We start from the raw sequence: 57,671 nt of genomic DNA, 5'->3' as shown, positions 1-57,671 counted from the left end.
TAAGTGCTATGTCGCAAACTCACCAAAGCCGTTTTTCTGAACATCCTTTTATAGATCGTGTATGGCAAAGCCATAATGTTTCCGACGGTATTTACTTGGCAACTCCTGACGGATCCTGGGATATCATTGTACTTATTAGTCCAGGCAAGCCCCGCAGCATAATGCTAACAGGTCAGGCAACGGAGTCGATGAATGTACCGTATCAAGCTGGCACTAGCTCGGTTGTCATATCTCTCGCAGCTGGGGCTTATCTACCGAGTTACCCTGGTAAAAAGATGCGTGATCTTGTCGAGATGTTGTCGTGTCCTGATGAGGATCATTTTGAACTTGCCGGGAAGGAATTCGTAATTCCAATTTATGATGCGGCAGAGCAATTAGTTGAGGCAATGATAGGGCAGGGAGTCCTTAAGATGGATGATGTGGTTGCTTCAATATTAAATGGTGACCCAAAAGCACTCTCTGACCGTGTAAAACAGCGCCATTTTTCTGATGTTACAGGTCTTACTCGCAAGTCGTTGGAGCAAATTCGTCGTGCGCAAGAGGCGGTTCGCCAGCTTCAGGATGGTGTACGCCCGGTTGACGTGGCTATGACGACGGGTTTTGCCGATCAGGCGCATTTGTCTAAATCACTCAAAAAAATCATGCATCGGAAGCCATCTGGTGTGGATGAAATTCACAAACTCTAGGTTGTCGTTTTTGTACAAAACTTGTATTGATCCAATTGGTTAAATAAGAGTACAAACAATATGTAATAAGGAGTTGAATTATGAAAATGAAGCTTGAACTAGTACCGGTACCAGTAAGTAATACGGATATCGCAAAAGACTTTTATGTTAATAAAATAGGGTTTAATGCAGATCACGATCACGCTGTTAAACTCGGATTACGTTTTGTACAACTGACGCCTCCGGGTTCGGCTTGTTCGATTGTCATCGGTGACGGTACGACAGAGATGAAGCCCGGTACTCAAAAGAATTTGCAAATGGTTGTTGATGATGTTCGTTCCATCCGTCAAGAGCTGATTTCGCGTGGGGTGAATGTAAGCGACGTAAATGAGCTTCCATGGGGTCATTTTGCATATTTTGCTGACCCAGACGGTAATACCTGGGCGCTTCAGCAGATTGTTCGCTAGTGTTAGAGATGTGCTGTAAAACCATAACCTTAGTTGATATTCATACATTAGAAATAACAAAATCTTAAGGTGTTAAGTGAAAAATCCTTCATGCGATTTACTGCGTTTGTGACATATTTTACAGTATATAACGGCTCGCTGTTTAATAATCAAACATGCAGTGCACTGCAAAATAAATCCAACTAAGTATATAGAGGGAGAATTAATATGAATATGGGTCAAGTAGGCGTAGGCATCGGTTTCGTAGTTAGCCTTCAAGTTGCAATCGCTTTAGCACAAAACGGCGGATTGCTTTAAAAATTAAATAGGGTTCTATGTAAAAATGGACAGCGTCACGCTGTCCATTTTTTGTCATAAACACATGATCTTGCGCGTCTTAGTATCCGCTGTTTCTGACGCCAATTTTATCCACACGGGGTCTGGAGCGGTAGCGATCGGTATCACGCATTTTTGCGAATCAGTGCTTAACTTTTGACTATTATATTTAGTTAAAAATGATGAAACTTTTTGAGTGCTTGCTGTATATAATGAGAGTAAACCAAACAAAGCATGACCAATATTCAAGAACAAGCAGTTATCACGGCGATTCAAGACGGCAACCACGAGCAATATCGCTATTTGGTTGAGCGGTATCACCGAGGCCTTATTCAGCACCTTTATAATTTTATGCATGATGTGGATGACGCCGAGGATGTGGCACAAGAGGCGTTTATTCGGGCATACGATAAACTCTCTCAGTATGACAGTACTTATGCGTTCTCGACGTGGCTGTATAAAATTGCCGATTCGATTGCTTATAGACATCTCAAACAAATTAAGCGAACGGTGGATGTTGATGAGTTTGCAGAGGTTTTAGCTGATGATAAACCCATGCTGAACGAGATTACGGATTCCGCACTTGCTCGCCAGAGAGTGGCTGATGCGGTTGCGAAATTATCAACTGAGTATCGACAGGTAGTTACGTTGTATTACTGGGATGGGTTTAGTTACGAAGATATAGCAACCATTACCGAGCATCCCATCGGTACGGTCCGTACCTGGCTTTATAGGGCAAAGGAGCAATTACGAAAGGAGTTATATGGACAAGTTTGATGAAATGATTAAGAAATCAAAGCCGATCTATCAACCTAAAAATACTAACTTTGTGGAGAAAACTATGACACAAATAAAACCGCAATCAAGCCGTAAAGCATGGAACCTAAAACTTTGGACCCCGATTATAGCCGGCGGTTTTGCTGTGCTAATACTTGGGTTTGTCTTTGTTCCAAAATTATGGCAGACTAACACACCAACGACAGAGAACACGCAAGTTACGACTCAGCCAGATACGACAGCCCAGCAGACGCCAGCTACAGCGGTGAGTAATACTGATCTCCAGAGTGACTTAGGTAATATTAGTGGATCGATGAACCAAGAATCGAGTGATCAGTCGAATGCTAACTCTGCACTTAACGACAACCAGCAGCAGATTGCAGTTCCACAAGAATAATGAAACTTTTTGATACCTTGTTGACTATAAAGTAGGAAGGTAAGAAAACTATGAGAGGAACAAAGATGAAATTTATACTATTTACACGTAAAGGCCTTTTGGCGAGTGCTTTGGTGAGCATCTCGGCGATCGTGGGATCAATGGGAGTGACCGGGATTGTGAATGCCCAAACGGGTACGTCACTTACCGCGACTCAACAACAGCGTCTCCAAACTATCATCTCAAAGGGCGACCAAGAAATAACACGCCGTCTCACTACGCTTAACACGTTAATGGGCAAAATAAATGCGGCCACTCGACTGACGGCGAGCGACAAGGCGGCTTTAAGCAACGAGGTTAATACCACTATCAGTGGACTGACGAGTCTCAAGACAACGCTTGATGCTGAAACCACACTTACGGCTGCTCGAACTGATGTACAAAGCATCTACACTGAATACCGCGTGTATGCACTCGTAGCGCCCAAGATTGGGCTTATAAAAGTAGCGGACGACCAACAAGTTGTTGAGTCTAAACTAGCGGCTCTTGCACAAAAGCTACAGGCTCGTATTACGGTATTACAGCAGGCGGGTAAGGATGTTTCATCACTCCAGGCGTCGCTTAATGACATGACTGGTAAAACGACAGCAGCGCAGGCTATTTCGAGCCAAATTCAGTCGAAGGTCATTAACTTGCAGCCAACCGACTATAATAGTGATCATGCTCTCTTAAGCGGAGATAGGGATCAGCTTAAAACCGCACATGACGATAATCAGGCCGCCTATAGCGATGCAAAAACAATCGTTGCATCACTAAAAACAATGAAATAGGCAAATAAGTCTTAAACAAAAATCGCTCCATAACAGGAGTGATTTTTGTTTTTTATAGCAAATTCTTTAGTATGTCAGTAAAAGTACATTGACTGTCATAGTAATGTGGTGTATGATGTAAACATGATTGATAAAAAGTTATCATCAGATTTGCTTCGCGGCCATACCGATACGATCATCCTGCGCATGTTGCTGGATGGTGATAAGTACGGCTACGAAATCACCAAGCTAGTACATGAACGTTCCGAGCAGCTTTACGAGCTGAAAGAGGCGACTATGTACTCTAGTTTGAAGCGTCTTGAAAACGACGGCCACATTACCTCATATTGGGGCGATGAAACGCAGGGTGGTAGGCGAAAATACTACCATGTTACGGAAAGTGGTCGTTCGCAGTACGAGGGCAACAAGCAAAATTGGGATTACGCAAAGAAGATTTTAGACGAACTACTTTAAGAAAGGAAAAGAAATGGAAAAGAAATTACGAACATTTTTGGACGAGGCGTTTAAGCCATACGGTGAGTTCCCAGCGCGCGAAGACGTGATTCAGGAACTACTTGCCAACATGATGGAAAAATACGAAGACCTTAAAAGTCAGGGTAAAACCAACGACGAAGCATACCAAACGACAGTGGACTCATTTGGTGATGTGACAGAAATTATGGAACAAGTACCTCATGCTGATGCTGAAACCAAGACAACACTCGGCGATGATATCCGCGAGATGCTCGGTTTTAAGGCAAAGGCTAATAGGGGCAAATTTAAATATTCGGCGCTCATGAAAGCCGACCTCGCCGGTACTGACTTAAAGGGTGCAGATTTTACCAGCAGCGCCCTTATGGACACTGTTTTTGACGAGGCTAACCTGACTGGCGCTAAATTCAAAGCTGCTGCTCTTAAAAAATCTTCTTTTAGGGGTGCTAATCTGACGGCCGCAAATTTTACGAGTGCTGATTTGCAAAATGTCAATTTTAGCAAAGCTAACTTAACCGGCGTGACACTTAAATCATCTGCTCTTGGTGGTGCGATATTTGACGGGGCAACTTTAAAGGGTACAGAGTTCAGTGGTTCAGATTTAAGTAACGTGTCGTTTGATGGCCAAACATTAGACGCAGTTATTTTCAATAGTGCATCACTTAAAAATACCTCGTTTAAAAAAGCGATTTTACGCGATGTATCATTTCATCATTCTGCGGTCAAACACGCTATTTTTGAAGGTGCATCTATGGATAAGATTACCTATGCCATTCTAAAAAGCGCAAAAGCCAACGTCGATAGCGTCACAATAATTTAAAGGAGCTGGAATGAGTACTAAACAAACCTACGCCATAGAAGCATGGCGCTTACAAAAGACATACAAAAATGTACCGGTACTAAGCGATGTTTCGTTTACGGTAGGGCACGGTGAGGTATTTGCTCTTCTTGGTGCAAATGGTGCAGGCAAAACGACGACGATTAATATTTTAACGACGCTGCTTAAGGCTGATGGCGGTAAATCGGCAGTTTGTGGGTATGATGTCGGAAGTCAAGGTGACGACGTGCGGAAGCGTATTAGTTTGACAGGTCAGTTCGCAGCAGTTGATGATATTCTAACAGCTCGTGAAAACCTTGTTATGGTTGCCGAACTTCGTCAGGAGAAAAAGCCAAAAGTCGTGGCGAGTGAACTACTTGAGCAGTTTGATCTTGTGGATGCTGCTGATAGGCGCGTTGCAACCTTTTCAGGTGGTATGCGTCGTCGACTCGACATTGCAATGAGTCTTATCGGTAAACCGGACGTCATATTTTTAGACGAACCAACAACAGGTCTTGATCCGCAGAGTCGTACGATGATGTGGCAGAAAATAAAAGCGCTCGCGAGTGCTGGCGTAACGGTATTTTTAACAACTCAATATCTTGAAGAAGCCGACCAGCTTGCAAATACGATTGCTATTTTGCATGACGGAAAAATCGCGGCAAGCGGTACACCAAACGAACTGAAAAGCTTGCTTTCGGGCGGCAAAGTTGAACTCCGCTTTCAAACAAGAAAGCAACTTAGTGAAGCCGCCCAGATTTTTACAAATGCCGCAATAAACAACGAAGAACTACTTTTGACAGTTTCTACGGAAGGTAAGGTGGCGGATATCGCCCAACTATTTAGCGTATTACAGCGAGCACATCTCGAACCTATTGAGTTTACACAGAAACTACCGACACTCGACGATGTCTTTTTGAAGATCATTAACAACAAGGAGAAAAAATAATGAATGTCTTACGCGACACGTGGGTAATGGCAAAGCGAAGCTTGCGCCACACCACTCGAAGTATAGATACGATTATTACTGTTGCAGCAATGCCGATTGCAACCATGCTAATGATGGTATACGTATTTGGTGGGGCTATTAATACCGGTTCAATCAGCTATATCGATTTTGTTGTTCCAGGGGTAGTAATTATGACTGTCGTGAGTGGCATCGCCTACGCTGCGCTACGGTTGAATAACGATATCAATAAAGGGATTATAAGCCGGTTTAAATGTATGCCAATTGCACCATCTTCTATTTTAGGTGGGCATGCAGTGTCGTCTATACTTTCTAACCTGTTTTCAGTACTTATGGTGATGCTAGTTGCATTAGCGATCGGTTTTCGTTCACCGGCGAGTATAGGGGCATGGCTAGGATTTGGTGGAATTCTACTGTTATTTACTGCGGCTATGACCTGGCTCGCGATTGTGTTTGGGCTGCTAGCAAAAACGGCTGAAGGGGCAGGATCATTTAGCTATATTCTGATCTTCCTAATCTTTATCAGTTCGGCGTTTATTCCTACAGGGTCAATGAACTCTGTATTGCGGGCGTTTGCCGATCACCAGCCAATGACACCAATCATCCAAACGATGCGCTCGCTACTCGTTAACGGTATGGCCGGAAGCGATGTCTGGTTGGCGTTAGTGTGGTGTGTTGTACTTCTGATCGTTTCATACATTTTGGCACTTCGTATTTATCGAACCCGGACTGTGTAAAACCCATATAAAAAAGAGGCTGCGAATCGGCCTCTTTTTTATATGGGTATAATTTCAAAACAGGGACAGGTCCTCCCCGCTGACCGACGAATGTCGGGGCGGGGAGGACGGATGGTTCAGGACGTAGCGACGTGACCCAGGCGAGCGATGAGCTCGTTGGCCCTCTGACTGGCTTGCTGGCGTGTGCCGAGCTGCCCCTCTAGCGTGCGGATCAGCTCCTCCAGGCCGGCCACCTTTTCCTGGTGGCGAGCCTCTTGGGAGCTGAGCTGCTCGCGGAGCGTGCCGTTCTCCTCGTCGAGGCGTTCCACGATGGCGGTGAGTGCCTCCAACGGGTCTTCCTCGATGACCGGCGGCGCGACGGGAGTCGTGTGCCTCCGGTCCAGGACGGCGGGCGTGACCGTAGGGCGTGCCATGGTGGGCTCCACCTGTCGGACCGTGACCGGTCCAGCTTCGGGAGTTCCGTGGTGACGTGCCTGGACGGTCTCGTACGACTTGTCGCCCGTAGCGAACTGCCGAAGCTGTTCGCAGTTGAGCGATTTGTCGCTGACCGTCCACCACCAGAGCTGCTCTTCGCCAGCCACCCGCGACTGCGAGATGGCCAGGCCGAGCAGACGCAAGTAGTGCTTGATGCGCTTGCTCCGCTGACGCGAGATGCCGATGGCGAGGAATACGCCAGTGACGTTGAGCGCCACGCAGCCGCCCGAGGTGACCCGCCTCGACTCCTTGGCTGCACGTTGCAGTGCAGCGTAGGCGTCTTGACACTCCTGAACGAGCCGATCCAAGTCGGACGTGCTGTCCTCGTTGGTCGGTGTGTCGCACTGGAAGCGAGACTTGTTGCCTTCCTCCAGCGCTTCGAACTGCTGGACTTGGGTGTCGGTGAGCGTGCCCACTAGAGCGACGTTGTACGTCCGCGTTCGCTGGTCGTTCATCCGTCGGGTGATCAGGCGCGCCAGCTCCATCTTCTGCATGACAGAAGACAAGTAGGTGCTGTTGCGCTTGGACTCGGGGATGCCGATGAAGCCGCGCAGCTTGCTTGCCACTCGGCCCGTGTCGTCGATGACGATGCTGTCTTGCCGGTACAGCGCGAGCAGGATGAGGTCGCGAAGTGCGGCCTCCTTGGATTGCCAGGTGACTGGTGTTCCGGTCATGGTTGCTCCCTCCGAGCGTCTCTAGAACCGATGATATTATACAATTTTAACTATAAAAAGTAAATATATCAGCAGCAGCGATAAGCCCATCCTCGTTTGCAGTGTGTGAAATTGAATAGTTTATAGGTCAGAAATGGTGTATTGCTAGACAAGTTTATATAACAAACTATAATAGGGATCATGAAGAAATTAGTACCATGGGCAAGTGCAGTTTTAATTCTTGTAACTATTTTTGGAACCATTTATGGTGTACTTCAGCAGGCGCAGCGTAGCGGGGCTAACCTGCCGCAGATTCAGCTTGCTGAAGATATTGCCGTTGCAATTAATAAGGGTGCACATCCTTCATCTGTCCTTACGGCTCCTGTTGATATGAATGCAAGTCTCGCGCCATTTATCATTGTGTATGACAAATCAGGCAGAGTGGTTGATGGCTCGGGTCTTCTTGATAGCTCGATACCTACTATTCCAAAAGGTGTACTGACAGCTGCGGACGGACAAGTGTACAACGCAGTAACCTGGCAACCTAAAAGTGGCGTGCGTATAGCCGCGATTGCAGTGAGGGCTGATAACTACTATGTAGTTAGCGGTCGTTCACTAGCTGAAGTCGAGAAAAACGAGACTAAAACACTACAACTAAGTCTGACAGGGGGAGTCATAGCGTTCCTCATCACTATCTTGGCATTTGTGGTAGAAGTTGGCAAAAACCGAACTCGTTCGCGCCGCTCTAAATGACATCAAATCCGCTGAGGCGTTTTACAGTTTACCTAAATCGTATATAGTAAAGGTAAGCATGTTTAAAAAGTACGTCCAAAAAAAGCTCGAAAAATACGTTATCAAATACTTCCATAAGCATCCAGAAGTAAAACTAGTTGTTGTTGCTGGTAGTGTAGGTAAGACGAGTACTAAGCGCGCGATTGCAACTCTACTATCTCAGCGCTACCGTGTTTTGCTCCACGAAGGCAATCACAATACACCTATGAGTGTGCCAGTTGCGGTGCTCGGAATCGAGTATCCCACCAATGTTCACAGTATAGGGGCCTGGATATCAGTCTTTCGTGCTGCACGTCAGCGCATTAAACAGCCATCGGTAACGGACATAGTTATTGCGGAAATTGGTGCGGATCACCCAGGTGATATTGCGTATTTTGGCAAATATCTTAAGCCCTATATTGGTGTTGTGACTGCAGTTACGCCAGAACACATGGAGTTTTTTAGTAGTATAGAGGCAGTTGCGCAAGAAGAGCTGGCGACGGCAAACTTCTCACAACTCGCGATTATCAACCGTGATGATATTGAAGGTCGATTTGCGAACTTTGTTACCAACCCGAATATAGATACTTATGGTACGAGTGGTGCGGCTGAATATCGCTTTGAAGTTCAGGATTTTACGGTAGATGACGGTTACAAAGGTAATGTTATTGTGCCGGAATTTGACCAGCAGATTCCTGCAAGTATTAAAGTTGTCGGCGAGCATAGTCTTCGACCGGTTATGGGCGGTGTAGCAGTTGCAGTCAAAATGGGTTTGACGCCAGCCGAAATCTCTTCGGGTCTTTCCTTGATTCGCGCCGTGCCTGGTCGCATGAACGTACTTCATGGTCTTGAGAACTCAATTATCATTGATGACACCTACAACTCGAGCCCAATCGCGGCAAGTTCAGCGCTCCAAGCACTCTATAGTCTTCAAGTTCCGCAGCGTATTGCGATTTTAGGAAGCATGAACGAGCTCGGTGTCACTTCAGCGGCGGAGCATGGAAAACTTGGTATGATGTGTGATCCTTCGATGCTTGCCTGGGTTATTACCATTGGTGATGAGGCTGAGAAATATCTGGCGCCTGCCGCAAGGCAACGCGGCTGTCAGGTGAAGAGCTTTAAAAGCGCTATCGAAGCTGGTGGTTTTGTACACAGTGTTATGGCTGAGGGCGCGGCGGTATTAGTGAAGGGATCTCAAGGAAATATTTATGCCGAAGAGGCTGTGAAGGTTCTATGTAATATGGATGACGACACTAAGCTAGTGCGCCAGTCGCCAGAGTGGGTACAGATCAAAGACGAATTCTTTTCTAAATTTGCCTAAGAATATGCTAAGCTGATGGTAAAGTAAACCATAAGTTGCATAATCAAGGGGGCGTATGGACGACCAAAACCAACCAAACAGCCAATTAAATGATCAGCCGAAGAAGGACGAACAGGATGTTACGTCATCGGCACCGGTAGAGATGGAACCGGAAACTCAAAGTTCTACACCTCCCGTCTCACAGACTTCAAGCAATACTTCTAGTATGCCACCTATGGACAAGCCGGATATGCCGAGCATGCCTCAGCAGTCAACTATGTCGTCATCGGCACCGACACCTCTTCCAGCTCCAGAAAAGCCGGAAGGCCTTCTTGAAGCGCCAAAAAAGAAGAATAGCATGTACATTGCTCTCATTGCTGTCGTACTTGTTATTGCTCTCGGTTTTTTGGGCTACATGGTGTACAAGACGCTTTATCCATAAGAAATTAAGTCAATAGTAATGGAGTGCCTTCAGCTTTATAGTACTGGAGGCACTTAAAAGATATAAGAGAGTTATGAATCCAAATAATCAAACCGATTTTTCATCCCAACCAGACCCGCAACAAGATAAAACAGACACTCCGTTAGAGATGGCACCGACGAGCGAGCCTGTACAGGCGCCAATTGTTCCTCAACCATCGTTCGTACAGCCTGATCTAACAGATGCACCATCGATGCAACCAACAGTACCTCCGTTTGCACCTGTTAAAAAATCACGTAAAAAGTGGTTCATTCCCGCTATTATTGCTGGCGTATTCGTTATTTTAGGAGCTGGGACAGCCCTTGCCTATAATTTTTGGTATCAAAATCCTGAGAAAGTGATGACGGATGCCTTATTAAATGCCGTAAAAGCCAAAGACCTCTCGTATGCGATCAATTACAAGCGAGACGGTAAAGAACCAGGTTCTCTTACTATGACGGGTGCATTTACTGGCAACAGTCTAAGCGCCGATGTTAGTGCTACGTTTGCATCACAGGGAACGAACTATACCGTAAAGGGAAGTGCTGTTTTTGCTACCGATAAATCTCTCTATGTTAAGGTTGCGAATGCCGATGAGCTAGCGAAGTCATTTCGTACTGGCGTCCCTGTGCAGGCGCAATCTGCATTTGATGATTTTGTTTCGAAGGTAAATAACCAATGGGTTAAAGTTACACCCGACCAGTCCAAGGACATTAACGCGTCAGTTTCTTCAGCTCAGACCTGCTTTCAATCAGCGGTAAGCAAGGTGCAATCGGACGGTAGCTACTCGAGTGAGATCGTCACGCTATACAAGACTCATCCGATTCTAAAAATCACAAAACACCTTGGTAGTCAGAATGGTAGCCTGGGCTATGAAGTAGCCAACAATCCGGGTGAGGAAAAAGCGTTTTCGGATGGAATGCAGAATACCAAGTTCTTTAAGATGCTGCACGACTGCGACAACAGTATCTCCTTCTCGTCTGACACTAGTGGTACGGCAGCGTCCAGTGCGCAAACGATGCAGGTTTGGGTAAGTCGTTGGACTCACCAACTGACAAAGATATCGACAAGTGACAAAGCAGATAATGGTGATGCGGAAACAATCTCATTTGAGCCACAGTTTAACTCGCACCCAACAATTCAGACACCGAGCAAGAGTATTGGTGCCGACGAGTTAATGAAGGACCTTCAAGATCTAGAGACGGCTATTGTGCAAGCAAGCTTTAGCAGTGGGACTCTAAATACACAGTCGACCGATCTATTTTCGACTCAGGTTTAAGTCTCGGCGACGCATAGAGAGTGTAACAGAGGAGAAAATTTGTTATACTTAACCTCATGAAACGCTACAACCCTACTGAAATCGAACAAAAATGGCAAGAAAAGTGGGAAAAGGATGGTACATACAAAGTTGACCTCCTAGATCACTCACGTCCTAAATACTTCGGTTTTAGTATGCTACCAGGCATTACGGGTGCCGGTATCCACATCGGCCACGGTCGAACCTACCAGTTTAGTGATATTAAGGTTCGTGCCAAGCGTCAGCAAGGCTATAATGCCTACCACCCCATTGGTTGGGACTCCTTTGGATTACCAGTTGAAAACTATGCCATTAAAGTTGGCAAAAAACCACGTGAAGCTCACGATGACGCTAAGGTGAACTTTAAGCGTCAATTGAAACGGCTTGGCTATAGCTACGATTGGTCTAAAGAAATTAGCACGGCCGACCCTTCGTATTACAAATGGACACAGTGGATTTTTAATCAGCTTTACAAGAAGGATCTAGCCTACCAGAAGGAGAGCCCGCAGTGGTGGTGTGAAACCGACCAGACGGTACTCGCAAATGAGCAAGTAGAAGGTGGCAAATGCTGGCGCTGTGGTAACCCAGTCGTTAAAAAGAATCTGAAACAGTGGTTTTTCAAAATTACTGAGTACGCTGATGAGATCTTAGCGGCAACAGATGACCTGGATTGGACAGAATCAGTTAAGGTGATGCAGAAAAACTGGATCGGTAAATCACAAGGCGCCGAGGTTGAGTTTAAAATTGATGGTCGTGATGATGTCATTACTATCTTTACTACTCGTCCTGATACATTGTTTGGTGCGACGGTATTGGTCGTAGCTCCGGAACACAAGCTAGCTTCTAAGCTGGCTACAAGTGAGACTGCTGATATGGTGACGGCATACCGTGACGAGGCAGTACGCAAGTCTGAGATTGAGCGTATGAATGACACACGCGAAAAAACAGGAGTCTTTACTGGCAGCTACGCCATTAACCCGGTAAACGGTGAGAAGATTCCTATTTGGCTGGCTGACTATGTTTTGGCGGGCTATGGAACCGGTGCGATTATGGCAGTTCCAGCACATGATGATCGCGACTTTGCATTTGCAGAGAAATTTAACATTCCTATTCGTAACGTAATTGCACAAGATTTCGGCGAAGAATTGCCCGACCCTAAAGAAATCGAGGGTGTGGTTGTTATTGGCTATGATCCTAAAACAAAGCAGTTCATGGCACTTAAAAACAAGCGTAATGGTCGTGGCTGGCTCGTTGCTGGTGGTCACGAAGAAGGTGAGACGTTTGAGCAGACTGCCTACCGCGAGCTACGCGAAGAGGCTGGTTTTGTCGATGTCGAGGCCATGATCCCACTCGGTGCGCCTGTCTATTCGTATTATTACAATAGTAACAAGCAAAGCAATCGTCGTTCGAAAGGTTATAACTTTTTAGCTATCATCGACTCTACTATGCAAGGCGAGCAAGCTCTTGAATCACATGAGGATTACGAGGTGTATTGGAGTGAGGGTGAAGCGCTCAAGGCTAGTACGAACCCTGATGGTGGTGCCGACCACTGGCAAGAAGGTATCGAGCGCGCCATTCAGGCGGCAAAAGCCTATGAAAAGGGTGAGGACTACCGGGCACCGCTCTATACCAGTGAAGGTATTCTGATTAATTCTGGTGCATTTGATGGTATGCGCACCGAACAGGCGCGTGAAGAGATCGTGGCCTGGCTTGAACAGCGGGGTGTTGGCAAGAGTACTATTACATATAAAATGCGCGATTGGCTTATCAGTCGTCAACGCTATTGGGGTGCGCCTATCCCTATTATCCACTGTGAAAAAGATGGTGCGGTTGCCGTACCCGATGACCAACTACCGGTTATCTTGCCAGAAGTTGAAAACTATAAACCAACGGGCGGAGCAACATCTGTTCTTGCAGGTGTGACGGATTGGGTGAATACAACCTGCCCAACCTGTGGCGGTCCAGCGAAACGCGAAACTGACACAATGGATGGTTATGCTTGTAGCAGTTGGTATTTCCTACGCTATATGGATCCGTTTAATGATACACAGGCTTGGGATCCTAAGATCGAATCTTACTGGGGTCCGGTTGACTTTTATAATGGTGCCGACCATGCCATTGCGCACCTCCTTTATGCCCGCTTCTGGACACGTTTCTTCTATAAGCAAGGCCTGGTTGCCGATCCTGAACCGTTTAAACGCATGATGTATAACGGTTATATTATGGCGCCGGATGGCCTGAAGATGAGTAAATCAAAGGGTAACGTGATTGATCCGCTCGAGATTATGGATAGTGGTTATGGCGCGGATTCACTTCGTGTTTACGAAATGTTCATTGCTCCCTATGACATTGAAGCCCCATGGGATGTTCGTGGCGTGCCTGGCACCTATAGGTTTTTGAGTAGGGTATGGAATCTTACGCAGGAATATGCTGAAGCCGAAGCTGGCGAAACGAACCCGGCACAGAAGAACGAAATACTTACGATCGCGCACAAGACGGTCAAAAAAGTAACGGAAGACATAGAGAACGAGAAGTTTAATACAGCTGTCTCAAGTATGATGGAAGCGGTTAATGCGTACTATAAGCTAAAAGACGCAGACTGTATTGTCAGGTCACCAGAGTGGACGTTCGCAGTCGAGAGTCTCCTCGAAGTGTTAGCACCGTTTGCCCCTCATATAACTGAGGAGCTCTGGTATCAAATAGGTCACACTGAGACCATCCATGTCGACACATGGCCAAAATGGGATAACGCATATCTTGTGCAGGACGAGGTAACGATCGTCGTGCAAGTAAATGGCAAAGTTCGAGCCAAGTTAGTTACTCCAAAAGATATTTCAGAAACTGATGCCAAAGACCTGGCGCAGAACGAAGAGAATGTTCGAAAGTACATCGAGCAAAAAGAAATCGTTAAGATTATTTACGTTCCTGGACGCCTTGTAAATATTGTGGTGCGCTAATATGCACGACCTACTTGAGAAAATTCAATAAGTTAGGTATAATATCTCTAAGTTTTAATACATCAAACCGATAAGGAGATCTTTTCATGGGACAACCTAAAAAGCAAAGTAGCCCTCGCAAGACAGGCTTGCGTCGCAGCCACCTATTGCTTAAGCTTGCTCGCCGCGTTAACGGTACTTCACCAATTAAAGTCCGCACTACTAAGCGCGAAACAGGTAAAGCACTTGCTAAAAAAACCGCTGTTAGCGAACCAAAAGTAGCTGCTAAAAAGCCAGCTGCAAAAACTGCACCTAAAAAAGCCGCTTCAAAGTAGCCTACTCCCCTAAAGTAGGGGAAATGAAACAAACCTTTATACAGAAGAAAGAACCAAATATATGGCATCAAATCGCCACCTTGGACGCATCGTTGTACTACAGAGCCTTTATGAATATGAATTTCGTACGGGATCGGGCGATAGTACGGCAAATATTGATGAAATCCTCGGGCGTAATTTGGAGCGATACGATACGGCCATTGAGGATAAAGGGTTCGTCACAGACCTCGTAAAAGGCGTTATTGCGAGTCAACCAGAATTGGATGAAAAAATCCAGCCGATTGCTCCTGACTGGCCGATCGAGCAAATTGCTCGAGTTGACCGTGCGATTCTTCGCATAGGTCTTTATGAGCTCTTGAAACTCTCTACAGTTGTGCCACCCAAAGTTGCTATCAATGAGGCGGTAGAGCTTGCCAAAGCGTTTGGTTCTGATAACTCAAGCAAGTTTGTAAACGGCGTGCTCGGAACGGCATACCGTACACTTGTTGAAGGGACGTCAGATAATGCAGAATCCACAGTTTGAACGATTCAAAAAATACTTCAAACGATCGGGTGGCTCAATCCAAGAGATTGTCCGTGAACCGACCGCCGGCGGCATAGTCTTCCGTCGTAATCAGGATAAGGAAGTTGAAATACTTCTTATTCAGGATACAAAAGACCGCTGGACGATACCGAAGGGCCATATAGAAGAAGGTGAGACGGCTCAGCAGACAGCAAAACGCGAAATCGGCGAAGAGGCTGGACTGCATGATACGGAAGTACTCGGGTGGCTCGGAAAAATCCATTTTCGCTACCGACGTGTTGATCGCCTTGTTCTGATGACTACCCAGATATATCTCGTACGCGCTAAAGGTGACACAAACGCTATTCAGAAAGAAGATTGGATGAATGGCATCAAGTGGTTTAAGTTTCACGATGCACTTGACGTGATAGAATACGAAGATATAGGCAAGCTCATGCTGCTTGCTATGAAAAAAATCCGACAGGAGAACCTATAAAAAATGAGTGGAATGCAAACAGTCCCCTACCAAGAATTCGCACGCGAAAAGATTGGGTTTGAATATAAAAATATCGACTATCTCATAACTGCCTTAACACATCGCAGCTATGTGAACGAGCACAAGAAAAGTGTTTCCGAGCACAATGAACGTCTAGAATTCCTCGGTGATGCTGTTCTCGAGCTGGTTGTAACCGACTATCTCTTTCGAAACTTCTCGGAGCCAGAAGGTATTTTAACATCATGGCGCGCAGCACTTGTTCGTACCGAAAGTATCGGTGAAGCGGGTGATAAGCTTGGCTACGAACCACTTATTCGCATGAGCCGCGGCGAGAAGAATGGTAGCTTACGTGCTCGCCAGCAAATCCTTGCAAACGCGTTTGAGGCAGTCATCGGCTCTGTTTATATGGAGCGCGGTTACGCAGATGCTGAAGCGTTCATTTCTAAGCACATTCTTTCGAAACTAGACGGCATTATTAAGAGTGGTAGCTGGAGGGACCCTAAATCTCATTTGCAAGAGGTATCCCAGCGGATTGATAATCAGACCCCTCTATATCGCGTCCTAGAAGAGGTTGGCCCCGATCATGATAAGATATTCACGCTTGGTGTCTTTGTCGGTGACAAGCTAATGGGTGAGGGTACAGGTCCAAGTAAGCAAGCCGCTCAGCAGGAAGCAGCACGAGCAGCTATCAAAAACTACGAGGAACGGTCTAAAACAGATTGACTAACTGAGGAAAACAGTGTAAACTTGGTCAAGAACTAATAAAAAGTCTAGAGTTTAAGAAAAGGAAGTTTTAGTTTTATGCTCGCAATTCGTTTGCAACGTCTCGGCCGCAAGGGCTACCCAGTCTATCGCTTGGCCGTACAAGAGGCACAACGTCACCCATCAAGTGGTCGTGTTGTTGCTTATGTCGGTACCTACAACCCACACACCAAAGAAGCCAATGTACAGGTTGAGACTGCTCAAAAGTACCTTGCTAACGGAGCTCAGCCAACGCCCCGTGTCGTAAAGCTTCTTGATGCAGCTGGTGTAAAACTTCCTAGCTGGGTTAAAAAAGCTGATGTTACTAAGCAAAAAGCTATCCGCAACGCTGAAAAGCTTCGCAAAAACCAGCCAAAAGAAGAAGTTGCTGAAGAACCAGTAGCAGAATCTGCAGAATAACCCTTTATTCTATAAAGAAAAACACCCGCTTGTATATGCGGGTGTTTTTCATGCTACAATAAATAATAGTTAGAAGTTCGAGGAAGGACCGAGACAAAACGCGGAGGGTAATATGTCCACAATAGACCAGCAATTTGTAGAGTATATCGTGAAATCACTCGTCAGCAATCCTGATGATGTCGTTGTCGAACGGCTGATAGACGAGAAGGGCGTCCTTTTAACCCTTACAGTAAATCCAGATGATCTTGGGCGAGTTATTGGCAAACGAGGTGTAACTGCACAGAGTTTACGCACGCTACTACGGGCACTTGGTACTAAAAATGATGCCAGGTACAATCTTAAGATCGTCAACAACGATGAAGACCGTGAAAACTATTCTGCTACATCTGATGAAGAGCCTGTGAAAAACTTAACAGATGAGGGTGTGGAAAACGAGTCGGTCTTAGCAAAAAACACTCGAAAAGAGCTTGCAGAACTCGACGATCTAGATATATAATCATAAACAGTTCAAAGACACTTGAACTACGAGAAAGCTCTATGCGAGCAACAAAAACATATTTGTTGAGAGCCTTGTATGTGTCACGATAACCCACCTGAAAACGGTGGGTTTCGTGATTCTTAAATTATTTCTGTACGAGAAGTAGCGTCGCAGCGCCAACGCATATAAGTGTTACGGCGCTTATAGCAGCAACTATCTTTGTAGCTGTATGTCGATTGCTATAACGCTCTGCACTGCCTGCAAGGCCCTTAGAAGGTTGAATAAGGCTAATGTTCTGCTCGGTATCTATGTCAATGTTGGCAGCTATAGGTCTAGCGGCATAATTTGCGGCAATCTCAGACTCAGGAATAGATTCTGGCGTTACATCAAAGTGCATCGGTTGCAATGTTATTCTCTTTGTTTCAGTCAAGCGTCTCTGGTCGTCACTTACTGGCGAGTTATTATCAAACTCCATAAAAATCCCTCACTTGTATCTAGGGTGATTATAACAAATTTTCACCGCCAGAACTATCCAATAGGATCGATAGCTTTGGTGGTGCCCCGAGCGGCACCTCGTATCCGAAGGTTTCGGAGGGTGCCGCTCGGGTTGTTCGTCAAGGATTGTCGCTGAAGCGCTCGGTGTAGGCACGGAAAGCCTCCGTGAAGGCCATCTGAGCGTTGAAGCGCTTCAAGATGCCTCGTGAGTCTGTCAGAGCTTGGGACAGTTCCACGAGTTCAAGCGCGGCCTGGTCTTGTTCGGAGGGGCTCTCGTGGTCCTGCGCGGCTTTGGCCCGATCCTTGATCTTGCCCAGATAGGCGGGGTCGTAGGCGAGGGCGGCGATCTTGGAGGTTTTCATGCTATGTCTCCTGACGGATATTCGCGGACGAATATATTTGTAATATTATAATAAAAACTATATATTGTCAATATAGTCCAGAGGTGGTAAACTAGGAGAGATGAAAAAAATCCAAGTCATAACCCTGTTTCCTGAAATGTTTGACGGTGTTTTTAACACCTCGATGATGTGGAAGGCACAGAAGGAAAATGCCGCAGAGTTTACCTGTATTAATCTGCGTGATTTTGGCTTGGGCCCTCGAAAACAGGTTGATGACGCGCCATATGGTGGTGGAGACGGCATGCTCCTCAAGCCAGAACCCCTCTTTGCAGCCGTCGAAAAGGCTAAAGACAACGATCCGAGTGCCAAAGTGGTTCTTATGACGCCGCGTGGCTTTCGCTGGAAACAGGCAGTTGCTCAAGAGTGGGCGGACGAGGATAGGGGTCTGATTTTTATTTGTGGCCGCTATGAAGGCTATGACGAGCGAATTCTTGCGCTTGTCGATGAGCAAGTGAGCGTCGGCGACTACGTATTGACGGGTGGCGAACTTCCAGCTATGACTATTATTGATAGTATCGTACGGCTCATTCCAGGCGTACTTGGTGGTGAAACGAGCGCAGCGATTGAAAGCTTTTCCGATGGTGAAACACTCGAGTTTCCACAATATACACGACCTGAAGAATTTCGAGGCATGAAAGTACCAGAGGTGTTGCTAAGTGGTAACCACGGCCTGATCGCTAAATGGCGAGATGATAACTCTTTTAAGGCAGAATAAAAAAACACTCCGGAATAGACCGGAGTGTTTTTTATGTTGTGGTGGATTATCGTAGAGCGATCAGTCACAACGATTTTTTTTGGAGTCGTGTTTGTTTTCGTAACCTTCGCTGTTTAGTACAATACGGGAGTTAAAAGAAAAGCGCAAGCGAAATGTTTAAAATAACAACACTTTCCTTAGGTAAAGGCTATGCCGTATACTACAAGCATGAGTATTTTTGTTCAAGCTACAAAAGCGTCACAGCCTCAGACTAAAAACGCACAGACGATAGCACTTGTTGTTGCCGGAGTTTTTGTCGTGATGGCAGTCGCCCAGTTATTTACCTTTGAAAAGTTTTCTGCAGTTATTACGAATATGTGGTTACCAGGTGGGGACCAATGGGCTCCCGTGCGCGCGGCTTTAATTGTGATATTTGAAGTATTTGCCGTACCGTTTTTACTCCGTATGCAGCTAAGCCCTCTTATGCGTATCTGCAGTATGGTATTGGGCTGGTTTGCTATTGCGGGCTGGTTATTCGCGACCCTCTGGGAAAACTTATCCGGTGATGTTGTCTCAAATAGTGGCTTACTTGGCGCTACAGCTCGTTTGCCAAACGGATGGTGGAGTGTCTTCTTGATTATTGCTCTTGGAGTGCTTACCGGATGGGCATCGTGGGGTATGTGGCCACTCCGTCAAAAACACAGCTAGTTGTGTGTACGCTAGCTTAAGCGTATGATAAAGGTAATTTAAGGTAAGGAGGGGAAATGGAAACAGTACGCAGTCTTGAGGTTACGGTTGCATCGTGGTATAAGAATGTGCCGCATCTACCAAAGAGCGGCCAAAAGTGGCTTGCGGAAAACATTTGGTGGCTGACACTCGTTGGAGTTATCCTTGGAGCACTCGGGATTATAAGCACGCTCTTCGTCACAATGCTCGCTGGTGTCGCGCTTGTCGGGTTTGGAGGGGTTGTTGGAGCGGCTGTTGGTGGCCTTGCTCTTATAGCAGTACTCGTAACACTTGCTTTCGCGGTCATCGACGTACTTATTGGTGCAACGGCGATTATGCCTCTAAAGAGCATGCAGCAAAAAGGTTGGTCACTATTGTTTTTGATGGCACTAGTGAACACAGCATCACTCGTTGTAAGTTTCTTGTTTCACTTTGAACTGTTTGGACTTATCTGGGGATTGCTCTGGATTGCGGTCGGTCTTTACTTTTTATATGAGATTCACGACTACTTTGTAGCAGTAAAATCACATCGTCACGCTAAAACAGCAAAAGTAAGTAAGGTGCACGAAGGATAGGTCTAGCCGCAGTAGAACTGTGAGAATCTAGGGATTATCTATAGACAAGAGAGCGGCACTTCCTAGTGCCGCTCTCTTGTATGTGATGTAAATCACACATTAAAAACAGATTTGTATTATACTAAAGATTAGTCATGCTTATGTTTAAAATTTAACAGCATTGTGTACATGTATCATAAATAAAGATAAAAAAGAGGTATCTATGGATTCACCGCTTCACGTTACTTCTGAGATCGGGCGCTTAAAGACAGTTCTTGTGCATCGACCAGGGGGCGAGCTAGAAAACCTAACACCAGACTATCTGACGGAGCTTTTGTTTGATGACATTCCCTATCTGAAAAAAGCTCAAGCCGAGCATGATGCTTTTACGCAGGTGTTACGTGATAGAGACGTTGAGGTATTATATCTAGATCAACTAGCGGCAGAAGCACTTGTAGATCAGACGATTAAAGAAGAGTTTGTAGAAGTTATGCTCCATGCTTCAAAGCAAGGCGACACGCGCATCACTGATGCGCTTAAAAAATACCTTTTAGAAATGAACACTCTTGATATGGTACGCAAAATTATGGCAGGTGTTCGTAAGAATGAACTCGTCGTACACTATACTGGCCCCAAACAGCTTCACGAGGTGCTAGTTAATAGGTATCCGTTCTACCTAGATCCTATGCCGAATCTCTATTTTACACGCGATCCATCGGCGGTGATTGGGCAAGGTCTAACAATTAACCATATGCATTGGACGGCGCGACGACGTGAATCTATGTTTATGGAATATATTATTAAACATCATCCACGATTTGCGGGTCATAATATTCCTGTATGGTATGACCGAGATAATCGCTTTTCTATGGAAGGTGGCGATGAGCTCATTCTTAGTAGCGAGGTTATGGCAATCGGCATTAGTGAACGTACGACGGCGGAAGCTATTGAACGCATGGCTATTAAGCTATTCGCAGGCTCAACTTTTAAAAAGATTTTGGCAATTGAGATTCCCAAAAGTCATGCATTTATGCATCTCGACACAGTCTTTACGATGATAGACCACGATAAGTTTACTATTCATCCAGCTATACAAGATGCCGGCGGCAATCTGAGTGTCTTCGTTCTAGAGAAGAATGAAAATGAAGGTGAAATGACGATTCAGCACGTGACGAACATTACCGATGCTTTACAACAAGCACTCCATAAGGATCACATCGAGCTTATTCCTTGTGGCGGTGGAGATGAGATCGCTGCTGCCCGTGAGCAATGGAATGATGGCTCAAATACGCTGGCGATTGCGCCAGGTGTGGTTGTTACCTACGATCGCAATTATGCTTCCAATCAAGCATTACGTGACCATGGTCTTGAAGTTATTGAGGTGTCGGGTTCGGAGCTTGGTCGCGGTCGCGGAGGCCCACGTTGTATGAGTATGCCATTAGTAAGAGAGGACATATAAAATGCAAGAAACAAGTTTTAAGGGTCGTTCACTTTTAACACTCGCTGACTATTCGCCAGAGGAGATTCAGTACATGCTCGATATGGCTAAAAAGTATAAAGAGCTTAAAAGAGCAGGTACACTTCACTGGGAACATGAGGGCAAAAGCATCGCACTGTTATTTGAAAAAGCATCTACCAGAACACGTTGTGCGTTCGTAGTTGCGGCGGCTGATCTTGGGATTCATCCCGAATATTTGGGCAAAGATGATATCCAGTTAGGTAAAAAAGAGACCGTTGAAGATACCGCCAAGGTCCTTGGACGAATGTTCGATGGCATTGAATTTCGCGGTTTTGCTCACGAGACGGTTGTAGAATTGGCACGTCATGCAGGCGTTCCGGTGTGGAATGGCCTCACCGACGCCGCTCATCCCACACAAGTTTTAGCTGATTTTCTGACTATTCAAGAGCGCTTACAACGTCTTAAAGGCGTAAAGTTTGTGTTTGTGGGTGATGGCCGTAATAATATGGCGAATAGTCTGATGGAAGGTGCTGCAAAAATGGGTATGGATTTTCGCATTGCTGCTCCTAGAGAACTTTTTCCTGATGATGGGTTAGTAACCAAAGCAAAGGAGTATGCAAAAGATACGGGGGCTACGATTACAATTACCGACAACCTTAAGGAAGCAGTGGCAGACGCGGATATTATTTACACTGATGTATGGGTATCTATGGGTGAAGAGGCTCAATTTGCCGAACGAATTAAGCTTTTGAAGGATTACCAAGTGACGATGGATGTTATTCAAGCGACTGGCAACGCAAACGTGATGTTTATGCACTGTCTACCCGCATTTCATGATCGCCTTACAGTAACGGGTGAGCAAGTTTATCAACAATATGGTCTTGATAGCATGGAAGTAACAGATGAGGTATTTCGTAGTGAACATAGCATCGTATTCGATCAAGCAGAGAACCGTTTGCACACTATCAAGGCGGTCATTGCTTTAACGGTATAACCTAACACAACCAGGATCAAGGAGGTCCTGCTATGGCAACAACAAAAACTAACGAAAAGAAGGGGACGCTCGGGTTATTGCAACTCACCGGTCTCGTGGTAGGCTCTATCATTGGTGCTGGTGTATTTAACCTTATGAGCAATATGTCCCAAGGGGCATCACTTGTTGCGATTACCATTGGCTGGACTATTACTGGTCTGGGTATGCTGTTTTTGGCACTCTGTTTTCAGAACCTTACTAAAAAACGACCAGATCTCGATGCGGGCATCTATAGCTATGCCAAAGCAGGCTTTGGTAAATACATGGGCTTTAACTCTGCCTGGGGATACTGGATATCGGCTTGGATAGGTAATGTTGCGTATGCAACACTGCTGTTCAGTTCGGTCGGCTATTTCTTTAAGGTATTTGGCGATGGACAGAATCTACCATCAGTTATTGGCGCTTCAGCTATGCTATGGCTGGTTAATTATCTCGTTATGCGAGGAGTTAAATCAGCAAGTATTGTTAATATGCTGATTACGGCGGCAAAACTTATTCCAATAGGGATCTTTCTACTTGCTGCATTTGTTGCTTTTAAGCTTAACATTTTTACGAAGGACATTTGGGGCACGGCATCGGGTGGTTTTGAATTTAACGATATACTAGCGCAAGTAAAGAGCACGATGCTCGTAACTGTATGGGTATTCATTGGTATCGAAGGTGCCGTGGTCTTCTCTGGTCGTGCTAAAAACAAGGCTAACGTGGCACGTGCTACCTTCCTCGGTCTTCTGACCGTTACAGCTGTTTATTTCTTAGTTACCGCGCTTTCACTTGGTCTTAAGACTCGTCCTGAACTTGCTGCACTGGGTCAGCCTGCTATGGCTGCACTGCTGGAATCTGTCGTAGGATCATGGGGTGCCGTGTTAATTAACATTGGCGTTGTCATTTCGATTACTGGCGCATGGCTTGCTTGGACAATGTACGCAACTGAGCTTCCATATCAGGCTGCTAAGACTAAAACATTCCCAAGTTACTTTGCAAAAGTAAATGCCAAAGGTGTGCCTGTCGTATCATTGCTCGTCACTAATATACTTATTCAGGCTTTTTTGCTGCTTTTCTTGACGCCAATTAAGGCATATAGTTTTATGTACTCTCTAGCTACATCCACTATTCTGTTGCCGTACGCTTTCACGGCCTTTTACCAGCTTAAACTTTCTATGCAAGAAAAACGTACTACGCCGGGACGCATGCGTAATGTTATTATTGGTGCTGTTGCTAGCCTGTATGCAATATGGTTGGTCTACGCGGCGGGTGTCGACTACTTGTTATTGACGGTCCTGTTGTATACGCCAGCAATCGTTATCTATGTGATGATGCAAATTAAAAACCGTGAAAAGATTTTCACTGTCAAAGAGCTAGCTGCTGCTACGGTTCTTGTTGCGCTATGCGCATTCTGTCTCTACCGCGTAATGACCGGACAACTCACTATTGTATAATAGACGAATGAATAGTGAACAAAAAACGGTTGTTGTGGCACTCGGCGGCAATGCTCTCCAGCGTGACGGTGAAACAAGTGTAGCATCACAACAACAAGTTGCAAGAGAGACGGCACGTCAGCTTATCTCTCTTGCGCGTGAAGGTCATAGAATAGCTATAGTTCACGGCAACGGCCCACAGGTGGGTAGTATATATCTGAATGAGCAGGGTGCAAGTCAGGGTATATCCATACCTCTTGATACCTGCGTTGGCATGAGTCAGGGCGAGATTGGATATTGGCTCCAGCAGGCACTGCAGAACGAGCTGACCCAGCAGGGCAGTAATCGACATGTTGCAACGGTTGTAACGCAGGTTGTCGTGGATGAAAATGACCAAGCTTTCCATGATCCGACCAAACCAATCGGCGTCTTTTACGACGAGAAGATAGCTCGTGAAATGGCGGCTACTCATGGATTTGTCGTAAAAGAAGATGCAGGGCGGGGTTGGCGTCGTGTCGTACCGTCACCAAAGCCACTTGATGTTGTTGAAAAACAAATCGTTATCGATATGCTTGAAGCTGGGCATATTGTCATAACAGCCGGTGGCGGCGGCGTGCCCGTTGTTAAAAAAGGAATAGAACTATCAGGTGTAGAAGCGGTAATAGACAAGGACTTTAGCGCTGAAAAACTAGCCGAGCTTATTGATGCAGATATACTGTTAATTCTTACGACAGTAGAAGCCGTGTCTATTAATTATCGCCAGCCGGGCGAGCAAAATCTTGGAGCTGTATCAGTTGAAGAAATGCAGAGTTACTGTGATGCGGGACAATTTGCGCCGGGGAGTATGCTTCCTAAAGTACAGGCAGCAATGATGTTTGCTGAGCTTGGTGAGGCAAAAAGGGCAATCATAACCTCACCAACTGAAGCAGCTGCGGCCGTTGTTGGTGAAAAAGGAACGCACATAATCGCACGTTGATGTAAGTTTGATCATGTAGTCCTTCGGAGTTGTCTTTGTATCTGTTATCGTCATCTTTTTGTAGGGTTCTGAAGAAGAAAAAAGCACTTTTCGGTGCTCGTTTTCTTTTATGCTCAAAATGCCCAACGGAGACGGATTGGTTCGAATCTTGTTTCCCCAGCCATGAGATTATAAGGAAGTCACAGATTCAAATTGTTTTTGCTACGAAAAAGTTCGAATACCTTTCTCCTCTAGGTCCTGGTGCGTTACGGTGTATAAATATACTATAGGAATAATGTCTCAAAACTCATAGGTACGGCCAAGTATCGAGATGTTGTTTTAAGGTGACTTCTTATACTGTAGTTTATTCCTTGGGGGTTTGATTGGTGTATAGGTTGTGTGGTCTCAATAATCTACTACCATGAAATTAAGCCTTCACAGACACAATTCCTAAAACGCCTTTCGCTTCCAAGCTAAGTACTTTGAGATGAATGAGACAGCTTTAACTTTAAATACAGCTAGTAACGGCTCACTTTATTAAATGCATACCCAGCACGGAGGAGAGAAAGACCCATGATGACGACTAAAGCGAATAATCCATATGTGATAATTCCAGTGGAATAGGGATCACCTACCAGCCACACTAGGTACTGATATAGTATAACGACAGCAATCGGGAACATACTTTGAAATAGAAGTCGTATTGATGGCTTATAGATCTCAGGCACACGTGCTATCGCTGTCGGTAAGATAAGCATTGAAGCAATCGGAGTGACAAGTATCCATGACCAAAGTGTGGCTGCTATAACGTGCATAGCTACCGACTCGCTTGTTGCTGAATAGGGAATGACTAATGTGAAGAGGGACATAATGACCATCCCGACGATAAGGGGAGTGATTGTTGTCCAACGGTTGTGTATCCCTAATATGTGAACGTAGGTAAGATTGCCAACATGGAATAGGAGTGCACCAAAGAGAATAGGTAATGGAAATAAGATACCCGTGATAGGATAATGGCGCAAATTCAATAGGATAAGAATTGGTTGCTCGAGCATACTTATCCCAAGAAGTGTGACTCCCGCACAGATTAGCAGAAAAGCCTGGCGTAGATCTGATTTAAAGGCTGGAAGTGCAGTCCAAAAGAGCCAAGCTGCACCGACTGTCAGAAGGCTAAATTCTGTTGCACCGCCTGCCATAATACGATCTGCAATGGTCGCTAGCGGCAGTACAGAGGCTCCTATGGCAAGTGTTGTCGCTGTTGCGATGACGATCAGAAGTTGAGTTCGACTTTTCCTGCCAAATCCTCCGTCCATGTGTTGCTCAATCTGAAGTTGTAAAGAATCGGGAGTGAATTGTCGTAGGGGCTCGCGAGTTACAAGGTACGCTTCAAGTTGTTCTTGCACTCGGAGGAGGGCTGACCGATCCTGCGACTTCAAGGGCTGCGAAACATCATCAATTCTTGCCGTGACACTACGGAGAGTGTCTAGCTCGGTGTCCACTTCAGCAGGGTTTGTTACTAAAGACGCAATATAGATGATCCGATCAATAAGGAGATTAGCTGGTTCCATATATCCAGTATACTCATAAATAGCTGGCAAACTGTGGGATTTTTTCGAGACACCTATTTTTAACGTCTCAAAGATGATAGTTTTGTGGACGTGGAACAGTATTAAATAAGATGGCATATCCGTACGCGACATGCCAAAATGCTTTCCTTTTAATCGTACTTCGATGTACTCTAGCTCACTTAAGAGAGTCTCGATCTAAGTCATTCTTAAGTTAGCTAAAACTATTTCCTACTAGGAAAGATTCGACAATTTCTTTTTATTGAATCTTCTTCCGATAGCTATATGAAAATAAAATTCATGAAATAACGATACGGCTGTCTTGAGGTTCAATGTAAGTATGAAACTAATGCTCAAGATTGTGAGGGCGATGCTGTACAATAAGGTTATGTTTATAAGAGATTTATCAAGATGCTCTTCATGTGTTAAGCCAAAGACGACGTATGCCTAGTAGAAAACCTCCTATTTTTAAATGGTTGAACGATCTCTTTTATAGCGGCTTTGCGTCTAATGAAACGATGCTTCGCGAACGCGTATATCTGTTGAATATCTATTCACTCTTAGGCACTCTGTGCCTCGTTGTTTTTGGTTTAACCCATATAATTATCGAAAATAATATGTTAACTGGGCTGTCAGAGCTTGCAGGTGCATGTGCTTTTATCATGAATATATTCGGGCTACGAACGCAACATCGTTATGTGATTGCTCGCAGTGCTTTTTTAATCATTACTCTTGCCGTAATCATGTTGACACATCTAAGCGGAGATACCCAGGCAACGGGATTATTTTGGCTCATACTCTACGTCGCGAGTGCGTTCATTCTTACAAGTAGAAGGCAGGGGATATGGTGGATTGTAGGATTTTTTCTCACGACTATATTGATACTCGTGATGCGTCGTTTTGGTATTATCTCAACTCCATATTCGTTTATTGATACTAGGCAGATTCTTGTGACGCTACCTGTTGCGGTCGTAGGAATATCCACATATCAGTATTTTCAGAGGAAAGTAAAGATACAGACGGACAAGGGGCGGGAAGCTCTACTAGAGCAAAAGATTCGTGCTGAGACTGTACTCGAAAACGTAAGTGAAGGCGTTATTGCTATTGATTCGAAAAAACGTATCATTCTCATGAACAAAGCGTCCCAGGATATGTTAGGCTGGACATTTGATGAGGTGGCTGGGAAAGACTTTACGGAGATTGTACCCGCATTAGATGAGGCGGGTAATGTCATTCAATCAAATAAGCGACCTGTACATAAGATGCTCAATAGTTCATCTGGTCTTTCACAGACAATGATCTATCGGCGAAGAAACGGCACGACATTCCCTGTATCGATGTTTGGTCGATCGATTGTTGTTAATGGTAAAGTTCTAGGCGTTATAGGAACATTTCGCGATATTAGCGAGGAACAGGAACTTGAGGCAACGAAAAGCGAGTTCGTTACCCTTGCCTCTCACCAGCTGCGTACGCCAATCTCAACTATTAGATGGGTAAGCGAGATGCTTCTATCTGGTGACGTCGGTGTTCTCAGTCAAGAGCAATGGGATTATGTTAATCAGATATACACAAGCAACCAACGTTCTGTTTCTATAGTCGACTCTCTGTTGCTTGCTTCTACAATGGAAATCGGAGCAATAAGCGTTCGTCCTGAGCCTGTTAACCTCATTAATCTCACACATGATCTTGTTGATTGGCTGACGCAAATTTTCGCTGCAGTTAAAGGGCAACACGTGAGCGAGCACTACCCTCACAATTTGCCAAAAATAGATCTAGATCCCGAGTTGATGAGAACAATACTCGAGGCGATACTTACGAATGCAATTAAGTACACCCCTAACCGTGGCAAGATATCTGTGACTATCATAAGGAGCGATATGAAGATATCACCAAAGAGTAAGGGTAGTGTCTCGATCTCTATAACAGATACTGGTTATGGTATTCCCAAGGATCAACAAAAAAAGGTCTTTGCAAAGTTATTTCGAGCAACTAATATAAAAACAAGAGATACCGATGGTACTGGATTAGGGCTGCACGTGGCGAATATGATTATAAAACAAGTTGGCGGGCAGATTCATTTTGAATCAAGAGAAAACGAGGGTAGTACGTTTACGATTACACTTCCCCTAGAAGGTATGGTTGCACATGAGTAGTAATGCCGTGGGCGTGTACAAGAAACTCTCAATCGGAGCTAAGCTAACGCTTGCGTTGCTATTCTTTGGTTCAATAACTGGTGTTGCAATCGTCTATTTCCAGATACAATCCGTAAACACGATTGAGAGCAGCTTCGCTAGTCTTATTAGCCATGATTTTGCGCAAATAGGAGCATTGGATCAGATTAAGGTCTCACTTCTAGAGATCGAAGGTACGGCGCTTCGTAAGCAACAAACGACATTGCCTGAGATCAATAATTCTCTACAGACTATCCAAAATCAAATCAAAGCGTCTGGAAAAACATACCAGGATAATCTAGACTCATCCGATAAAGCTCAAGGTGCCTTGTCTATTGCGATAATCTCAGGTTACGTCAACCGTCTCGTGACGGATGCGCTTGCACTACATTCTACAGGTAATCAGTTGTCCGCAGCGCAGTATAAAACCCAGGAAGACCAGTTATTGAGCGACGTCGATACGGCAAGCCAGACTGTGAGTGATATCGGCACGAGTGCTCGTCAACGCGTCGACATCAACAATAGCGTAATTAACACATTTGCTAGTAATGAGTTGCACACGACCGTCATTGCTACGATCATCGCGGTAGTCTTTCTCGTCGTAGCTGGATCGCTAATTGCTAATCGTCTTGGGAGGTCCATCGCAAAGTTGAAAGTAGGTGCTCAACGGGTTGCAAACGGAGACTTCTCTGAGATGGTGCAGGTCACGTCTCACGACGAGATAGGGCAACTGGCAGCAACCTTTAACCAAATGTCAACGCGCCTACGGGAATCATATCGAAGACTTGCTGTTGAGAAGCAACGTGACGAAGCGATTATGCAGAGTATGGGCGAGGGTCTAATTGCAATTGACGAAAAAGGTGCAATCGTGCTCATCAATCAGGTTGCGGCCAGTTTCATAGGAGTTGAAGACAAGGCTGCAGCTGTAGGACAGTCTATTACGGATGTCTTTAAACTATATAGTCAAGATGACAAGTCAGATATGCCTATAGCTGAATCTGAGCGTCCTAGTACTAAGGCGCTTGCTTCTGGCGAGTCTATTGAAGAACTTCTTGTTATTCATGGAGTGGACACCAAAAAACATCTCATGAATGTAGGCGCCTATCCAATCGAACTTGACGATAAGGTGATAGGTGCTATCGTGATGCTTCGAGATGTTACTAAAGAAAAAGAAGTGGATCGTATGAAGACTGAGTTTATTTCGCTCGCATCGCATCAGTTACGCACACCGCTCTCTGCTATTAAATGGTTTACTGAGATGCTTATTGCCGGCGATGCTGGTGAGCTAAAGGCGGACCAGATGGAGTTTGCTAAGAACATATCCGACTCTACGGAGCGAATGATTGCTCTTGTTAATGCGCTACTCAACATATCACGTATGGAATCTGGTCGCATTATGGTCGATCCTAAACCTACGGATCTTCGGGAACTTGTAACGGGTATCACAAATGACTTGAAAGCAAAGATCGAGGAAAAACAACAGACGCTGATCATTAGTATTCACGAGGAACTACCTAAGATTAATCTTGATCCCAGACTTATCGGGCAAGTGTATCTTAACTTGCTGACAAATGCGCTTAAGTATACGCAAAAAGGGGGTGAGATATCAGTCTTTATATCAAAGAAAGACGATCAGGTTGTTTCTCAGGTGACTGATAACGGATACGGCATCCCTAAAGACCAGCAAGGGAGATTGTTTCAGAAGTTCTTTAGGGCGAGTAATGCCGTAAAGGTTGAGACTGACGGTACTGGGCTTGGTCTCTACCTAATTAAATCTATCGTTGAATCTTCAGGTGGAAAAATATGGTTTGAAAGTGAAGAAGGAAAAGGAACGTCGTTTTGGTTTAGTATGCCACTAAGTGGTATGAAGGCTAAAGAAGGTGAGGTGACCCTTGACAACTAGTACCATTCGTATACGGCTATGTGACATAAATAATAATTGGGTGGAGAAGTAATATGACAGATACGATGCGAAGGTTAAGACTTACGTTGATATGCGTAATTGTGGCTACAGTCGTACTTCCGCTACTGTCGCTTCTAATTCCAATGCCTGCAGGATACGTGTATGGTGGCGCTCAGGCGTACTATGAAACACTCATTGGGACTTTTATGTTTTCGATTCTCTATGCTGGTTCTGCCGTTATATACCTAGAGGGTCTTGAAACGTTCAAACCTCAACTGCGCCAAGCGTACAAAGTTATATGCCTAGGTATAGCCTTTATTGGATTCAATAGCCTGCAATATCCGATTTTTGGAGTGTTTAACCTATGGACGAGTCAATGGTTTCTTCAGGGTGGTGCGGATGTGTCATACTTTGTTGCTAGCGTATTGATATTTCTTGGGGTGAGACTATTTGCACGCGTTCTTGGCTTGACGCCCCGCACTTTATCAGTAAAACTCATGGTCTCTCTTGCACTGCTTGTTGGAGTCATCACCTTCGTGATGGTTAGACTACTCCACCTAGAGCAGTCAGTATTCGACATGCATCTTACGTTGACCACTATGCCTATCGTGCCCTTCTCACTTACAGTATTCGGTGTACTGAAGATTAAGCAGTCATCGGGACCTGCATTTGCAAATGCGCTTGCCTGGTTCTTTGTGACATTATTAAGTTCCGCTGCGGGCGTAGTGCTACTTGCATCATTCGATTTTGCTGGTCAAACCAAAGTTCTGCCGCTTTTGCTTCTTCCAATTGTGTTAGGCATACTTTGGATCAAATCAGCATACGCGTTTAATAAGATAAGTTTATACTAGGAGTACTCACATGTCGTGGATAAAATCTTTTTTCGGAAGTCAGCAGAAGACAGTAAGTATGGTGAGTGCCTCGCCTATAGATGTTGTTGTCTATCTTGCATCTCTGGCGTCAAACCCTCAGTCGATAGATCCTATACTCGATCCACTTCGTAACATTACGTCTCGCCTTGGACCCGAGAGGATACTTTCGGAGCAGGATCAAGTGTTATTGGCAGGCGTCTACATAAAGCTAGTTCAGCACCTTATTACTAATGAACCAGCTCAGATTTTTACAAAGGAAGGTCTTGAGGCAAGAGTCCGTGCTACTTTTACGTCAGAGAAAGTAGCAAATAAAGTTTTCTGGGACGAATTGGCAAAAATATGATCGGTTTGATAGTACATGGAAGGTGTCGCGAATAATGACTACATATTTGGAAGGGGAACATAATGAAGTTGGCGAATAAGGTCGTTGTAGCAACAATAATTGTCGCAATTCTCTGTGGGTTAGGGACATACTTTTACGTACAGACGCCTTCTGACTGGAAAGATACGCCAGTCACGTTTCACGCACCTCTTGGAATGACTTCTATATCAGCGGTACTGCTCCTAGGAGCGACCATTCTCTTCGTTATGAGTTTGAATTCGTATAAGATTCGTGTGCGTCGTGCATATACAGCAATCGTTATTAGTATTATCATGACAGCGATAGGAACTGCACAACTTCCTGTTGTTAACGGGTTTAGTCTGTGGAATGCGCCATGGGTTGTCTATGGTGGCTTGGGTATTCCGTTTATCTTCGGTGGACTTGCAGCATACATAGGTACTCGTAGTCTCGCCAAGATTGTGGGTACCGAAACACTGCTCACTCGGGCGTGGGCTGTTATATCGAGTGTTGTAGTCCTGATGATTCTAAGCACGCTCCTGCCTCATGTTACATTGCTGGCAGGAACAACTGAATTTGCCTACGATCTCTCAAACGCAGTTCTTGTATGGAGTGGTCTGCTCTACCTTGTTGCCGGGCTTGTTATGTTGCGAGTAAAAGATCGTATTGGCGCACATTATATCCGTACGATGGCCTGGCTAAGCCTAGGATTTCTTATCTCCTTCCTGATTATTACTATACTACTCACCGATGGGCTATTTACGACTGCAACACAGGATCCAGTTACGGATCTCAGCGATATGCTAATTATTATTGCTGGTTTGCTCTTTATGAAAGCTGGATACGAGTTCTATAGAACCACCGGTTATTAGTGGGGCTGTTCAGGCTGTCATCTGAGTCTCGCATCTTACCAAATCAAATGCTACACGAGATCATATGCTACAATGAGCTTATGTCTAAAGAAAATCCAACGATTATGGTAGTTGAAGATGAAACACTTTTACTACAAGCGATTAGTAAAAAGCTTAAAAACTCCGGCCTCGATGTTATCTCGTGTGCGAGCGGTAGACAAGCAGTCGATTATCTAGAAAGTCTCGACGAGCTTCCTGATGCTATTTGGCTCGACTACTATCTAAAAGATATGAATGGTCTTGCGTTTATGTTGGAACTTAAACAAAATCCAAAATGGGAACACCTTCCCGTTCTTGTCGTCAGTAACTCGGCCAGTCCTGACAAGGTACACCATATGTTGGCGCTTGGTGCAAAGAAGTATATTTTAAAGGCTGATTATCGATTAGACGAGATCATCCAAATGATTCGTAGTTTTATCGACGGTACGAGTGACGAAGAGTCTTTAGCTGCAAGTACTGTGTCAAAAGTGTGATGAAGTGGCAAATGGTGAATAGACGGTCAGTGATGGCCGTGCTAGAATACAACATAAGGACCGAGGAATAATATGGCTGATAGTCAGAAACACATCTTAATTGTCGAGGATGAACGACCTCTCTCGCATGCGCTTGAACTTAAACTGCAGCATGAGGGATTTACTGTTGTCGTTGCAACGAACGGCCAGGAGTGTCTCGATCTTGTTGATAAAGAAAAGTTCGACGTCTTACTTCTTGATCTTATTATGCCCGTCATGGATGGATTTCAGGTGCTCGAGGCGTTAAAGGCGAAAAAGAATGCTCCATCGGCGGTGTTCGTGCTATCTAATTTGAGCCAACATGAAGATGAGGCGCGTGTAGTTGCGCTTGGCGCCAAGAAATTCTTTATTAAGTCTGATACGCCGCTAACGACTATTATTGATGAGGTGCGGAAGATCTAAAACAAAATTTAGGGGTGGGTGTGTATCCGAGTATCGATAAAATAAAGTCAGTCTTGCTTCAGGAAAGTTATATTTCTGAAGAAGATAGTAAGGCCGCTGAAGCAACAGCACACGATAGTGCGGGGTATGTTGATTATTTGATTCGTGCTGAACTCTTAAGTAAAGCATTACTTGGTCAAGCACTCGCTGAGGGCTATAAACTTCCATTCGCTGATTTGAGTATCAATCCTTTATCTAAAGAGGACGTCGCGAACATTACTGAAGACGTTGCCCGTGAGAATCGTGTCGTGTTTGTTAAAGCGACAGATACAATGGCTGTTCTTGCAACAGATACGCCGGATAAGGTAGATATAGGTAAACTTTCGCCCCTCTTTCCTGGAAAGAAGATTGGTCTGGCGTTTACGCTACCCGAATATATTGAGAATAGTTTCAGTCTCTATGAACAACCTCTTGAAACAAGGTTTTCTCAGATTATTGGGACGGGTCAGCGGGTAGCTCCTGAAATTGTTGATGAGATTATTAAAGACGCGATCTCTTATAGGGCATCAGATATTCACTTTGAGCCGCAGGTGGATATAGTCAACGTTCGTTTTCGTGTAGACGGGAGTCTGCGTGAAGCAGGAAGGGTGCCGAAAGAGTATTACGATAACATCCTTAATCGAGTAAAAGTTGAGAGTGGCATGCGCATCGATGAGCACTATACAGCTCAGGACGGCGCATTGCAGCGCGTCTATGATAATTTTAAGGTAGATCTTCGAGTCTCCCTTGTACCAACAGTAGAGGGTGAAAAAGTAGTGATGCGTATTCTTGGATCGTATGTCCAAGACTATACGCTTGCGGATATTGGTTTGGATGAGGCACATCGAGATGCGTTGCAGTCATATGCAACAAAACCTTTCGGGATGATTCTTACGGTTGGGCCAACGGGATCGGGCAAGTCGACGACACTCTATGCGATCGTAAAGCTCTTAAACAAACCTAATGTTAATATTACGAGTATTGAAGATCCGGTTGAGTATAAAATGACTGGCGTAAACCAAATTCAGGTACGCGAGCAGTCCGAGCTCACATTTGCAAAAGGTCTACGAGCAATTGTTCGTCAAGATCCAAATATTATACTTGTTGGTGAGATTCGCGATAGGGAAACAGCAGAGATATCCGTTAATGCTGCGTTGACCGGTCATCTGCTACTTTCAACATTTCACTCTAATGATGCGGCGACGGCTATTCCTCGTCTCGTCGAGATGGGAATAGAGCCATTTCTTCTTGCCTCAACCCTTGAAGTCGTCATTGCACAGCGTCTGGTTCGTAAAATATGTGAACATTGTCGCTATAGTCTTCCCGTTGCCGAGGCTTTGGCCGGCTTAAAGATTAAGAATATTGGCCTTGTTGAGCGATACTTCTCAAAAGAGGATAGTGTTTACGCCGGCAAGGGTTGTGGTGTGTGTAATGATACCGGGTACGCTGGTCGCAGTGCACTTTTCGAATTTATTGAAGTAACTCCCGAGATGCAGGACCTCATTATTAAGAGTCCATCTACTCGCGAGATCGAGGCACTCGCGCGTATGCAGGGTGGCAAACCAATGTTTGAAGATGGTATTTCAAAGGTGAAGAGCGGCGTCACCTCCCTTGAAGAAGTTGTGCGAGTGGTCGAACCGCCACGCGAGATGAAGTAATTATGTCTAAAGCTCCGCGTTCGAGAAAGATACAGCGATTCCATATTAGGTCAAAAGATCGCGAATCGTTTACTTCTAACCTTGCCCTATTGCTAAGGGCAGGCGTTCCAATTGGTGAAGCGTTTCAATCAATGCGTGAAGTGAGCGGTTCGAAGCCGCTTAACCAGGCGTTGACGCAAATGCAAGCGGATGTTGAAGAGGGTATGCAACTCTGGAAGTCACTTGATCGAAGTGGTATTGTGTCGGGTCAGACACTCGCGCTTGTTCAACTTGGTGAACAAGCGGGGAGGCTTGTCGATAATTTAAGGGTGGCAGCTAAACAGGAAGAAAAACAACGTGTTTTTAAATCCAAGATTCGCTCGGCGCTTCTTTATCCTACGTTCGTGCTAAGCGTCACTGGACTTGTTGGTATCGGCGTATCATGGTTCTTGCTCCCTCGCCTTGCGCAGACATTTTCTCAATTAAAACTTAACCTTCCGCTAATCTCACAAATATTGATTGGTTTTGGTACCTTCTTGCAGAATAACGGCATTTGGGCTGTTCCTGGCGGATTGGTGATAATCATACTTCTATGTTATCTTTTATTTGCAAATCCGAAGACAAAAGGGCTTGGCCAGCGCCTGATGTACCGTATCCCAGGTGTTTCGAAATTGTTATACGAGGTGGAAATTGCTCGATTCGGCTATCTTCTTGGTACGTTACTTAGCGCGGGTTTGTCTGTTACACAGGCTCTCCAGTTGCTTTATGATGCCAGTTCATCGGTTCGGTATAGGAAATTTTATCTTTATCTAAAAGGCGCATTTGAAGATGGGTATAGTTTCAAAGAAAGCCTGATGAAATACAAGGAAGCAAAGAAACTTCTTCCTCCGGCAATTCAACAAATGATCATCGCCGGTGAACGATCAGCTGCCTTACCTGAGACGTTGACTGAAATTGGCAATATCTATGAGGAAAGAGCCGATGTATCTACTCAGAGCTTGGAGGTGGTGCTGGAGCCGATCCTTCTCGTTCTGGTTGCAGGAGGCGTCCTTATGGTTGCTGTCGCGGTCATTCTTCCTATCTATAGTCTTGTAGGTGGTCTCGGAACATGAGCAGGGTGGCAATTAGACATAAAGAGCGTGGATTTACGGTCATTGAGCTTCTGCTGTCAGTTGCAATTGTTACTATGCTCGCCGGCCTATCATTGCCAATCTATATATCGTTTCAAAATCGGAATAATCTTGATATATCGACGCAGTCAATTGCAGATATGCTACGGCGTGCACAGGTCTATTCTCGAAGCGTGACAGGAGACAGTCCATGGGGGGTCGAGATACAACCAACAGTCGCGACTCTTTTTAAGGGATCTAGTTTTGCGGGGCGTAATACAGCGTTTGATGAAACACAGCCGATCGATAATTCGACGACAATTAGTGGCCTAACAGAGGTGCTCTTCACGAAATTCACCGCAGCCCCAGGAACGACAGGAACAATAACTCTGTCAGCTACCCCTGTCGATACGAGGACAATAACCATCAATGCCAAAGGGATGGTTAATTATTAAGGCGTTTATCCGACGTACTCTAGCATCTCCCTTGAGATCTCAGGGCGGTTTTTCTCTTGTTGAGGTGCTACTTGCTGCGGTTATTTTTGGATTCTTAACAACAGGACTTATTGGTGCAATTGTCTACGGTCGCACCGCAACGGGTGGCGCAGGAGATCGAGTACGTGCCCTACAGATGGCGGACGAAGGTCTTCAGGCGGTGAAGGATATGCGTGATGTTACGTATGCTAACCTTGTTGTTGGTACGTATGGTCTAACGCAAACATCTGGGCTATGGGCATTTTCGGGTACATCTGACACCAACGGAATATACACGCGTCAGATTGTCATTGCTGCTGCGGGCACAAACCGCAAGTCGGTGACAAGCACGGTTACTTGGACGGAGCAGAATGGGGTCACCGGGACGGTAACTGCAACGGATCAACTCAGCAACTGGCTGCCCAATATAAAATTATGGTCAAATGCTATTCAAGCAGGGGGTATTGCAATTACAGGAGGGAACGCAGCAGTTAAGGTTCGTACCCAAGGGAACTACGCATACACTGTTGTTAGTACCGCCGGTACTGCTAACTTTGCCGTGACGAATATCTCTAATCCAGCCGCCCCAACTATCGTCAGTGCGATTACGTTACCTTCTAGTGAAGTACCGACAAATATATTTGTGAGCGGGACCAAGGCTTATGTTACGTGCACACACGCAACGGCAGAGCTTGTTATTGTGGATATCACCAACCCTGCAGCACCGACGCAAGTCGGGTCGTATACTCCTGCGGGTACAGCTGACGGTAAAGCGATATTTGTGAGTGGCACGACGGCCTACTTTGGCAGAACATCCAATGCTGGTGTGGCCGAACTAAGCATTCTCAATGTCTCCAATCCAGCTGCTCCAACGCTGATTGGCTCTTATGGTCCTAACGTCACGATATTCCAAATATATGTGTCGGGTAACTACGCCTACCTTGCAACAAGTGCGACAAATAAGGGGTTAATCGTCGTGAATATCACGACGCCAAGTAGCCCGACGCTTGCGAGCGCATTTCAGCTTCCTAATGTTCTTGGTGGTACGTCGGTAACGGGATTTGGCACGAACGTGTTGGTCGGGAGTGCGACGACGCTCTATGCTATTAGCGTGACAACTCCCACTGCGCCGTCAGTTACAGGGTCGTTTACTGTGATCGCAACGATTACTGACTTAGACGTTGATATCACAAACCAGTTTGCTTTTGCGGCGAATGCTAGTACATCGACGGGTCTCCAGGTGGTAAATATAGCGAACCTGGCAGCAATGGCGCTCTCTAAATCAGCAACAACAACTGCTGGTGTTAACGGTATTAGTTATGATAAATCGCTTGACGTTGCTGCTGGTGCTAGTGCTTCAACAACATTAGAGTCCATCGTCTTTACGAGGAACTAATCTATGAATAGGTTTTATTTTTCTACAACCAAAAGTACGCAGAAGAGAAGTTCTGGCTTTACGCTTATAGAACTACTGCTCTACGTTGCAATTGTCGGTGGTTTGCTTCTATCTGTATCGTACTTTTTTGCGATGGCTGCCGACTCGAGACTGAAGAATCAAACCATTTCGGAGATCAACCAGCAGGGTGCGGCGGTAATGGATTATATCACTCAAACGATCCGCAATTCGACATCTATCTCGATACCAACACGAGCTGGTATGGCAGCTAATCTGAAACTTGTTGTGCCGACTGGTACGCTAAGTCCGACGCTATTTGATACAACAAGCAACACAATTCTGGGCGTTAGTACGGATGGTGGAACGACAGATAATGCGGATAAGAACTCAATGAATGCGACAAGGTTCACTGCGTCGGCAACAGGGACTATAACAACTCTCTATGCTCTTCTTGGTCCGACAGTGGCGGCGAGTCCAAACAATATGGGACAGATGGCTATCTATAGTGGCACGTCAGCTCCGACAACACTGATCGCAAGTAGTCCTTCAACGATACTCACCCCGAGCGCGTGGAACGCGTTTATTATAGCCCCGACGGCGGTGACGAGTGGACAGACATACTGGCTTGTCTACAACAATAATGGGTTACTTGCTGCCGACAACAATCTTCGGTTCAGTACCACGGGTACGGGTATATACCTGGCACAGACGTTCGGAACGTGGCCAGCTACTTGGTCTGGGGGGACAACAAGTTCTGACTTGAACTCAATGTATGCGCCAATTAATAGTATAAGCAGTGTCAGCTCACTGAGGGTCACGGAGGGCGCTGGATCCCCTGTGTCACTCACGAATAGTAAAGTACAGATTAACGGACTTACCTTCAAGAATCTCTCACCAGCGGGAACGCCAGGGGTTGTTCAGATTAGCTTTACTCTGACTCGTTTTAATCCAAGCTCCAAAAATGAGTATGATTATCAGAAGACCTTTACGGGGTCGGCGGAGGTGCAGTGGTGAGACGACGTTTTCAAGAATCAGGATATATTGCACTACTGGCTGTGCTGATTGTTGGCGCAGCAGCAACGGCAATTGGACTGACAGTGCTTCTCACAGGAACAGATAGCCAGCGAAACACTCTAGCTGAGCAGCAGTCTATGCAGGCGAGGGATCTCGCAAACGCATGTACCGAAGAAGCGCTACAGGTCACACACGATAACATCGCTTTTGCAGGAACTAACACACTCTCTCTCGGTGCGGGAAGCTGTACGTATGTGACGACAGTGCTCACGGGAACAACACGGAGTATCGCTATATCGGCGACTGTCGGTATTGTTGTAAGAAAGATACAAGCATATGTTACAATTGGATCAACAAGCATAAGCGTTACATCATGGCAAGAAGTAAGTTAGGCTAGTGCTTGAACTATAAAAGTAAAAGGGGTGCGGAAAAATGAAATTGTTCAAGCATATAAAATCTAATAAACAAGTGGGCTTCACCCTCATCGAAGTTTTACTTGTCGTAGCTATCATCGCGATTCTCGCAGGTATCGTTATCATTGCAGTAAACCCTTCCAAGCAATTGGGTGATTCACGTAATGCTCAGCGTCAGGCGGACGTAACGACTATTCTTAACGCAACCTACCAGTACGCATTGGATAATAGTGGTGCACTCCCGGCCAATGGCACGGGTGTCGGTATTACAACCACAGCAACAGAAATCTGTAAAACAGGAGGTACATGTACAACACTTGTGGATCTCGGTACGTCACTAACGACTGCTGGAAAATACCTTGTATCGATTCCCATCGATCCTCAATGTCCTACTAACTGTAACGCCAACGGTAACGGGTATAAAATATCAAAGGATGTTAACAACCGTGTGACTGTTACTGCACCAAATGCTGAAAATGGTAAAACTATTTCGGTTACGAGGTAGTGCTATATGAGTACCTCAAAAAAACCAATTACAACGCGATCTAAGGCGAAAGTTCGCACTAAAGCTCCAACCTACAACAGCAAGCTAGAATTATCACAGAGTAAGGCGGTGACGTTTTTAGTATTCTTGTTCACTGCATTATGTATATTCTTCGCTATACTTGTGTTATATCGCTACGGCTCTTAATCATTGATTAATAAACTATAAGGGTAGAAATAAAAGTGTTTAAACAATTGAGAAACAATAAAAAGTCAGGCTTCACCCTCATCGAAGTTTTACTTGTCGTAGCTATCATCGCGATTCTCGCAGGTATCGTTATCATTGCAGTAAACCCTTCCAAGCAATTGGGTGATTCACGTAACACGCAGCGATCTGCAGACGTAACGACTATTCTTAATGCAACCTACCAGTATTCTATAGATAACGGTTCATTGCCACCCGCAGGCGGTGGAGCTGGCATTACAACAGCAGCTACTGAAATCTGTGCGACGGGCGCAGCTAGTTGTACGGGACTTATCGATCTCACACCTCTTACGGCTTTAGGCAAGTATGTTGTCTCGCTTCCTAAGGATCCACAGTGTGCAACTACTTGTGCGACTAACGGTACTGGCTACAAGATTAACAAAGACGCTAATGGACGACTAGTTGTAGCAGCGCCAGCGGCAGAGAACGGCAAAGCTATCTCGGTTAATCGCTAGCCAGTTGACGGATAATATAATAGGATGAGCGCTTGTAAAATTGCGCTCATCTTGCCGTTAATATGTATTTATTAAAATGCCGCGCTGGTTGGGATAACTTTCTATGGTGGCCGTCCGTAAACAAGACAGTGGCACCGGCATCTGCAGACAAGAAACAAATATGTGATTTGGCATTTGCAAGAGATGAGATGTATGTCGACTTCGACGAAATAGAAAAAGAATGTAAGAATTGCTCGCAGGGTAAAAAGATACTATTCTTTTCGAGCAGTGACGAGTGCAGTTTTTATTATCACAATCTCTAACTCGGGAAGCCACAATAGCTAAAGCTCATTACTATAGTATTGACTAAACATAACCGCATAGCCTATCATAATAAGTACTAACTTTGTAGGGGATTATAAAAAATATGGCTCGACTTCCTGTCCCTGGCAGTGACACCGACACTTGGGGGAATGTTCTCAATGACTTTTTAAGCGTCGAGCATAATGCCGACGGTACCCTTAAGACAACAGGTACGATATCTACAAAGGCTGACAATACGGCCGTTGTTCACAATACAGGCAACGAGACAATTGGCGGCACAAAAACATTCTCAACCGCGCCAGTCGTGCCAAGTAATTCTTTCCCTGAGAGCGCGGTCGCTAATTTAACGACCGATCTTAATGCACGTCTTACGTTTAGGGGTGCCTGGGCTGCATCGACTGCGTATGCAATTAATGATCTTATCGCATTTTCAGGGATGTGTTACGCTGTTACGACAGCCTTCACAAGTGGAGCAAGTTTTAGTCTGACTAATCTAACGCCACTTGCAAACCCTTCGCATGTGTTTAACGTGCAGGCATATGGTGCAAAAGGTGACGGTACGACTGACGATACTGTAGCTATCACAAATGCAATTAATGCCGCATTTGCAGCTGGTGTTGCTAATGGAACATACTACGCCGAGATTTACTTTCCGCCAGCCGTCTATCTCATTGCCGGTAACCCAACAACAGGAGGAGCTACAAACGGAAGTGCACAGATTCCGTTGCCAGTTATCGATCCAGCATTCACGCCTGCAAAACAAAAGTTCGTTCTTGTTCTAAAGGGTGCCGTTGATGCAAGCGCGCTTTATCACTGGCAACAGACAGTACCACAAGAGGCTGGCGCTGTTCTGCGATCAACATATAATGCAGGTACTGGTGTGCCTGCAACTGGTGAAGTCTCCGTCTTAGGTGGGCCTACGCCTCACTTTGGTTTTGGTGGAAGTGGAACATCAAGCAACGGCACGTCTGACACGTGGAATAATATGCTCGTCGTCGTCGATGGGATCACTATTGAAGTACCACAGAATGGTAATATATGCGGATTTGATTTTAGAGGAATGGCGGAGGCCAATGTACTAAGCGCCTCGGTCCTTGCGCGTTCTACCGTCACAGGTGCTCCGACACCTCCTTCACCAAACTGGGCATTTGGGTTAGCGATGCCACAGACGAATAACAATGACAACTGTAATATCGGCTTCTTCTCATGTGAAGGGCTTGTGTACGGTTTGATTGTTTATGAGCATGTCCAAGCTAATTCACTACGACTTATTAACTGTTTCGACGGATTGGTGATTTGGCCATCGTCTGGCTTTCCGCATCGTAACATCGTCACCTATGCTTCAATTGAGAATTGTACACAGTGTGTCGTATTTGCTAGTACGGCCGTAACGAAGCTCGATATTCTCTGTCTCGATATTGAATGGACGACGGGGTCCGGTCATTTTATTGTTAATGATTCTCATAACGCAGCTTATGGAACAATTTATGTTGGAAGTAATGGTGGTGACGGAGGTCTAACGCTCGAGCAGGCATTAAGTGCATCATATGGAGTTAATGGTGGTGCTCATGCTAAGGTTATAAATCAAGATCAGGGAGTCGGTGTGGTCACGGCACCAACTATACCAACTTCAACAACTGCGTTGCAAAATCCATTTTGGCGTGATGCGATGGTGACTATCGTTGGCGGTACTGTGACAGGCATTGCTGTTGATGGAACAAGCCAATTGTCAACTACTCCTGGTACGGTATGCGTACCTAGCGGCAAAACCATCACGCTGACGTACTCTGTTGCGCCAACGTGGCAGTGGACGCTCCTGTAAATATTTAAAATGACCGCTTCCTGTGAAGCGGTCATTTTGTTTGTGGTAAAAATATACTATTGGATATTTGTAAGTTCGCGGCGGCTGTTGAAATAAAGATAGCTAATATACGCGATTGCGCCCAAAATAAGACTACTCATAATAACATTTTCTGCCATACCAGTATGTGGTAGCTCCGCAGGAGTTTCCGTGACAGGTTGCTCAGGGGTTACGGGAGTTACTGGCGTAACGGGGATTTCAGGTACGGTAACGGTAACGACAGCAGGGTTACAGCCCTGTTGAGGATTATCGTTGGCGGTACTATTGCCAGTGAAACAAGCAGTATTTGTTATTGAGCCATCGGTGCTGGAAGTTACCTTTACGAGGTATTCTTTAGTGACTGATTTACCGGGCTTAATTGTTCCTAGGTTTTCACTAATTTGACGTTGAGCTGGATTACTGACGAGCTCTACTCCAGAAGGAAGAGTGTCAGTCATGACGGTTTTTGCCATGTCATTATTGCCGCTGTTGTCAACGGCGCCATTGTTAGTAACAGTAATGACATACCTAAGTGTATCGCCAGGTTTGGCTGCAATGGCTGTAGCGGACGTGTCCGCGTCGCTCAGGACGCTATTTGTTGTTACGTTTTGGACTTTTTTGACAATCACACCTTTTGGATGCCAGGCGAATGCTGTTGAGGTGAGACTTCCAATGCCTACAATACTAATGATACCTGCTAAGAGTACGAGTTTACTTACCTTCATGGTAGTCCTTCCGTTATGGTTCACACCTGATAGTCTCTCAAACTATTTTGGATTATGCTTAAGTTTACCATAAAAAGTATGATATGTCAAATCATATAGCCTCACCTCAACATCGCGAGGAGGCGAAGTAGTTCCCGACTGGTTAAACTATTGCTCTAAGACCGCTAGTATATTACCCGCGGGGTCTTTAAACCATGCAATGTTTGGTCCCATATTCTTTTCTTTGCCACGTAGAATACCTTTATCGTCTTGAGGAGCTTGATCATAGCGTTCAAATTCGACACCTTGCTTAGTAAGTACATCGACTGCAATATCGATATCATCCACAACGAAATCTAACATAGTGTAACTAGCAGGCGTATGATCTTTTTTTGGATACATCCATGCCTTTGCGCCACCAGGTAGAAAAATATGCGCACCGCCTATAGCATCTTCTGTTTTTAATCCAAGTTTAGTTTCGTAAAATTCTTTGGCCTTAGCGAGATCATCGACAGAGAATCCGCTAAAAGTTGATATTGGTTCAAACATTAAAACTCCTTTTTATTTATTCAGCTGCATCAAATTGGCTAGCGTATAGGGTATTATAGAACCCGCCCTTTTTAACAAGTTCATCGTGCGTGCCCTGCTCAACGATGTTTCCTGCATTCATAACAAGAATCATGTCCGCGTTACGGATTGTTGAAAGACGGTGTGCAATCACGAAGCTAGTTCGGCCATGCATAAGTCTTTCCATCGCCTGTTGAATAAGAACTTCTGTTCGTGTGTCGACTGAACTCGTGGCTTCATCAAGAATAAGCATAGGAGCATTGGCAAGCATAGCGCGAGCAATAGTAAGCAGCTGTTTTTCACCCGCTGATATATTGTCCGTCTCCTCGCCAAGAATTGTGTCATAGCCTTTTGGAAGTGTGCGGATAAAGTGATCGGCATGAGTGGCTTTTGCGGCAGCTATAACCTCTTCTTTTGTCGCACCAGCTTTACCATATGAAATATTATCTGCGATTGTCCCATTAAACAACCATGTATCTTGAAGTACCATGCCAAAGAGCTGTCGCACATCTGCTCGATTAAGCAGTTGGCTGTCAATGTTGTCGATTAAGATGCTGCCACTATCCACATCGTAAAAACGCATTAGAAGGTTTACGATTGTCGTTTTTCCAGCACCGGTTGGACCTACGATAGCAACATTTTGACCTGGTTTGATGTGAGCATTGAAGTTTTTAATAATAGGCGTACCTTTGGAGTAACTAAAGTTCACATTATCGAATGCTACGCCTCCGGCAATGTGTTCAGGGAGCGATGTTGTCGCCGTATCGCGGGACTCCTCTGGTTCTTCCAGGAAATCGAATACACGCTCTGCGGCTGCGACGGTTACCTGCATGACGTTAGCAACGTTGGCTGTTTGCATGATTGGTTGGGTGAACTGGTTCATATACTGAATAAACGCCTGAATATCGCCAATACTGAGCTTGCCGTTAATAGCGAGCCATCCGCCAAGTACAGCAACGCCGACGAATCCAAGGTTGCTAATAAACTGCATAATCGGCATCATTAGCCCAGACATAAATTGTGATTTCCAGCCGTTCTTAAAGAGCTGTTGATTGACTTTAGAGAAAGCACTTATAGATGATTTTTCGCCGTTATAGGTACGCATGACAATATGGCCGGAGAACATTTCTTCAACATGTCCATCAAGTTGACCTAGACTATTTTGCTGGCCCATAAAGTAACGTTGTGAGCGTTTGACGATGAGAGATATAATACCGAGACTGAGCGGGAGTACAACGACAGCTACGAGCGTAAGCTGCCAACTGATAGTAAGCATCATAATTAAAATACCGACAATTGTGACGACTGAGGTTACGATTTGAGTGGCACTTTGGTTTAAGCTTTGACCAATCGTATCGATGTCATTCGTCACGCGGCTAATAACTTCACCGTATGGGTGGTGGTCGAAATAGCTTAACGTCATTCGGTTAATCTTGAGAGATATATCTTGCCGAAGTCGGTACACGAGATCCTGTGTAATATCTGTCATTATCCAGCCCATAAGGTAAGAAAATAGCGAACTGATAACATACAGAGCAGCAAGCCATAATCCGATAATCATGATTGCTTCGTAGTCTATGCCTGGACGACCTTTTGAAAAGTCGATATTTCGCAGTGTGTCTTGTTGTGCAGTCGGAATTTGCTTTTTTTGGTTCGCAGATAGATGGTTGAGGATTGTTGCACCCGTTGTTCCTGTCGGTAGTTTTGCTCCTTTCGGTAGGTTGTTTATGACTCTATCGTAGGCCTGGCCTGCAACAAAGCCATCTACAACTTTGTTGGTCATGTTACCTAGAATACGTGGACTCAAGATCATAAACACGGTACTTGCAATGGCAAAAACGATAACAAGAATAAGCCTGAATATGTGCGGACGAAGGTATCCAGCAATAGTTTTAAGTGTCTTTTTAAAATGTTTTGGTTTTGCTCCAGGTGCCCCCATCATCATACTCGGGCCGCGGCCGGCAAAACCTCGGGGGCTGGCACTGGCATTAGAGCTGGCGTTGTCGGGTTTCATGAGGCAACTCCTTCAAGTTCTGTAATTGAGAGCTGGGACTCGGCGATTTCTCGATATACTTTTGATGTCTCAAGGAGTGTTTTGTGAGTTCCTGTGTCAACGATTTTTCCGTTATCAAGCACGATAATTTGATCAGCATGCATGATTGAGCTGATGCGTTGAGCAACAATAATAACTGTTTTTCCTAAGGTTTCCTTAGCGAGGGCGCGCCGCAAAGCGGCATCAGTTTTAAGGTCAAGGGCTGAGAAGCTATCGTCAAAAAGGTAGACGACTGGCTGTTTTGCGATTGCCCTGGCAATCGATAGGCGCTGCTTTTGTCCACCAGAGAGATTTGAACCACCTCGTGCAACTTGGTCGTCATACTTTTTAGGAAGTGACTCAATGAATCCTGATGCCTGCGCAATGGTAGCAGCTTTTTCGATTTGCTCTTGTGATATACGACTACCGTAACTAATGTTGCTAGCTACTGTTCCAGAGAATAACGTCGCTTTTTGTGCCGCGTAACCTATTCGACTTCGAACATCCGCTTGCGTAACGGTACGAATATCAATGCCGTCGAGAAGTATTACACCGTCTTTTACGTCGTAAAGTCGCGGAATGAGATTAACAAGCGTCGATTTTCCACTGCCCGTTCCGCCAATGATAGCTGTTGTCTCGCCAGGTTGTGCGGTAAAAGAGATATGTGAAAGCACTGGTTCCTCTGAGTCGGCATAAGCAAAGCTCACGTCACGGAACTCGACCTCGCCTTTAGCGATTTTGGGTAATTTTTGAGGCTTTTCAGGGTCGCGAACAGTTGACTCGCTACCGAGTACTTCGTTAATACGGTTGGCTGATACGAGTGCACGCGGAGCTAGAATAAAAATAAATGAAAGCATAAGAAAGGCCATGATTGCCTGTGTTGCATACTGCATGAATGCCAACATATCGCCGAGCTGAAGGCTGCCCGTCTCGATATAGTGCGCACCTATCCAAATGATTGCCAGGGAGGTGAAACTCATAATAAGCATCATGCTTGGCTGTAAAATCACCATAGAGCGGTTAACGAACAGATTGAGTTTGACGGATTGCTTGTTGGCGGTATCGAATTTCTTTTCTTCGAACGTTTCTTTATGAAAAGCACGAATAACTCGTACGCCTGTGAGCATCTCACGCGTGACAAGACTGAGTCGATCAACGAGCAGCTGAATTTTTTTGAATTTAGGAACAACAATAATGAATAGTGTGACGATGATTGCGACAAGTACTCCAATAGCGACCGCCATAATCCATGACATAGCCGGCGATAATTGGTAGGCCTTAATAATAGCGCCTACACCCATAAACGGTGCGATAAGTGCCATGCGTAGAAGTAGCACTAGGGTTTGTTGCAACTGTTGCATATCGTTTGTCGCGCGAGTAATGAGTGATGCGGTTGAGAATGTATTGAATTCGTTGAGTGAGAAGTTCTCTACTTTTTCAAAGAGCGCAAGACGCAGGCGACGAACAAATCCTGTTCCTATGCGCGAGGCTACAAAGCTGACACCAATAGTACAAAGCCCACCGAGCAAGGTAATAAAGAGCATCCATAGGCCGGTACTAATAATATATCCTGTGTCACTGCCAATAATTCCTTTATTGACAATGCTCGCCATGTAGTCGGGTAGGCTTAATGTTACCGCTGTTTGGCCATAGACAAGTACAACCAAAACGGCAAACCATAAGACATAAGGGATAAGATAGCGGATTAACTGGCGCATAATACTCTACTTATTATACCCTACGAAAGCATTATAATTCCTGTATAGAATTTAGACTTCGTCGTCTGATTTTGTAAGTGTGAATAACTTTGCAATGCCGAAAGCTACGAGTGCATACACAACAATCGCAACGACGCTGCTGATTTCAAACACAGATTGGCCATAACTTGGCTGGTAGTTGAATATGCCATAAAAAGGCATAGCGAAAAGACCGCTCAGAGCGTAAACAAAATCAACAAATCCGGACCCTTGGTTTGCTGCTAGCATGAGCAGCACAATACGGAGTACGAGTAGTGCGATAATAACGCCGGCCAGGTAGTAGACGATACGCCGTGCCACGACGCCGGCATCTACCTTTGTTGCCGTCGTGACGCTTTGACGACGAATGTTTGTGTTGCCTTGCTGTACTTTTGTATCACGTACTTCGGTAGTCTTCTGATCGCGTTCTTCGTTCATGATGAATTACCTCTTATTACTTATGTTTATAGCATAGCACATGCAGCATTGTGGTGTAGATCACTTTGCTGGGGAGATTTAAAGAGGTTTGATAAGTTGAGGCATATCTATTTTGAGCGAATGAATGTCTGCGCTCACTTCGCTAACAAGTAGTTGCTCGCTCGATATCGGGCGAAGCATATCAAATAACGCGTTTGCATCGGTGATGGAAGTGTCAAGCCATCGTGTTTCTTCACTCCGGCTTAGTACGATAGGCATGCGATCGCTGATGTTGCGTAGTGCATAAGGCGTGTCGCTCGTAATAATAGAGTATGTTGAATGTGTTTCATTGCCGTCATCCCAACTACTGTATATTCCAGCAAAGGCAAAAATCGGAGTATCTTTTAGCTGAATATAGTATGCCTGTTTTTTGTTACCTTGTTCGACTAATTGATAAAAACCATTGGCGGGTATGAGGCAGCGGTTATGTCGAACGGCGGTTTCCCAACTATGTTTGGTGAGTACTTTTTCAGAGGGTACATTATAGGTTTTATAGCGAAAAACGGAGTTGGTGTTTTTCGTACCCTTAGGAGTAAGACCCCAACTCATTTGTTCTACTACCGCGTGGCCGTTCTTATTAAGGATAACCGGCGCCTGTAAAGTTGGATGTATATTGTAGCGAGGTTTAATGCCCTTTGGCAGACCGTCGGCGAGGGTAAAGCGGTCACGAAGATCGGCTGTGGTGTAAAGGCTGTATCGAGAGATCATACTGTTTAGTATACTCTACTCTCGTGATATTCAGGTTTCGGCAGGTTGTGACCTATGTCACATACACCAGGGCTACGGTATTCGTATTATAAAGACACACTATATATACTCCGAGGTAACTGGGCAAGCAGGGCGAAGTTCCCTCACTGTCGCGCAACTGTAAAGTCAGAAAACCAGTCCTCGGATGAAACTGTGCTCTTCGCCGCAGAGAGTAACGGAAGGTTTTATCGCCCTCTAGAAGCGGCCCGAGCACAAAAGGGGAGAGAGATGGAAATAGGGGTCGAACAAGAAACTGATTACAAATACGAGACGCCCGAGGTGAACATTATTATTGAAGGTGATCTCGAATTTTCTATAGGCGGAATATATGAGTCCTCGAACTTAATTGAAGCCGAACGTACTCAGGAATATGGAGCTACAATTCAGAAATATGTGGTAGAGGACGACGGCTTTTACCCGCTTGAGGATAGTGGAGAGACGGGTTCTACTTTGCCACTACTATTAAACGATGAGCAGCAGCAGGCTGTCCAAATAGCACTCCTTGGCGGTGAGGCAATAGTGGAGATCTTGGCGCCCAGTAGTACAGATGAGATGGAGGTATGGTCTATCCAGACATTTACATTTGATGGTGTTGTTGATGGAAGACAAACATTTACCCTGAGCGCTAGATCCGAGGAGCGGCCGAAGTTACGAGAAGAGCCAGAAGCCAACTTTGACAGAGGTTCTGACTACGATAGTTTCGAGTCGTCATCGGGCGATGGGGTGGGGGTTAGTGTCGACCCATCTTACGAGGTCTCGGGGCGTGACGTAGCTCTAGCTGACACCAATTCAGAGAGTTATGATTTGGATATAAGTATTGGTGAACCAAAGATAGAGAACGTATCACCATATGAAGTGAGTCTTGTAGAACAGCTTGTCGAGATCTTCTCGGAGCTGAATGTCGTGGCTGTGGCACAAGGTGAGGTTGAACGAGCTAAACCGACTACAGCTTATGTGGCGGAGGTAGGTGAAGGCGCTGGTATCAGGGTCGAGCCGGACGGGGTGGTGAAATCTGTTGATGCTGATGCAAAGCTCGCGCCTTCTGTGTTTAAAACCGAAGTGTTCGAAAAAACAGCGACGATTGTTGACGACCAAGATGAAATAGATGAACCTATTGTTGAGTTGGTGGTAGCTGCCATTGAAATAAAGGATTATGTCGCGGCTGATGTGGAGCAGCCTCTGGCCGAGACACTACTAGATGATCCTTACGAACCGCGGATAGAAGGCACAGAAATGCGGGTAGGGGACCGATCACAAACATCTCCTGTAACATTCCAGCCGAACGAGACTATTTATGTGCGAGAACAAGCACCCGTTTTGCTCGAGTCTGATGTAATTGCTCGCGCGACTCTAGTTGAGGAGCGGACGGTGGTGAGACCTTATCACTATGTAGAGCCGCCTCCTCGGGCAGAACGTAAAGTTGCAACGACTCGACCTCTTGAGGACCAAGAAGAACAAGTGTCACAGGTTACTACTCGGGAGGATGGTGTCGATGAGCGGATGGAGGAGAGTCAACGGGAAACATTCACTCTCCGTGAGACTTCGACGACACTACGTAAAGAGTCAAAGAGAGGTGAGGTTGCCAGAACATTGAACCCTGAAATAACATCTCGTCAGTCTAAAAAAGCGATGCTGCATGCTGTCGAACCAGCAGCGTGGGAGAGGGCTAGCTTCGTTATGCCTAATATCTCTAAGACAAGCGTCTTTAACGTTACGGAGGGTGGCGATGATATTGTTATTTCGTTCGAATCTTCTCGTATAACACAACGAGCACGAAAAGCTCGTGCTGAGAGCTTGGCTGTATGAGTACGCCGCTTTCCATTCGTCTTCGTAATCTTACAACCAAAACAGATTCGTTCACAGAGGTAATTGGTCGAGACGATGAACTTCGCCGCTTGGTGCAAATCTTACTGCGTCCTACTCATCACCATGCGGTTATTATCGGTGAACCTGGAGTTGGAAAGAGTACTCTGATCGAAATGCTAACTCTGGGAGTGTTTGAAGGCGCTATCCCGCAGTTACCCGCTAAGGTATATGTGCTTGATACGGCTCCTATCTTGAGTCTATTTGTTGCGGGGGACAGTTTACGTGCGTGTTTTGATGCACTTCGTGTTCAAATGGCGCGACTTCAGGAGGCAATTATTGTTGTTGAGGATATACAGCTGTTAGCGACGGACGATCCCAGCCGGCTTGAACAGACGCTTGAGCTTCTGCAGGCGATCACGTCTCATTCGGGTATTCGACTTATCGTTACGACAACAGAAACGGCATTTCGGCGTACGTTTCATAAAGATTATATTTTTAATCGCACACTTGTGCCGCTTGAACTTGCTGAGCTGAGTCCGGAAACAATTGGTGCAATTTTAGAAAATGTTGCCTCGGGTCAGACAATGGTCATTGCACCAGAAGTAACAGATCTTACTATCAGTTTGAGCAGACGTTATGGACACGGGAGAGTGTTACCTGATACGGCGCTTCGGCTGTTTGAGGAAGTAGCGGTGAAGGTGGCTTTTGAAGGTCGGCAACAAGTCGAACTCATCGATGTACGTGATGCTATTTCTGAACGTGAGAAAGTGCCACTCGCTAGCTTGGACGCCAACGGTGCCGCGTATTTGGTGGGCCTTGAGGGACGGCTCCGCCACGCCATTATTGGGCAAGATTCGGCTACGAGAACTATAGCTCGCACAATGATCAACTCACAGCTTGGCATCGGTGATGATTCGCGGCCTCGTGGCTCATTCTTGCTACTTGGTCCGTCTGGTGTAGGTAAAACAGAAACGGCCAAGGCACTTACCGAACAAGTGTATGCTAACCCTAAAGCGATGATCCGTTTGGACATGAGTGAGTATAGTGAGTCACACAGTGCAGTGCGCCTTACAGGCTCACCACCAGGATATGTAGGCTACGAAGAGGGTGGTCAGCTTACCGGTGCTGTCGATCGTCAGCCGTATTCACTCGTGTTGTTAGACGAAATCGAGAAGGCTCACCCCAAGTTGTTCGATGTTTTTTTGCAATTACTCGATGATGGTCGCCTTACGGATTCGAGCGGAAAAACAGTTGATTTTACTCAAACATTACTACTAGCTACTTCGAATATCGGTAGTAGAGAAATTGCGGACGCTCATGTAAATGGGATTGATGTAAACAGTACTAACTTTTTACGGACATCCCTCATGCCGCTGCTGCTCAGCCAATTCCGTCCCGAGTTTATCAACAGATTCGATGCGATTTTAGTATATAAGCCTCTTAGCGAACTGCAGCTCGTTGCTCTCGCGCAACGAGAACTCACTAGATTAGGGGTGCGCCTTTCTCGTCTTGGGATTACGTTCGATGTGCCAGACCAATATCTTGCGAAGCTGCTACACCAAGAATATGATCCACTATTTGGTGCCAGGCCAGTAAGGCGTCTTATAGCAACACACTTTGAGATGCCACTTGCTGAGCGAATCGTAAGCGGGCAACTGCATGGACCTATAACAATCATTGGCAGCGAGTCATGGCTGGGGAGGCATGTATGAGCTGTTCACTTTAATCGAGTTGAGATCTGAGCTGGAAGCTCGACTTATGATATGATCCGTTCTTCTTTACAGGTGTGTTTTTAAATGCTATTTTGAGATAAATACTACAGACATAATACGTATATAATGATTCATCCTACATATAACGAAGGGGAAGTTCCTGCATACTTGCAAATGCTTATGGCCCATGGGTCTCATAGTGAGCGTGTAAGTGGCATCGCTAGAATCTTGAATTCTCAAGAAGCGGATGGAGGGTTTTCGAAACGATCGTCTCGCGCGTTAACCGAGAGCCTAAGCAAGCTTGATCAAATATATCAAATCCACGGAGTAGACTTTTCGCGGGCGCAGCTCGATACGCTCGTCACTGTTCGTAATCAAGGTGCGCCTATAGAATTTGAAACACTCGGTCCGTATCTAATAGACTATCTTCAATTCGATGGGAAGATGAAAATCACGAACCTTATCCCTGAAGATAAGGTTGGGCTTAGTCTTGCACGTGCAATACGTCCTTTTCTGCCCTCTGCTCGACTGATTTCTTTATACGACGAGTATAATAGCCGGAAAGGTCACACCCACGGGCATGAGGAAGCACCTCATTTTACGAAAGAAAACATAAAAGACTTTCGGGCAAGTCTGATCACTCTGTTTCAGGATGTATCTGTTATATCCGCTGATGCAATTGACGGCGAAGATTTTCTCTTGATTCCAGAAAGCTCTAAATTAATTGACGCTGAAAACCTTGTGAATCGACTCGAATCGCACGGTCTCATTGCTTATCACGATGATGAAATACATTTTGTTAATGACAATGCTGAAAACCCGCTTTACCAACGGATTACCCTACGAACTAAACAGGGAAGATGGCTATGTCAGGCACTAGATGCAGCAGCCTTCTTGAAACCTGAGAATCAGAAAATTACCCATCTTGTAGTGCTTCCTAGCTATATGAGAGCTCAGCAGGATAAAGTATGGGAAATTCTTCGTACCCTCCATATCTCACCAACTAACTACCATAATATTTTCTACGATCCTGACATGGAAACTCACGATGTGGTAAAGATCATATCTGAAGCATTTCGGATGGCAGAAACCTTGGTGAAATAGGACGATATTGAAGCGGTATTTTACCGTTCCAACATTCAATCTAGGTTAACTCCTTAGTTTAGAGCTAATATTCGCCGGCCAAAACGAGTCATATGGTCACGCTCACGCCGTTCGTCAACTTCGTCATAACGTCTGCGAATGTTGCGGGCAGTTCTTAGCGGAAGTGAATCGACACGAACGTATAAGCGGTAATTACCAAGGGGAATACCGACATATTCTCCGTCGTCAAGTAGCAAGCTAACTGCGGCATCGACGCGATAATTTCGTGGAAGTCCAGCCGAGTTATATATAGGTCCGTTATATATTGCAATTCGATCACGACCAAGATTTTGTTTTACCTCATGCAGTTTAACGATATCTTCTTGGCGCACGGTCGCGATTGAATCAGGAATAAAAATGCCAGGGTCGTACACGGTCATTACGCGGTTGTCGAGCCGTGAATCACCGAAATAACGATGCCAGTAGAGTAGCTCGAGCGTTCTACTTCGTCCAGACTGAAGCCCTGTTTTATAGTTAGGGTCGCGATAATTTTTGCCAAGGCGTGAAAGGAGGTGCATCATGCCAAAGTTATCTGCCTTGACAGAAGCATATATGGGCCGATTGTTCGCATCTGCTAGTAGTTCGTCACCGAGCTCGCTACCTAAATGTTCTTGGCGGTATTCAGGCTTGACCCAAATTCCATTAAGATAGACTGTGTCGATTGGCAGGTCCCTATCGAATGCGGTTGGACCGTCGGGATGAGATGAGCAAAGGACTAGCATATAGGAACAAAGTTCGTCTGTAATCTCATATGTCTCGAGATTGCGTCGTAGATGACCAACAACTATAGGACTCTCGGAAGTGTTATTGCCGGGTTTTCGTGCCGTGTAGTGATTAAGCTGTTGTGTCGTAAAGGCATTGTCTCCGAATGCAGCTTGCTCGCCTCTTGCAACTTCATCAGCGTATGCGTTAAAAAAATCGATTCGTCGCTCGAGTTTAAAGTGGGGATTGAGATCGTGTCCGCTTGCCTCTTTGGTGGCAATGACAGATGCAGCCGAACCGGTTTGCGGATAACCAGTGGTAAGCTCGCTGATACGTGCAAGTTTCAACCGTAATATAGATCGCAGGTATGTTAGCTGAATATCCTTTTCGCGGCTATCAACGTAATATCTGGGAGCAAATAGTTCGCCCAGTATGGCATCAAGTTCGATATGTAAACCGGCGAGCTCGGTCTCCTCGTTGTCTGTCAACTCATCGAGAAACCGATCGTCAACTTGATCGAGCCAACCGGTTCCATGTACTGCTATGTCGGGTGATGTGTTGGGAATCTTCTCGTGCATGTAAAAATAAAATTATATACTATTTTCGCAAGGTTGTATACAACTTTAATATACAGAGAGCTGCTTTACTCATAGCTTCGGTGACGAAGACAGGAATTATGTCTGTAATGTATGATTAGGTATGGAATATGTTAATTTAAACTAAACAGCACGAGGGCTCGCCTTGTCAATGAACTTGGTATATAACAATGATTGAAAAACTCTATAAGCTCAGGTCTTTACTTACTATGCAAGAAACAAATCCGCTCGACAATTATAACGAACCAATTACATACTTTGGCATAGCATACACACTCACGAAAGAGGATAATGATCGACTTAACTCTCTGGACGCAAATATTCAGGAGCGGTTGAAAGATGTCCTCTATCTTTCACCCTATGGATCACGACATATCACAATTATGAACCTTACTTCGGTGGTCGATGGCTACGAAGATCATGACGTCATACAGTTCATTGAGAGTAACGTCGGTCTCTATCGAGATAGGCTTAGGGCAATAGCAAGCAGCCTTGACCCGTTCGAGGTAAGACTTACTCGTCTTCAAGTTGGGTCTGGAGCTATCATCCTGCGCGGGGAGGATCAAGGACAGATCTCGAAGATACGAGACGAACTAATGGATTTGCCTCGTCTTGGCGGACGGATTATTGATTCCGGATTCATCCATTCTACGCAGGCGAGATATAAAAAACGAATTCTTGTCAGCGACGTGCGCGAACAGTTAAAGAGTGTTGAAGTCGATGTTCCAATCACCGTGGATAGGATTGGGATCGTGAGGGCAGATGTTTGTTTCTCAAGGCCTCATACTATAGTGGAGGAATTTGATCTAGGATCTAAAAATTAAGTCTCGCCACATTATTCAACGTACTTCTTCAAATGTGCCAACGCTGGATTCTCTGAAGCTCGGATAAAGTTCATAGCATGAAATAAGGCAGCAAGGTAGATAGCCGGATATACTGCACCAGGTTTACTCATTTGCTTTATAACCGTCTTGAAGGGGATCTTCTCTAATGTAATCGTTTCACCAACTTCGAGATTTTGATCTTGGCTTATCTTTCCACCGACTGCTAAGAATGTATGCACTTGATTCGTGTGGTTTGCTGGGTTAGGATAACTCGTTCCGACGTGGTAAAGGGAACCACCGGTATAGCCCGTTTCCTCTTCAAGCTCACGTTTTGCAGCTGCTTCAGGTGAGGCATCTGTTTTCTCCATGCCGCCACCGATGAATTCCATAAGATGTTTCTGCACGCCATGCCTATAGTGCCTTAACATGATAACGTTATCATCGGAATCAATAGCGATGCAGTTGACCCAATCATCTAGCTCAAGAACATAATAGGTACCTACTTTACCACCTTGTGGTATTGTGCAAGAGTCGACGCGCAGTTTTAAAAATCTATCGTTAACGATGTATTTGGAGCTATCTATTGTCCATTTGGGCGATTCCATATTCATCTTACGATTATAACATTTCCCTACATAGCGGATTTGTTGGTGGAGGGTGTTATATAACCTCAATTTAAGGTGTGATGTTGACGAAATTAGAGCCTAATAAGCATAAAATGTTAGTCTTAGCTAACACTCTGCACCGGGTCGGTCTTATCGCACTTAGGGGCATGAACGTGTCGGATGTCCTATCAAGTGAACATCACGGCGAAATCGCTAAAAGGCAAGCTATAAATTCATCTAAAAAGGCAGTAGCAGCCGTCTAGATTAGCATAAGGTAATGCGAACCTAGTGAGCTGCCCGATGGGACTCCGCGCGGTTGCGGGTCCCATCGGGTGGTGCTGTTGGATCAGCGCCAGCGGTCGAGGTGGCGGTTGGTGTGGAAGTAGCGAAGCTGCACTGCCACGTAAAGTGTCAATGCGCCGACTTCGACACCTCCGAGGAATGAGACGGCCAACAGGTGTCAGATCCCGCCGTCATGTATGAGGGCGAGGACCGGACCGGTCAACCAGCCGATGCCGTGCGGGGCGGGGGCGGGCGTCGCGTCGCTGCGTGTGAGGAATCCGACGGCAAGGATCGTGCCCGTGACCAATCCGGTCGCGGCGCCGGCAACGTTGAACTCGAGGCCGTGACGGCGCTGGAAGTTCTGGAACCGGCGGAAGGCAGAGAGGAGCATGATGGGCTCGCTTTCACTTCGAGGGGGCTGCCAACAGTATGTCTCCAAAGAGACTAGAATAATTATATAATTAAAGTGTATTTTTGTCAATATGAACGCGTCGACCGTTATCCGGCTCCCATACATCTTGGACACTTCGTCATATACTTTCTAATCTAGAAAGGAGTGAAAGTGAGAACAAGAACAATGACCGGAAAACAACTCCAAGTGTATGGGGCTCGTATTCGACTGGCCTGGTTTTCGAGCTG

60 protein-coding genes and 1 riboswitch are annotated in these 57,671 nt (G+C 45.4%); of the genes, 47 read left to right on the top strand and 13 right to left on the bottom strand.

Going from position 1 to position 57,671, the window contains the following annotated elements; genetic code table 11:
- Positions 1-8: 8 nt before the first annotated feature.
- The 9 genes from VLG36_01140 (at position 9) to VLG36_01100 (ending at position 6,422) form a co-directional block, all read left to right on the top strand.
- Positions 9-686 carry an AraC family transcriptional regulator gene (locus VLG36_01140; GenBank protein ID HSW77387.1) on the top strand — a complete coding sequence of 226 codons (678 nt, stop codon included), beginning with the start codon at positions 9-11 and terminating at the stop codon, positions 684-686.
- Between the two features lie 80 nt (positions 687-766).
- On the top strand, positions 767-1,132 hold the full coding sequence (locus VLG36_01135; GenBank protein HSW77386.1) for a VOC family protein: 366 nt from the start codon (positions 767-769) through the stop codon (positions 1,130-1,132).
- Positions 1,133-1,681: 549 nt separating this feature from the next.
- Positions 1,682-2,224 carry an RNA polymerase sigma factor gene (locus VLG36_01130; protein ID HSW77385.1) on the top strand — a complete coding sequence of 181 codons (543 nt, stop codon included), beginning with the start codon at positions 1,682-1,684 and terminating at the stop codon, positions 2,222-2,224.
- Positions 2,211-2,621 (top strand): hypothetical protein, encoded by a 411-nt coding sequence (locus VLG36_01125; GenBank protein ID HSW77384.1) that lies wholly within the window; start codon positions 2,211-2,213, stop codon positions 2,619-2,621. The genes VLG36_01130 and VLG36_01125 overlap by 14 nt, the downstream gene beginning before the upstream one ends.
- Before the next feature lie 65 nt (positions 2,622-2,686).
- Positions 2,687-3,430: a hypothetical protein gene (locus VLG36_01120; protein HSW77383.1), complete on the top strand. Its 744-nt coding sequence runs from the start codon at positions 2,687-2,689 to the stop codon at positions 3,428-3,430.
- A gap of 123 nt (positions 3,431-3,553) precedes the next feature.
- Complete coding sequence (locus tag VLG36_01115; GenBank protein HSW77382.1) at positions 3,554-3,883, top strand: PadR family transcriptional regulator; 330 nt, start codon at positions 3,554-3,556, stop codon at positions 3,881-3,883.
- Positions 3,884-3,896: 13 nt separating this feature from the next.
- Positions 3,897-4,721: a pentapeptide repeat-containing protein gene (locus VLG36_01110; protein ID HSW77381.1), complete on the top strand. Its 825-nt coding sequence runs from the start codon at positions 3,897-3,899 to the stop codon at positions 4,719-4,721.
- A gap of 10 nt (positions 4,722-4,731) precedes the next feature.
- Positions 4,732-5,667 carry an ATP-binding cassette domain-containing protein gene (locus tag VLG36_01105; GenBank protein HSW77380.1) on the top strand — a complete coding sequence of 312 codons (936 nt, stop codon included), beginning with the start codon at positions 4,732-4,734 and terminating at the stop codon, positions 5,665-5,667.
- Positions 5,667-6,422 carry an ABC transporter permease gene (locus VLG36_01100; protein HSW77379.1) on the top strand — a complete coding sequence of 252 codons (756 nt, stop codon included), beginning with the start codon at positions 5,667-5,669 and terminating at the stop codon, positions 6,420-6,422. The genes VLG36_01105 and VLG36_01100 overlap by 1 nt, the downstream gene beginning before the upstream one ends.
- A 116-nt stretch (positions 6,423-6,538) precedes the next feature.
- On the opposite strand, the gene VLG36_01095 is transcribed toward VLG36_01100, so the two are convergent.
- Positions 6,539-7,570: a hypothetical protein gene (locus tag VLG36_01095; GenBank protein HSW77378.1), complete on the bottom strand. Its 1,032-nt coding sequence runs from the start codon at positions 7,568-7,570 to the stop codon at positions 6,539-6,541.
- 180 nt (positions 7,571-7,750) lie between these two features.
- On the opposite strand from VLG36_01095, the gene VLG36_01090 reads away from it, so the two are divergent.
- The 11 genes from VLG36_01090 (at position 7,751) to VLG36_01040 (ending at position 17,303) form a co-directional block, all read left to right on the top strand.
- The gene (locus VLG36_01090) at positions 7,751-8,302 is read left to right on the top strand and encodes a hypothetical protein (GenBank protein HSW77377.1); all 552 of its coding nucleotides are present in this window, start codon (positions 7,751-7,753) and stop codon (positions 8,300-8,302) included.
- 58 nt (positions 8,303-8,360) lie between these two features.
- A complete protein-coding gene (locus tag VLG36_01085; GenBank protein ID HSW77376.1) occupies positions 8,361-9,641 on the top strand; it encodes a Mur ligase family protein in 1,281 nt (426 codons plus the stop codon).
- Positions 9,642-9,696: 55 nt separating this feature from the next.
- Complete coding sequence (locus tag VLG36_01080; protein ID HSW77375.1) at positions 9,697-10,062, top strand: hypothetical protein; 366 nt, start codon at positions 9,697-9,699, stop codon at positions 10,060-10,062.
- A 73-nt stretch (positions 10,063-10,135) separates the two neighbouring features.
- Entirely contained in the window at positions 10,136-11,359 is a 1,224-nt protein-coding gene (locus tag VLG36_01075) for a hypothetical protein (GenBank protein HSW77374.1), read from the top strand.
- 56 nt (positions 11,360-11,415) lie between these two features.
- Positions 11,416-14,334 (top strand): class I tRNA ligase family protein, encoded by a 2,919-nt coding sequence (locus VLG36_01070; GenBank protein ID HSW77373.1) that lies wholly within the window; start codon positions 11,416-11,418, stop codon positions 14,332-14,334.
- A gap of 86 nt (positions 14,335-14,420) precedes the next feature.
- Positions 14,421-14,648, top strand: a complete 228-nt coding sequence (locus tag VLG36_01065; GenBank protein HSW77372.1) for a hypothetical protein — start codon at positions 14,421-14,423, stop codon at positions 14,646-14,648.
- 61 nt (positions 14,649-14,709) lie between these two features.
- Positions 14,710-15,171 carry a transcription antitermination factor NusB gene (gene nusB, locus VLG36_01060; protein ID HSW77371.1) on the top strand — a complete coding sequence of 154 codons (462 nt, stop codon included), beginning with the start codon at positions 14,710-14,712 and terminating at the stop codon, positions 15,169-15,171.
- The gene (locus tag VLG36_01055) at positions 15,152-15,646 is read left to right on the top strand and encodes an NUDIX domain-containing protein (GenBank protein HSW77370.1); all 495 of its coding nucleotides are present in this window, start codon (positions 15,152-15,154) and stop codon (positions 15,644-15,646) included. The genes nusB and VLG36_01055 overlap by 20 nt, the downstream gene beginning before the upstream one ends.
- Positions 15,647-15,658: 12 nt before the next feature.
- Positions 15,659-16,369: a ribonuclease III gene (gene rnc, locus VLG36_01050; protein HSW77369.1), complete on the top strand. Its 711-nt coding sequence runs from the start codon at positions 15,659-15,661 to the stop codon at positions 16,367-16,369.
- A gap of 78 nt (positions 16,370-16,447) precedes the next feature.
- The gene (rpsP, locus tag VLG36_01045) at positions 16,448-16,807 is read left to right on the top strand and encodes a 30S ribosomal protein S16 (protein HSW77368.1); all 360 of its coding nucleotides are present in this window, start codon (positions 16,448-16,450) and stop codon (positions 16,805-16,807) included.
- A 112-nt stretch (positions 16,808-16,919) separates the two neighbouring features.
- On the top strand, positions 16,920-17,303 hold the full coding sequence (locus VLG36_01040; GenBank protein HSW77367.1) for a KH domain-containing protein: 384 nt from the start codon (positions 16,920-16,922) through the stop codon (positions 17,301-17,303).
- A gap of 127 nt (positions 17,304-17,430) precedes the next feature.
- Here the strand turns inward: VLG36_01040 and VLG36_01035 are convergent, their stop codons facing one another.
- Together VLG36_01035 and VLG36_01030 are read right to left on the bottom strand one after the other, a co-directional pair.
- A complete protein-coding gene (locus tag VLG36_01035) occupies positions 17,431-17,760 on the bottom strand; it encodes a hypothetical protein (GenBank protein ID HSW77366.1) in 330 nt (109 codons plus the stop codon).
- Between the two features lie 139 nt (positions 17,761-17,899).
- A complete protein-coding gene (locus tag VLG36_01030) occupies positions 17,900-18,142 on the bottom strand; it encodes a hypothetical protein (GenBank protein HSW77365.1) in 243 nt (80 codons plus the stop codon).
- A 100-nt stretch (positions 18,143-18,242) separates the two neighbouring features.
- On the opposite strand from VLG36_01030, the gene trmD reads away from it, so the two are divergent.
- The 7 genes from trmD to arcC all read left to right on the top strand — a co-directional run bounded on the left by trmD (position 18,243) and on the right by arcC (position 25,038).
- On the top strand, positions 18,243-18,896 hold the full coding sequence (trmD, locus tag VLG36_01025; protein ID HSW77364.1) for a tRNA (guanosine(37)-N1)-methyltransferase TrmD: 654 nt from the start codon (positions 18,243-18,245) through the stop codon (positions 18,894-18,896).
- Between the two features lie 207 nt (positions 18,897-19,103).
- On the top strand, positions 19,104-19,583 hold the full coding sequence (locus VLG36_01020; protein HSW77363.1) for a hypothetical protein: 480 nt from the start codon (positions 19,104-19,106) through the stop codon (positions 19,581-19,583).
- Positions 19,584-19,639: 56 nt separating this feature from the next.
- The gene (locus tag VLG36_01015; protein ID HSW77362.1) at positions 19,640-20,176 is read left to right on the top strand and encodes a hypothetical protein; all 537 of its coding nucleotides are present in this window, start codon (positions 19,640-19,642) and stop codon (positions 20,174-20,176) included.
- Positions 20,177-20,378: 202 nt separating this feature from the next.
- The gene (arcA, locus tag VLG36_01010) at positions 20,379-21,614 is read left to right on the top strand and encodes an arginine deiminase (protein HSW77361.1); all 1,236 of its coding nucleotides are present in this window, start codon (positions 20,379-20,381) and stop codon (positions 21,612-21,614) included.
- Position 21,615: 1 nt separating this feature from the next.
- Positions 21,616-22,608 carry an ornithine carbamoyltransferase gene (gene argF / locus VLG36_01005; GenBank protein ID HSW77360.1) on the top strand — a complete coding sequence of 331 codons (993 nt, stop codon included), beginning with the start codon at positions 21,616-21,618 and terminating at the stop codon, positions 22,606-22,608.
- A gap of 32 nt (positions 22,609-22,640) precedes the next feature.
- The gene (gene arcD, locus VLG36_01000) at positions 22,641-24,083 is read left to right on the top strand and encodes an arginine-ornithine antiporter (protein HSW77359.1); all 1,443 of its coding nucleotides are present in this window, start codon (positions 22,641-22,643) and stop codon (positions 24,081-24,083) included.
- 7 nt (positions 24,084-24,090) lie between these two features.
- On the top strand, positions 24,091-25,038 hold the full coding sequence (gene arcC / locus VLG36_00995) for a carbamate kinase (GenBank protein HSW77358.1): 948 nt from the start codon (positions 24,091-24,093) through the stop codon (positions 25,036-25,038).
- A gap of 497 nt (positions 25,039-25,535) precedes the next feature.
- Here arcC and VLG36_00990 read toward each other — a convergent pair whose 3' ends face one another.
- The gene (locus VLG36_00990; GenBank protein ID HSW77357.1) at positions 25,536-26,585 is read right to left on the bottom strand and encodes a hypothetical protein; all 1,050 of its coding nucleotides are present in this window, start codon (positions 26,583-26,585) and stop codon (positions 25,536-25,538) included.
- A 614-nt stretch (positions 26,586-27,199) separates the two neighbouring features.
- Here VLG36_00990 and VLG36_00985 point away from each other — a divergent pair.
- The 16 genes from VLG36_00985 (at position 27,200) to VLG36_00910 (ending at position 43,081) form a co-directional block, all read left to right on the top strand.
- Positions 27,200-28,735 (top strand): ATP-binding protein, encoded by a 1,536-nt coding sequence (locus VLG36_00985; GenBank protein ID HSW77356.1) that lies wholly within the window; start codon positions 27,200-27,202, stop codon positions 28,733-28,735.
- On the top strand, positions 28,728-30,656 hold the full coding sequence (locus tag VLG36_00980) for an ATP-binding protein (GenBank protein HSW77355.1): 1,929 nt from the start codon (positions 28,728-28,730) through the stop codon (positions 30,654-30,656). Before VLG36_00985 ends, VLG36_00980 begins: the two co-directional genes overlap by 8 nt.
- 101 nt (positions 30,657-30,757) lie before the next feature.
- Positions 30,758-31,507 carry a hypothetical protein gene (locus VLG36_00975; GenBank protein ID HSW77354.1) on the top strand — a complete coding sequence of 250 codons (750 nt, stop codon included), beginning with the start codon at positions 30,758-30,760 and terminating at the stop codon, positions 31,505-31,507.
- 10 nt (positions 31,508-31,517) lie between these two features.
- Complete coding sequence (locus VLG36_00970) at positions 31,518-31,871, top strand: hypothetical protein (GenBank protein ID HSW77353.1); 354 nt, start codon at positions 31,518-31,520, stop codon at positions 31,869-31,871.
- A 62-nt stretch (positions 31,872-31,933) separates the two neighbouring features.
- Entirely contained in the window at positions 31,934-32,740 is an 807-nt protein-coding gene (locus VLG36_00965) for a hypothetical protein (GenBank protein ID HSW77352.1), read from the top strand.
- 80 nt (positions 32,741-32,820) lie between these two features.
- Complete coding sequence (locus VLG36_00960) at positions 32,821-33,252, top strand: response regulator (protein HSW77351.1); 432 nt, start codon at positions 32,821-32,823, stop codon at positions 33,250-33,252.
- A gap of 72 nt (positions 33,253-33,324) precedes the next feature.
- Positions 33,325-33,693, top strand: a complete 369-nt coding sequence (locus VLG36_00955) for a response regulator (GenBank protein HSW77350.1) — start codon at positions 33,325-33,327, stop codon at positions 33,691-33,693.
- A 14-nt stretch (positions 33,694-33,707) separates the two neighbouring features.
- Complete coding sequence (locus VLG36_00950; protein HSW77349.1) at positions 33,708-35,369, top strand: type II/IV secretion system protein; 1,662 nt, start codon at positions 33,708-33,710, stop codon at positions 35,367-35,369.
- Between the two features lie 2 nt (positions 35,370-35,371).
- On the top strand, positions 35,372-36,460 hold the full coding sequence (locus VLG36_00945) for a type II secretion system F family protein (GenBank protein HSW77348.1): 1,089 nt from the start codon (positions 35,372-35,374) through the stop codon (positions 36,458-36,460).
- A gap of 5 nt (positions 36,461-36,465) precedes the next feature.
- Positions 36,466-36,912: a type II secretion system protein gene (locus VLG36_00940; protein HSW77347.1), complete on the top strand. Its 447-nt coding sequence runs from the start codon at positions 36,466-36,468 to the stop codon at positions 36,910-36,912.
- A complete protein-coding gene (locus tag VLG36_00935; protein ID HSW77346.1) occupies positions 36,887-38,326 on the top strand; it encodes a beta-propeller domain-containing protein in 1,440 nt (479 codons plus the stop codon). Before VLG36_00940 ends, VLG36_00935 begins: the two co-directional genes overlap by 26 nt.
- 3 nt (positions 38,327-38,329) lie before the next feature.
- Complete coding sequence (locus VLG36_00930; protein HSW77345.1) at positions 38,330-39,340, top strand: type II secretion system protein; 1,011 nt, start codon at positions 38,330-38,332, stop codon at positions 39,338-39,340.
- Entirely contained in the window at positions 39,337-39,732 is a 396-nt protein-coding gene (locus VLG36_00925) for a hypothetical protein (GenBank protein HSW77344.1), read from the top strand. Before VLG36_00930 ends, VLG36_00925 begins: the two co-directional genes overlap by 4 nt.
- A 40-nt stretch (positions 39,733-39,772) precedes the next feature.
- Positions 39,773-40,258 carry a type II secretion system protein gene (locus tag VLG36_00920; GenBank protein HSW77343.1) on the top strand — a complete coding sequence of 162 codons (486 nt, stop codon included), beginning with the start codon at positions 39,773-39,775 and terminating at the stop codon, positions 40,256-40,258.
- 221 nt (positions 40,259-40,479) lie between these two features.
- Positions 40,480-40,956, top strand: coding sequence for a type II secretion system protein (locus VLG36_00915; protein ID HSW77342.1), 477 nt, complete (start codon positions 40,480-40,482; stop codon positions 40,954-40,956).
- Between the two features lie 406 nt (positions 40,957-41,362).
- Positions 41,363-43,081: a glycosyl hydrolase family 28-related protein gene (locus VLG36_00910; protein ID HSW77341.1), complete on the top strand. Its 1,719-nt coding sequence runs from the start codon at positions 41,363-41,365 to the stop codon at positions 43,079-43,081.
- A gap of 56 nt (positions 43,082-43,137) precedes the next feature.
- Here the strand turns inward: VLG36_00910 and VLG36_00905 are convergent, their stop codons facing one another.
- The 6 genes from VLG36_00905 to VLG36_00880 form a co-directional block, all read right to left on the bottom strand.
- Entirely contained in the window at positions 43,138-43,824 is a 687-nt protein-coding gene (locus VLG36_00905) for a hypothetical protein (GenBank protein HSW77340.1), read from the bottom strand.
- A 147-nt stretch (positions 43,825-43,971) separates the two neighbouring features.
- Complete coding sequence (locus VLG36_00900) at positions 43,972-44,352, bottom strand: VOC family protein (protein HSW77339.1); 381 nt, start codon at positions 44,350-44,352, stop codon at positions 43,972-43,974.
- Between the two features lie 16 nt (positions 44,353-44,368).
- Positions 44,369-46,384: an ABC transporter ATP-binding protein gene (locus VLG36_00895; protein HSW77338.1), complete on the bottom strand. Its 2,016-nt coding sequence runs from the start codon at positions 46,382-46,384 to the stop codon at positions 44,369-44,371.
- Positions 46,381-48,120 (bottom strand): ABC transporter ATP-binding protein, encoded by a 1,740-nt coding sequence (locus VLG36_00890; protein ID HSW77337.1) that lies wholly within the window; start codon positions 48,118-48,120, stop codon positions 46,381-46,383. The genes VLG36_00895 and VLG36_00890 overlap by 4 nt, the downstream gene beginning before the upstream one ends.
- Positions 48,121-48,171: 51 nt before the next feature.
- The gene (locus VLG36_00885) at positions 48,172-48,576 is read right to left on the bottom strand and encodes a hypothetical protein (protein HSW77336.1); all 405 of its coding nucleotides are present in this window, start codon (positions 48,574-48,576) and stop codon (positions 48,172-48,174) included.
- A 78-nt stretch (positions 48,577-48,654) separates the two neighbouring features.
- Positions 48,655-49,323, bottom strand: a complete 669-nt coding sequence (locus VLG36_00880; protein ID HSW77335.1) for an SOS response-associated peptidase — start codon at positions 49,321-49,323, stop codon at positions 48,655-48,657.
- 110 nt (positions 49,324-49,433) lie between these two features.
- A riboswitch (adenosylcobalamin-variant (AdoCbl-variant) riboswitch) is annotated at positions 49,434-49,545 on the top strand.
- 45 nt (positions 49,546-49,590) lie between these two features.
- Here VLG36_00880 and VLG36_00875 point away from each other — a divergent pair.
- From VLG36_00875 to VLG36_00865, 3 genes are all read left to right on the top strand, one after another.
- On the top strand, positions 49,591-51,168 hold the full coding sequence (locus VLG36_00875) for a hypothetical protein (GenBank protein HSW77334.1): 1,578 nt from the start codon (positions 49,591-49,593) through the stop codon (positions 51,166-51,168).
- A complete protein-coding gene (locus VLG36_00870) occupies positions 51,165-52,880 on the top strand; it encodes an ATP-dependent Clp protease ATP-binding subunit (protein ID HSW77333.1) in 1,716 nt (571 codons plus the stop codon). The genes VLG36_00875 and VLG36_00870 overlap by 4 nt, the downstream gene beginning before the upstream one ends.
- A 126-nt stretch (positions 52,881-53,006) precedes the next feature.
- Positions 53,007-53,984: a hypothetical protein gene (locus VLG36_00865; GenBank protein ID HSW77332.1), complete on the top strand. Its 978-nt coding sequence runs from the start codon at positions 53,007-53,009 to the stop codon at positions 53,982-53,984.
- Positions 53,985-54,037: 53 nt separating this feature from the next.
- Here the strand turns inward: VLG36_00865 and VLG36_00860 are convergent, their stop codons facing one another.
- Positions 54,038-55,303, bottom strand: a complete 1,266-nt coding sequence (locus VLG36_00860) for a GNAT family N-acetyltransferase (GenBank protein HSW77331.1) — start codon at positions 55,301-55,303, stop codon at positions 54,038-54,040.
- Positions 55,304-55,491: 188 nt separating this feature from the next.
- On the opposite strand from VLG36_00860, the gene VLG36_00855 reads away from it, so the two are divergent.
- Positions 55,492-56,145 (top strand): hypothetical protein, encoded by a 654-nt coding sequence (locus VLG36_00855; protein HSW77330.1) that lies wholly within the window; start codon positions 55,492-55,494, stop codon positions 56,143-56,145.
- Positions 56,146-56,156: 11 nt separating this feature from the next.
- Here the strand turns inward: VLG36_00855 and VLG36_00850 are convergent, their stop codons facing one another.
- Positions 56,157-56,750 carry an NUDIX hydrolase gene (locus tag VLG36_00850; GenBank protein HSW77329.1) on the bottom strand — a complete coding sequence of 198 codons (594 nt, stop codon included), beginning with the start codon at positions 56,748-56,750 and terminating at the stop codon, positions 56,157-56,159.
- Between the two features lie 460 nt (positions 56,751-57,210).
- Entirely contained in the window at positions 57,211-57,423 is a 213-nt protein-coding gene (locus VLG36_00845) for a hypothetical protein (GenBank protein ID HSW77328.1), read from the bottom strand.
- Between the last annotated feature and the right edge of the window lie 248 nt (positions 57,424-57,671).

It is taken from the genome of Candidatus Chromulinivoraceae bacterium, from assembly GCA_035478595.1.
GTDB lineage: Bacteria > Patescibacteriota > Saccharimonadia > Saccharimonadales > Saccharimonadaceae > CAMLKC01.
The sequence above is the reverse complement of the archived record's forward strand: the minus strand, read 5'-3'. Positions and strand labels throughout refer to the sequence as shown.

Bases quoted from the DNA above. Each gene is read 5' to 3' on its own strand.
- VLG36_01080 (HSW77375.1), top strand. From the start codon at position 9,697: ATGGACGACCAAAACCAACCAAACAGCCAATTAAATGATCAGCCGAAG.
- VLG36_01020 (HSW77363.1), top strand. From the start codon at position 19,104: ATGAGTATTTTTGTTCAAGCTACAAAAGCGTCACAGCCTCAGACTAAA.
- VLG36_01105 (HSW77380.1), top strand. From the start codon at position 4,732: ATGAGTACTAAACAAACCTACGCCATAGAAGCATGGCGCTTACAAAAG.
- VLG36_01110 (HSW77381.1), top strand. From the start codon at position 3,897: ATGGAAAAGAAATTACGAACATTTTTGGACGAGGCGTTTAAGCCATAC.
- VLG36_01085 (HSW77376.1), top strand. From the start codon at position 8,361: ATGTTTAAAAAGTACGTCCAAAAAAAGCTCGAAAAATACGTTATCAAA.
- rpsP (HSW77368.1), top strand. From the start codon at position 16,448: ATGCTCGCAATTCGTTTGCAACGTCTCGGCCGCAAGGGCTACCCAGTC.
- VLG36_01055 (HSW77370.1), top strand. From the start codon at position 15,152: ATGCAGAATCCACAGTTTGAACGATTCAAAAAATACTTCAAACGATCG.
- VLG36_00945 (HSW77348.1), top strand. From the start codon at position 35,372: ATGTCTAAAGCTCCGCGTTCGAGAAAGATACAGCGATTCCATATTAGG.
- argF (HSW77360.1), top strand. From the start codon at position 21,616: ATGCAAGAAACAAGTTTTAAGGGTCGTTCACTTTTAACACTCGCTGAC.
- arcD (HSW77359.1), top strand. From the start codon at position 22,641: ATGGCAACAACAAAAACTAACGAAAAGAAGGGGACGCTCGGGTTATTG.
- VLG36_00845 (HSW77328.1), bottom strand. From the start codon at position 57,423: ATGCTCCTCTCTGCCTTCCGCCGGTTCCAGAACTTCCAGCGCCGTCAC.
- VLG36_01015 (HSW77362.1), top strand. From the start codon at position 19,640: ATGGAAACAGTACGCAGTCTTGAGGTTACGGTTGCATCGTGGTATAAG.
- VLG36_00905 (HSW77340.1), bottom strand. From the start codon at position 43,824: ATGAAGGTAAGTAAACTCGTACTCTTAGCAGGTATCATTAGTATTGTA.
- VLG36_00985 (HSW77356.1), top strand. From the start codon at position 27,200: ATGTTAACTGGGCTGTCAGAGCTTGCAGGTGCATGTGCTTTTATCATG.
- trmD (HSW77364.1), top strand. From the start codon at position 18,243: ATGAAAAAAATCCAAGTCATAACCCTGTTTCCTGAAATGTTTGACGGT.
- arcC (HSW77358.1), top strand. From the start codon at position 24,091: ATGAATAGTGAACAAAAAACGGTTGTTGTGGCACTCGGCGGCAATGCT.
- VLG36_01130 (HSW77385.1), top strand. From the start codon at position 1,682: ATGACCAATATTCAAGAACAAGCAGTTATCACGGCGATTCAAGACGGC.
- VLG36_01030 (HSW77365.1), bottom strand. From the start codon at position 18,142: ATGAAAACCTCCAAGATCGCCGCCCTCGCCTACGACCCCGCCTATCTG.
- VLG36_01120 (HSW77383.1), top strand. From the start codon at position 2,687: ATGAAATTTATACTATTTACACGTAAAGGCCTTTTGGCGAGTGCTTTG.
- VLG36_00875 (HSW77334.1), top strand. From the start codon at position 49,591: ATGGAAATAGGGGTCGAACAAGAAACTGATTACAAATACGAGACGCCC.
- VLG36_01075 (HSW77374.1), top strand. From the start codon at position 10,136: ATGAATCCAAATAATCAAACCGATTTTTCATCCCAACCAGACCCGCAA.
- VLG36_00885 (HSW77336.1), bottom strand. From the start codon at position 48,576: ATGAACGAAGAACGCGATCAGAAGACTACCGAAGTACGTGATACAAAA.
- VLG36_00930 (HSW77345.1), top strand. From the start codon at position 38,330: ATGAATAGGTTTTATTTTTCTACAACCAAAAGTACGCAGAAGAGAAGT.
- VLG36_01035 (HSW77366.1), bottom strand. From the start codon at position 17,760: ATGGAGTTTGATAATAACTCGCCAGTAAGTGACGACCAGAGACGCTTG.
- VLG36_00880 (HSW77335.1), bottom strand. From the start codon at position 49,323: ATGATCTCTCGATACAGCCTTTACACCACAGCCGATCTTCGTGACCGC.
- VLG36_00990 (HSW77357.1), bottom strand. From the start codon at position 26,585: ATGGAACCAGCTAATCTCCTTATTGATCGGATCATCTATATTGCGTCT.
- VLG36_00855 (HSW77330.1), top strand. From the start codon at position 55,492: ATGATTGAAAAACTCTATAAGCTCAGGTCTTTACTTACTATGCAAGAA.
- VLG36_01135 (HSW77386.1), top strand. From the start codon at position 767: ATGAAAATGAAGCTTGAACTAGTACCGGTACCAGTAAGTAATACGGAT.
- VLG36_00920 (HSW77343.1), top strand. From the start codon at position 39,773: ATGAAATTGTTCAAGCATATAAAATCTAATAAACAAGTGGGCTTCACC.
- VLG36_01140 (HSW77387.1), top strand. From the start codon at position 9: ATGTCGCAAACTCACCAAAGCCGTTTTTCTGAACATCCTTTTATAGAT.
- VLG36_01065 (HSW77372.1), top strand. From the start codon at position 14,421: ATGGGACAACCTAAAAAGCAAAGTAGCCCTCGCAAGACAGGCTTGCGT.
- nusB (HSW77371.1), top strand. From the start codon at position 14,710: ATGGCATCAAATCGCCACCTTGGACGCATCGTTGTACTACAGAGCCTT.
- VLG36_00935 (HSW77346.1), top strand. From the start codon at position 36,887: ATGCCAAAGGGATGGTTAATTATTAAGGCGTTTATCCGACGTACTCTA.
- VLG36_00960 (HSW77351.1), top strand. From the start codon at position 32,821: ATGTCTAAAGAAAATCCAACGATTATGGTAGTTGAAGATGAAACACTT.
- VLG36_01100 (HSW77379.1), top strand. From the start codon at position 5,667: ATGAATGTCTTACGCGACACGTGGGTAATGGCAAAGCGAAGCTTGCGC.
- VLG36_00870 (HSW77333.1), top strand. From the start codon at position 51,165: ATGAGTACGCCGCTTTCCATTCGTCTTCGTAATCTTACAACCAAAACA.
- VLG36_01040 (HSW77367.1), top strand. From the start codon at position 16,920: ATGTCCACAATAGACCAGCAATTTGTAGAGTATATCGTGAAATCACTC.
- VLG36_00910 (HSW77341.1), top strand. From the start codon at position 41,363: ATGGCTCGACTTCCTGTCCCTGGCAGTGACACCGACACTTGGGGGAAT.
- VLG36_00980 (HSW77355.1), top strand. From the start codon at position 28,728: ATGAGTAGTAATGCCGTGGGCGTGTACAAGAAACTCTCAATCGGAGCT.
- VLG36_01090 (HSW77377.1), top strand. From the start codon at position 7,751: ATGAAGAAATTAGTACCATGGGCAAGTGCAGTTTTAATTCTTGTAACT.
- VLG36_00900 (HSW77339.1), bottom strand. From the start codon at position 44,352: ATGTTTGAACCAATATCAACTTTTAGCGGATTCTCTGTCGATGATCTC.
- VLG36_00860 (HSW77331.1), bottom strand. From the start codon at position 55,303: ATGCACGAGAAGATTCCCAACACATCACCCGACATAGCAGTACATGGA.
- VLG36_01095 (HSW77378.1), bottom strand. From the start codon at position 7,570: ATGACCGGAACACCAGTCACCTGGCAATCCAAGGAGGCCGCACTTCGC.
- VLG36_00890 (HSW77337.1), bottom strand. From the start codon at position 48,120: ATGCGCCAGTTAATCCGCTATCTTATCCCTTATGTCTTATGGTTTGCC.
- VLG36_00895 (HSW77338.1), bottom strand. From the start codon at position 46,384: ATGAAACCCGACAACGCCAGCTCTAATGCCAGTGCCAGCCCCCGAGGT.
- rnc (HSW77369.1), top strand. From the start codon at position 15,659: ATGCAAACAGTCCCCTACCAAGAATTCGCACGCGAAAAGATTGGGTTT.
- VLG36_00955 (HSW77350.1), top strand. From the start codon at position 33,325: ATGGCTGATAGTCAGAAACACATCTTAATTGTCGAGGATGAACGACCT.
- VLG36_01115 (HSW77382.1), top strand. From the start codon at position 3,554: ATGATTGATAAAAAGTTATCATCAGATTTGCTTCGCGGCCATACCGAT.
- VLG36_00970 (HSW77353.1), top strand. From the start codon at position 31,518: ATGTCGTGGATAAAATCTTTTTTCGGAAGTCAGCAGAAGACAGTAAGT.
- arcA (HSW77361.1), top strand. From the start codon at position 20,379: ATGGATTCACCGCTTCACGTTACTTCTGAGATCGGGCGCTTAAAGACA.
- VLG36_01125 (HSW77384.1), top strand. From the start codon at position 2,211: ATGGACAAGTTTGATGAAATGATTAAGAAATCAAAGCCGATCTATCAA.
- VLG36_00965 (HSW77352.1), top strand. From the start codon at position 31,934: ATGAAGTTGGCGAATAAGGTCGTTGTAGCAACAATAATTGTCGCAATT.
- VLG36_00850 (HSW77329.1), bottom strand. From the start codon at position 56,750: ATGGAATCGCCCAAATGGACAATAGATAGCTCCAAATACATCGTTAAC.
- VLG36_00865 (HSW77332.1), top strand. From the start codon at position 53,007: ATGATTCATCCTACATATAACGAAGGGGAAGTTCCTGCATACTTGCAA.
- VLG36_01070 (HSW77373.1), top strand. From the start codon at position 11,416: ATGAAACGCTACAACCCTACTGAAATCGAACAAAAATGGCAAGAAAAG.